Genomic DNA, 55772 nt, shown 5'->3' on the forward strand with positions numbered 1-55772 from the left:
ACCGACCGCAGTAAATGACCCTCATTTACTGCATCTACGCAGGTGGATGCCCATAGCGCTATGCTTTCGCCGCAATGCTGGCGAGCGGTATTTACTGCGGTAAGGAGGAGCTTATGACGGACCTTCCGGCACCCGTCGAATACGGTGAGGCCGTCGAGCGGTACCTCTCGGAGGCGAGGCTCGGGGAGGGGTCCCGGCGGATCTACCGCGTTGCGCTCCACGGCTGGGCCTGGCCACTCGTCGGCCGCCCCGCCCCCACCGGCACCGCCCGGCGCGGCGCGCGACCGCCCGTCCTGCCCCTCGCCCTGCTCGACGACCCTCGCACCCCCGCACGTCTGAGCGCGGCGCTCGCCACCCGCGCCACGACAGCGGTCCCCCGCACACTCGCCCGCGAACTTGCCTGCCTGCGCGCCGCGACGGCCTGGTGGCGCGCCCGTGCCTGGATCACCGCCGACCCCGCCGCGGGGCTCGCCCCGCCGGACACCCCACCGCCCGAGCCGCGCTCCGGGCCGGCGGCGCCGTCGGCGCCCCCCGACCGGGCCCGCGCCGCCCTCGGGCTGCGCGCGCCGCTGCGCGAGCTGACGCTCTGGAACCTGTTGCACGAATCCGGCGCGCCCGTCGAACGTGTCCTCGCACTCGACACGGATGACCTCGACCTGCCCCGCCGCCGCACCTGCGTCGGCGTCCGTCCGCAGCTCGCGTGGGGACCCGGCGCCGCGCGCCTGCTGCCGCTCCTGCTCGTCGGACGCACCACGGGGCCGCTGTTCCTCACTGCCCGCCGCGCCCCGGAGGGCACGCCCGCCGCCGACCAGTGCCCCGTCACCGGCCGGGGACGTCTGTCGTACCGGCGTTCCGCCGAACTGTTCACCGCCGCCACCTGCCCCCTCGACCCCGCAGGGCGGGGCTGGCCCTTGCTGGCCCTGCGCCGCCCCCGACCAGCCGTCAGCGCATCGGGCGTACGCCTCGTTTCATTTGATCTCGCCCGTGGCCAAAGCCGTGACCGGGGACGATGCAACGACCAGTGAGACGGGCCCTCGGTGGAGTCCCGGCTGATGTCGCGTCTCAGCAGCACTTTCGCGGGGCTGTCCCACTTGATGTCGTCGGTCAGTCAGTCGCCTTCGACGACTGTGCGTCGGCGGAAGGTGGCTTCGACACCACCCCGGGCGGTAGCGGGCGTCATGACATCGGTCGGCCCAGTCCCTTCAGGCGGCCCGAACGATCTGGCCCAAGCTCTCTCGGCCCAAGCCCTCTCCACAAGGGCGATGGCGGCCCAGGAAATCCATCCCAAAGCGCCGCTGCGGGAGGACCTCAGGCGAGACAGCATGATTCGGAGCGACAAGGTCATGTGAGACGGACGCAGAAAGCGACAGCGAAAAGGCGTCAGCGGCGTCGGGCCCAGAACAGAGCGTGCCCGCCCTCACCTTCAGGCACGAAATCCTCCTGCTCGACCGTCAGGCCAGCTTGAGTGATCCAGGCCCGGTTCGTGGCGGCGTCCGCGTGGCTCCACCACATAGCGGTCCCGCCGCCCAGCCAGTCCTCATCGATGCCGGTCCAGGCCCGATGGCCGGTCGTGGCCAGGAACCAACCGTCAGGTCGGAGCCATCCGGCGATCTTCCGCAGCAATGGGAACTGTTCCTCGAGCGGGATGTGGATCAGTGCGTAGAAGGAGACGACCGCGTCGAAGGAGGCCGGCCCGAAGTCCATGGCCGTGGCATCGGCGCGGATGAACCCGGCCTGCGGCACGAGTTCCCGGGCTCTGCGGATCTGTACCTCGCTGATGTCGACGCCTGTGACACGGTGGCCTGCCGTCGCCAGGGCGCGGGCGACGGGAACCCCGCTTCCGCACCCCAGATCCAGCACCGTGCCCCCGGCCGGAATGCGACCGGACAGTTCACTGATCCAGGGCTGGTACTTCGACTCGGCTGCGTACGCCTGGTCATAGCGGAGGGAAAGCGCGTCGTACCCACGCCGGACCAGCTCTTTGGGGTCTTCAATGGCCACGCCGGTTCACGTTAGCCGCCTGTGGTGGGCGGCCGCGAACGGTTTTCCCGGCCGCCCCAACAGGGCGGCAAGGCCGTCCGCCTCGCTCGAAATCTCCTGCCCGGCGCAGATCCCAGAACTTCTCCGGAGACACCGGCAACGTCACGTGAGCCTGTCGTTTACGGCCGCAATCGAACGGGCCACCGCACGTGAACACTCATGCGGGCGCTGCCCGGCCCCGGGTGCGGCCTTCGCGTTGAGGTGGCTACAGGTTGACGCCGCCGGTGACGTCGATCTTGGTGCCGGTGATCCAGCGAGCGTCGTCGGAGGCCAGGAAGGCGACCGTGTCGGCGATGTCCGTGATCTGACCGATCCGGCCGAGGGCGGTCAGGCTGATGTTGCGCTCCAGGTTCGCCTGGTCGGCCAGCACTCCGGCGGTCATGTCGGTGTGAGTGAAGCCGACCGAGACGGAATTGACGGTGATTCCGCGAGGGCCGAGGTGTTTGGCCAGGGTGTGGCTGAACACTTCGAGTGCGCCCTTGGTGAGCGGATAGCCGATGCCGTGGGAGGAGGCGATACGGGTGGAGACGGATGAGATGTTGATGATCCGGCCGCCGTCGCGCAGTCGTGGCAGCAGTCGCTGGGTGAGGAAAAACGGTGCCTTGATGTTGACCGCGACCATCTGGTCGAACTCCTCCGGGGTGAGGACCTCGATCGGCCGCCCCATGAGATTGAGCCCCGCGTTGTGAACCAGGATGTCGATCGCCGGTTCCCCGTGTGCGCGCAGTTCGGCCTCCAGCCCGGCCATGAGCGTGTCCACGTCGTCGGGAACGCCCAGTTCGGCGCCCACGATGAACGCCCGGCCACCGGAATCGATGATGGTCGCGGCGGTCTCCATGGCCGCCGCCTCGTTGCTGCCGTAGTGCACGGCGACCAGAGCGCCGTCCCGGGCCAGGCGTTCGGCGATGCCTCGCCCGATGCCCCGGCTGCTGCCGGTGACCAGTGCGACTTTTCCACTGAGGTCTCCCATGTTCACTCCTTGATCGTGTTCCGCAGAGAGCTCCCCATCCACCAGAATAAGGTTAGGCTCACCTGAGTGTGTCGTTCAGTCGGTCGCCGGGGTTGGGTGCCCTTCTCGGCCACGGACGCACATACCTCTGAGTAGGGCCGGGGACTTGCGCGGTGGCTGATGCTCCGTTTCCAGTCCCCTTCCAGTCCCCGCCGCGTGCACCCCAGTGGGTCACGTACGTGCGCACACTGCTACCCGAGGAACGGAAGTACATGGAACCGGAGTACAGGTGGTCCTGAGCCTGCCGCTCCATCCGGTCGGTCGCGGTTTGGTGCCGGTCTTGGGGTGGGTCGGACGTTGATAGGGCCGGCCGGTGACCAGGACCATGCCTACTTCGTAGCGGGTGGCGGGGTGACGGTTCTTCGAGCCGGGCGGGCGTCCGGGACCGGGTGCGGATGGTTTCGGCACTCCGGTCGGGTTGAGGTCTTCACGCGCCGGTACACAACCACCACGGCCACAGCGGCTTCGGCTCGACGCCGCTGGGCAGGCGGTCGGCCTGGAGGAGGATCACCGTTCCCTTGATGACACCGCTGCTGCGGCACGCTGTGAGCCTGACGCTGCGTTGGTAGTCCGCTGAAAGACGCTCCACTTCCTGCGAGGAAATTCAGGCGCAAGTCCTTATCAGCGCTCACTCACGAAGCCCTCCCCCCAACCGGGGAAGGGCTTCATCACGTTGCTCACCTGCCTCGCGATCGTGAGCGCGACGACAATGTCGTCGCCATGCGCGATGCCGGTGCCGGTGCCGGTGCCGTAGTGCGCGTCGCCGGTGTGTCGGATGGTGTACACGAAGGTGCCTCCGGGCCGCAGGACACGGCGGATCTCGCCGACCAGAGAGTGGATCTCCTTGGTGGACAGGGCCCGCGGAGCAGCACGTGGGCGAAGACCGCGTCGATGGAGGTGTACGGCAGTGGTAGTGGGTCGCGCACGTCGTGCGCCGCGGTGGTGACCCGCTGGTCGATGTCCTGGGCTCGGGCGGGTTCTTGCAGCTACTGGAGTCCGGTGGGGAGAAGTCGGTGGCCCGGCAGTGAACCCTTCGCGGGCGAAGTACAGGGTGCCGTGGCCGTGCCCGGCACCAAGTCCCGGCACCGAGTCCCAGCACGTCCCGCGCTCCGGCCGAATGAACGGCGGAGACGGCGGAGACGGCAGAGACGGCGGGCTGCTCGCCATACACGCCGGAGTGGGCGGTGTGGGTGTTCCGCCAGTACCGCCTCTGCGCGTCCGCCAGGTCGTAGGCGATGTCCGCCGTGGTGCCCGCTTCCCTGCTCACCGGCCGATGCCGGACTTCGTGCCCAGCCTAGAGAGCGCTGATCAGAGCCTCGCGCAGCCGGTCGGCGCCGGGAAGCCCGGTCGGCCTGCCCGCCGTGCGGTACACGCGACAGGTCAGGCCGGCGGGGCGACCGGATTCGAGGAAGGGATCGCGGCCATTGATGAGGATGGTCGGAGAGCCGGTGAAGCCGATCCGTTCGGCCTCGGCCTGATCGGCGATGATCCGGGTGGTGAACATGGTGTCGGTCAGCCCGAGGCCGTCGAGCGCACGGCGCAGCTGCTCGGCGGCGGGCTTCTCGTTCGGACAGTCGGGCACGACCTGGATCTCGATCTCCACGCCTCCAGGTTCGCACGTCGCGCTGCACGGCCCGACGCGCCGGACCTGCCTGCTGCTACGACGGCGCGAAGGATAACAACGGCCGCAAGCTGCACCTGGTCGCGGACACCACAGCCTGCGGCTGGTCGTCATGGTCACCCCGGCCGAATGACCGACCGCGACTCGGCCAAGGAAGTCTCCTTCCGCTTGCGGGCTGATGCGCCCATCGGGTCGACGCGGAAGCTGCGCCGGTCGTCGCGTCCGAGGACGTAGGCGAGGAGGCACCAGCTCCGGTCGGAGGCGACCGGGCGGTAGGGCTCGATCTGTAGCCGTTGGCGTCGCACCTCGTTCCCGGACGAGTGGTCGAGGCCGGCCACCAGGCCGCCAACCGGAAGAGGAAGGGCCGCAAAGGGGGACGCCCCGTCGACCACGACGCCGAGCTCTGCAAGGAGAGGAACACCGTCGAACGCCTGATCAACAAGCTCAAGGCGTGGCGGGGTATCGCGACCCGTTACGACAAGACCCCGGAAGCGACCTCACCGGGCTTCAGCTGCGTGCCTCGGTGATCTGGATCAAGACCTCACCCGAACCAGAGCCGAGAGCCGCACAGGTCATCGAGGGGCGTAGCTTGTCGGGATCGCCAGGTGTGGGCTCTCAGCGGCAGCTGCATTCCCGGATGTCGGGATTCCGGTGGCTGCTGCCGCCTGCGGAGGGGGGATTGTGCGCCACCGGCGCGGTGTCGGCCCGCGGGCTCAGGTGAGGGCGGCGACCAGCAGGGCGAAGGCGGCCATGAGGACAGCGACGCGGACGTAGTGGAGGCGGTCCCAGCGGTTCTTCTGCTCCTTCCAGTCGTCGGGCCGGTTGCCGGGGGTCCAGGTCTTGCCCCGGTTGTTCATCGGGACGAGCAGCAGGATCGACATGATCACGCTGAGGATCAGCAGAGCGCCGGCGGTGACGGCGAGGCCGGTGCCGTGGTGGCGCCATCCGGCGATGGCCCAGACCGCGACCAGGACGAGCGAGCCGATGTACCAAACCGGCATCACGGCGCCGAGCATCCGGGCCCCGTGGGCGCGGCCGAGTATGCCGCTGTCCTCCGGTAGGGCGTTGAGGATCGGGTTGATGACGAAGGCGACGGAGAACTCCACCCCCACCATCAGACCGACGACCACGGTGGTGAAGACCTCGAGTGCGTTGAGCATGATGGCCCTTCCTGGAATCTAGCGTCGCTAGCTGGTGAGGCAACGCTAGTACTACCGTCGCTTGAATGTCTAGCGGTGCTAGGATCACGTCATGTCGGTACAGGAACGCAAGGAGCGCGAACGGGCGGCCCGCGAGCGCCTCATCGTGGCGACGGCCCGCAAACTCGCCGAGCAACAGGGCTGGGACGCGGTCACCACCCGCCGGCTCGCCGAGCGCATCGAGTACAGCCAACCCGTCCTCTACAGCCATTTCCGCGGCAAGCGCGAAATCATCGGCGCCGTCGCCCTCGAGGGTGCCGCCGAGATGGCCGCGGCACTGCGGGCCGCAACCTCCGCCGCCGACGGCCCTCGCGCCCGGGTCACCACCCTCGCCCGCGCCTACCTCGACTTCGCCGAGCGCAACCCGGCGGTCTACGACGCCATGTTCCAGCTCGACGGCGGCCTGGCGTTCGCGCACGAGGACACCCCGGAGCCGCTGAAGAACGCCTTCGCCGTCCTGCTGGAGAACCTCGACGAGGTCGCCGGGGACGGCGTCCACCCGGCGCTGTTCACCGAGGTGTTCTGGGCGGCCCTGCACGGGCTGGCAACCCTGACCCGGGCGGGACGGCTGCCGCCGGAGGAGACCGAGCGGAGGATGGAGCTGCTGGTTGACCGGCTCGCCATGATCTGACGCGCCATCCCGGCGGGCATGCAGCCGGGGTCCTCGAGCCCCCGCTGCCTGCCTGCGTCATCGCCTCCGGTCACTCGCGCCCACACGGCGCAGCCGCAGATCGCCGGGCCCCGCACCCACGACGGGGCACCCGCCCCGGAAGCTGCGGTGCTCATTGATCATGCCCCGATAACGGCGCCTTCACATTCAGCGCGTAGACGGTGTCGATCTCGGTCTCCGCTGCGTCCTCGGTAGGCCCGGACGGGTAGATGCCCGTGTGTTCACCAGAATGCCGACCTGGCCGCCGCCCAGGTCCACGGCCCGCCGCGCCAGCTCCCGCACCGACCGCACGTCGCGCAAATCGGCGGCGACGAAGTCCGCTCTGCCTCCGCGGGCACCAATCTCGGCGACCACGGACTCACCGCGGGAACTGTCCCGGCCCGAGACCAGCACGTGCGCTCACCGCCGGGCCAGCAGCACCGCGGTGGCGGCCCCGATGCCGCTGGTCGCCCCGGTCACCAGGGCCACACGTCCGGCCAGATCGAGCGAACCCATGAGGTTGTCCTCCGTATCGGAATGAACGAAGCCCGGGCGTACGGCAGCGCCGTCTCCGGCGCCCCGCCAACTCGCCCGCGAGCCGACATGCCGGGCAAGCCCCCACCATGGGACTCCGTTCTCGCCATCGGGCGATCACGGAGCCGCCATCGGTCCGGCGGGAGTCCTGAACGGCCGTACCCCTCACGGAAGTCACCGGACCCCCCCATGCCGGTCACGGGCCGGTCGCGGGGCCTGCGCACGGCTCTGAGGGGCACCCATGGCCGTTCCTGGCGATTCCCAGTCGCCGCGGTATGACAACTGGCGCACACCGCACGGTCGTACGAGCCGGGGATGCGGCCCCGTCGGCCTTGATCACACGCAACAGAGCAAGGAGCGAACGAAACAGGCGAGAACCAGGAAAGCATCGCTACGACGTCGTCGTGCTGGGCACCGGACCGGTCGGCCAGAACATCGCCGGCAGCACGCGTGCCGCCGACCTGTCCACGACCCTGGTAGAGCGACATGGCGCAGCCCCAGTCCAGGATCAGCAGGTCCCCGTTGGGCCAGGACCACCACGTGTCCCTCGCCTCGGATGGGATCGCACCGGACGGCTGCGCGCGAGACCTTCGCCGAACCCTTCCTCGGACAGCATGCATTCCGCCTCGCCGGCCTCGCGCCGCGCGGCGAAGGGCCCCCTCGCCGGCCTGCTTCTCCGCTCACGGCGACGCTCGGACGGCGTTCGGAGTTCTCGGCGCACCTCGTCCACCCGCGTGCTTGCGGACAGGCTGCGCTCGGTGCGCGGCCAGAGGCTCACGGGCACCTCGGCCTGCTCGGGCAAGGCCTCGCGACGATCGGCCCGTGCCCCGCTCCGGCCGCAACTGCGCAGGGACCGTCAAGGGTGGTGGGGGCGATCAATCGGGCGTGCCGACGACAACGCTCGGTGTTTCCGGATGGTTCATGGAGCAGCATGTCGTGCGCGGCAGGGCCTCGACGGTGGTTCGCCGCGCTGAGCGGACCGTTCGCCACTCTCGCGGGTACCGGGCGTCCTCCGGCTTCGCCTCGTCTGGACGACGGGTGCGCGTGAGAGGCAATCGGGGAGGGTCACGGGCGGCGTCCCCACGCGGAGATCATTGGGGCGGTGGCAAGGTCGAGGCGTCCGGTGGCGACGTTCGCCAGGTGGCGGTCGATCTCCGCTTCGGTGGCAAGCCCTTCCGCCACCAGACGGTGGCGGATCTGCCGTACGGTCGCGTCCTCGAGAACGGCACAGGCCGGCGAGGTGATCGGAAAGTACGCGTCGGCCTGAACGTCCTCGAGACCGGCCTCACGCAGCAGCCGGGGCAGGGTTCGCCCGTACGCGAGGTCCGCGCCGCGTGCCGCCATCAAGGCGCGGAAGCCGGATCGCAGCCGGTTCGCAAGCCGCTGTTCGGGACCGGACTCGTCCGGACACAACAGCGGCTGCAACCCCGGGTCGGCATCCTCCAGGAGCAGCCGTCCGCCGGGCCGCAACGCCTGGATCATCCTGTGGAGCGCCTCGGCGCGGTCGGTGACATGTACCAGGACCAATCGGGCGTGGACGAGGTCGAAGGCGCCGGGCGGCGGCGGGTCGGCCGCCACGTCGTGCCGCAGCACCTCGATCACGCCGCCGTCGATGTCTCCGGTCCAGGACACGTCGATGTCGGTGGCGATCACCGCTCCCGTCGGGCCGACTCGCTCGGCCAGCCCGAGAGGTACGGACGGGGCGCCGGCACCGACCTCCCAGCACCGCATGCCGGCGGTGATCCCGAGCTGGTCGACATGCCGGAACGTCACCGGATCGAACAACTCGCTGAGGGCGCCGAAGCGGATCCCTGCCTCCGATTGCTGGTTGTCCAGCAGGTAGCCCTGATCCGTGTCGTGTTCAGCCATATGGCGATTCTGGCAGAAGAGGCAGTCGGATCCCATTTGCGGGTACGTCCGATGCCCGCAGACGTATCTGGGTGTCCGAACCGACGAGGGCGGTGCGGAAGCAGTTGGCAGCCGGTGCGGTGGATCCCCGCTTCCAGGCGGCCATGTCCTCCGCGATGTGAACAACGTTGCGACAGGAAGGCGGCGCCAGGCACCGCGGCATGGAAGCCCCCGTCGCCCCCCCCTCCGACCCGCTTCGGGGGGTGGCGGGGTCCGGCACACCGGCTCGTCAACCGGGATGCGGCCGCGCGGAATCGGCCATTGCCGCCACCGTGGCTCCCCGCGGTGCGCGCTGTCGCCGCGCAATGGCCACCCGGGGCGGCCGGGAATTCAGGTTGGCCGGAATCCCCCGGGGATACGGCCGAACGGGTGACCATCCCTCGAACGGGGGCGTTTCAATGGACCCGTCCCACGAACTCTGACATCCGCCATGGAATTCGTACAGATGTTCAGAATTCCCTTCGCCGTCACCCGTTACGGCGAGCCAGAAGCCCCGTTTCTAGAGCATCCGTGCCATTCGACGACCTTCTGGAGGACACGATGAATCCCGTACCCGCCCCCACACATCAGCTCCTCGAATTCGAACGACAGCCACCCGTCCGGGCTCTGCCCACCCCCGGGGTGCAGGCGGGCGCCTTCGCCCGCTGCTCAGCACGACCGAGTACGAGGTGGGGAGCATGACCGCTCGTCACGATGCAGAGGCCCCCGACAGCAGGGGGGTTCCGGCGCCGCGGCCCGCCCCGCTCCCCCTGCCTCCCGCGACGGTCCCCGCCGGCCCGCAGGACGGCGACGTGACCGACGAGATGGAGGAGGCGTACTGGTCCGTCCACGACGGCGCGGCCGCCAATGCCACGGTGCGGCAGGTCCTCGCCCGTCTGCCCAGGATCACGGCCCTGATCGGGCGGCTCGCCTGGCATGCGGACCGCGCCGCCACGGTCACGGTCGTCGTCTGCCAGTTGGCATCGGCTGCCATGAGCGCGTTCGGGCTGATCGCCTCGGTCGCCGTTCTCCAGCACCTGTTCGCCCAGGGCCCCACACCTGATCGCGTACGTGACGCCATTCCCCAGATCCTCCTCGTGGTCGGCTTCCTCGCGACCCGCGCGCTCCTGGAGGCCGCCGTCGCGGCCGCTCAGGCCCGGGTGACGCCCAAGATCCGTACCGCGCTCGAATGCGAATTCTTCCGGCTCACCGCGCACGTACGTCTGGAAGCGGTCGAGGACGCCGAGTGGCACGACGAAGTCCACCGCGCCAACGACAGGGGGTTGTTCTACGCGCGCCAGATCGTCGGGCAGGTCGTCTCCCTCGCCTCCGCCGCTCTTGGGCTCATCGGCACCGCCGGCGTACTGAGCGTCCTGCACCCGATCTTGCTACCGCTGCTTCTGCTGTCCGTCGTCCCGGTGGGCGCAGCCGCGGTCCACAGCGCACGCGCCAGGTTCCATTCCTTCAAACGCTGGAATGCGCTGCAGCGCCGGGTCCGGGTCTTCTCGTGGCTGATGCTGGACGTGGACGCCGCCGCCGAGCTGCGTTCCGACTCTGCCCAGGGTGCGCTCCTGGCCGAGCACCGCCGGCTCACCACCAAGATCGCGGCCGAGGACACACGTCTGGGCATGCACTCCGCCCTGCTGAACCTGGCCGGGCGGGCCGTGGGCGGTCTCGGTACCGGCATTACCTACACGGCGCTGGCCGCCATGCTGATCGCCGGGTGGCTGCCCCTCGCAGCCGGCGCCGGCGCCGTCCTCGCCATCCAGGCCGGCCAGGCCTCGCTGACCCGGCTCGTGGAAGTCGCCCATCTCGTCTACGAGCACGCCCTGTGGGTCACGGACCTCCTCGCCGTGCAGGAGCGTTGCCGCCGACTGCTGCCTCGCGAAGCCGAGTTGAAGGCGCCCGGGCGTGTGAAGACGATCACCTTGCAGGACGTGCACTTCACCTACCCCGGCAAGGACACCCCGGCCCTGGACGGGATCGACATGAGCCTCTGCGCCGGGGAGACGGTGGCGTTCGTCGGTCTCAACGGTTCGGGCAAGAGCACCTGCGCCAAGCTCTTGGCGGGCCTGTACGAGGCGCAGCGGGGCAGCGTGTGCTGGGACGGCGTCGACGTGCGTGAGATGGACGCCCAGTCGGTTCACCGACAGGTCGCCTGCGTGCTGCAGGAACCGGCGCGTTTTCCCTTCAGTGCCCTGTCGAACATCACCATCTCCACCGGCAGTCTGATGGAGGCCGATCCGCAACGGGCGATGGACGCCGCGCGAGCCTCCGGTGCCGCCGGTGTCATCGCCGCTCTGCCCCGGCAGTGGGAGGCACTCCTGTCCAAGCGGTTCAAGGGCGGCCAGGAGCTGTCGGGCGGGCAGTGGGCGAAGATCGCGGTGGGCCGTGGTCTGTACAAGAAGGCGCCACTGCTCCTGCTCGACGAGCCCACGGCCAGTATGGACCCGCCGTCCGAGCACGCTGTCTACGAGGCGGTGCTGCGCGGCCGGCTGCGGAAGGACCAGATCACCGTCCTGATCTCCCACCGGCTGGCCAGCGTCGTCGACTGCCACAAGATCTTCGTGTTCGACAGCGGTCGCATCGTCGAGTCCGGCTCCCACGAGGACCTCATGTCCCTGGGCGGTGCCTACGCCGCCATGTTCACCCTGCAGGCCGGTGGCTACAGGCCCCGCGCCGCAGCAGCCGCCGTCGAGGAGGAGGAGGAGGCGAAGTGATTCCCGCCGCCCCTTCGCACGCCAAGCCTGGCGGCGCCCGACCGCCGATGCCGAGACGTGCTGACGTCCAAGGGCGGGCCGGAGCATCGGCACGACGTCCTCCGCTTCGTCTTCTGCCTGGCCCGCAAAAAAGGGCCGGAATCGCCCTGCAGGACCAGGGCTTCTCGGGAGCGGAATTGCGCCCCTTCGAGCAAGTCGGCTCGCTGGGTTGCACACCAGGCTGCTGGACTCCACGCTCGACGGCACGGGAGCCCGTGTGCTGTGGCCTGGTACATCTACTGGGAAACCCCCTCTGGCGCGTGGGAGGACTACTCCCCGGGGTGTGCCGCCATTGGGTCAAGTCGCCGTACCTGAAGCTCGATTACGATCCGACCGGGCTTCCTGAGCAGCCGACGGAGATCACCGGCGTGACGAAGGCGGTCCTGGTCCCCGTCCAGTTCTGAGGCTCCGCCGAGCGTACCGATGTGCCCCCGGTGCGAAGGCCGGGGGCATTCGCACACCCCGTACGGCGATCGTCAGTCCGAGCGCCGCACACGACCGCCGTTCCCTGGCGTCCTGGGTGGCGGCTGCCAAGTGGGGGGTGCAGTCTCACACCCTGGTGTCCAGCAGGTTCCCGAGCCGGACGCCGGCTGTTGCAACCTGGCCGACGCCAGCCAGGCCGGTTCCCTGTCCTGCCACACTCGACCTGACACACTCGACCTGCCGCACGCGCCTGGTCGGGTGGGTCACGATTCCATGTCCGTCCGCGACGCCTTCAAGGCCCGCAGCGCTGTCAGGTCCGATTGCCGTCCAGAGCTCGCTCCCCGGACGGTCCGCGGCACGGAGGCAGCGTCGGCGCCCTGGAACAGGAGCAACTGCTCGGGCAGCACAGCCCGCTGGTGCGCGGCGACGTCGTACGCCCGGCGTCGCACAGTGGTGCTGCGCAGGAAACGCGTCGCCGGCGGCACCGGCCCGGTGCTCGACCTCCATGGGCACGGAGGTTCCATCGCGGACAACTCCACGATCCGCCTGAGCCGAGAGCACGACCTGCACGACCTGCATGGCCGGCATGGCCTTCTCGCCCTGGACGACCTCAAGAACACACCGCTCGCCGCACGCAGGCACCGCGGAATCCCCAACCTGGACGTCGCCCCGCCTGCTACGAACCAACAGCTCACAGCCGGCCTCGACGCCTCGACGGACAAGCTCAGAAACAGAGCCCTTCGGTGACCGCGCGCCGACGGGTTGCGCCGGGCGGGTCACGACCCGACCGGGTGTCCGGCAGGGTCAGAAGTTGAGATATCGCTCAAGTCTCAAGGGCTCCTGACGGCCTTCCACATGGACGTCTGCCGTCATCGTGAACTCTCCCCATGCCGACATCCTCAACTCGACCCTGTCGCCCGGTCCGTGACGACGCGATCCGGCTCGGGGAAGGTCGGATGAAGGTGGTAAACGACTTTGGTGACGCGATCGAGATCGCCGTCGTCATCCCCTTCAAGGAAGACGCGGATTCGGTGGTACCTGTAGTTTCCTCTGTCCAGCGACCTGTCTCGACGCGCAATGTGGGCCACGTGGATCCGGGGAGCAGCCTTGGCCCTCATGGAACTCGGCGGAGCCATGAGGGTCTGCGGAGTCAGCCTGCTCGCATCCCTCGGTTCGAGGGCCGACCGCAACTGTTGGAGACGGTTGTAGACCTGCCGCGCCGACCGGGGGCGCTGCCCGGGATCGCGTCGCAGAAGCTCGGCGACGAGCGCGGTCACTTCGGGCAGCAGGTCAGGGCGGAGTACGTCCAGGCGTGGGGCTTCTTCTTCATCTTTGCGCCGGATGACCGCGAGCCAGTTGTGACCGGTGAAGGGAGGTCGACCGGCGAGCAAGGCGAACAGCACCCCGCCGAGTGCATACAGGTCGGAGCGCTCGTCCCCGCGCTCGGCGAGGAACTGTTCCGGCGCGCCGTACTCCACGGTGCCGGCAGGTTCCAGCTGCGAGGACCGCGCCACGGAGAACGCGGTCTGGACGAACCCCGCGATCCCGAAGTCGACGACCTTGACCCGCCCGTCCGAGGTGATCATGACGTTGTGGGGCTTGATGTCGTAGTGAATGACCTGAGCCCGGTGCGCGGCGATCAGGGCCGCGCAGATCTCGCTGGTTATCTCCAGGGCGCGGGCCAGGGTCATGGAGCTCTTGGCGTGGAGGTGATCGGCGAGTGTCGCACCCCCGACCTTCTCCATGACCAGGAACAGCATGTCTTCGTGGACGCCCCGGTCGCAGAGGGCAGCCACGTTCGGGTGGTTGATCTGCGCGGCGGCCACCGCCTCGCGCTCGAACCGCTGCGGCAGGTCTGGGTGGACAGACCCGCCCAGGTCGAGCAGCTTGAGCGCGACGTCACGGCGGAGACTGCGGTCCCGTGCAGCCCACACCTCGCCCATCCCGCCCCGCCCGAGCCTCTTGACCAACTCGTACCGACCCGCGATCAGCTCCCCCGGTTTCACTGCCCATCCCTGCTGGTTCTTGGAAATGCCAAGGGTACGGCGGCGGCACCGCCGGCATCGGCCTCGCCGTCGCCCGACGGCTCGCCGCGGAAGGCGCTGCTCTCGTCATCGGCGCCCGCCGCGAGGATGTCGGTGCCGCATACGGCTCGCTTCGGGCAGCGCCGTGCGTCGCGGGGAGCCCTGCCTCCGCTGGTCCTGCGGGCGAGAAGGGCACTCGGGGGGCGTTGGGACGCGGACGTCCCCCGTCGGGAGCGTCATTCCAGGGCCGACCGTCTCCGCACCGCCCGCCGAATGTTGCGTTGACCTTCCCAGCCGAGCCTGAGTACCAGCAGCGGCACGAGGATCACGAGCGCGAGCCCGAGAAAGGCCAGCATGCCGTACCCAATTCTGTTGCCCATCACGGAGTGGGTGCTCGCCGTCTCAGGATGCCCCGGCTCGTAGTGGACGCGGATCGTGTCGCCGACGTCCGCGTCACCGCCTTCCCAGAACTGGTAGGACCTCCCGGCGGACAAGGTGAAACACACTTCGATCCTCTTGGTGCTGCTCCCCTGTGGCCCGCTCACCTTGTCCTTCGCTAGAACGACCCCGTCGACCGACCGTCCCCGCGCGGCGATCGCGGAGGCCTCGCTCAGCCCGTCGAGTCCCATACGGACGAACCCGTACCCCAGAACGACAAGACACACCGCCAAAGCCGTCACGGCCACCCCGCACGCGACCTTGCCAGCAACGCGAGCCCACTTCCCCGACCGGCGCAGCCACCCACGCGTGCTCATCGGCTCTCACCCGCCCCATGAGTCACGCCCCCTCCTACCAGACCTCGCGTCAGACGACCTCTCCACGCGCCTCTGAAGAGTTCTCCCCCTCATACAGACCTCTACCCGCAGAACCTTTTGCTCACCGTGGGACCGGCTGTCTCGCACCCACTGCCCTCGTCTGGGAATCAGAGAACGCCGGACGCCGACCCAGTCAATCGCCAGCTGTCCATCGCACGCAAGACCACCGGCAGCCGGCCGACACAGCGGGGGATCCAGGCCGACCCCACGATCAGGACCGAGCGCCGGGCTGCGTGGCCGGCAAGAGGCAGAGGCCGTTGGAAACGGTCAAATGCGTGACCCTGGGTGCTGTGTGTCCGGCGGATGCAGGGGGACGCGGGCCCATACGGCTTTTCCGGTGTGGCCGGACGGTTTCCATCCCCAGTCCTCGCTCAGGGCTCTGACGATGGGGAGACCGCGGTGGCGTTCGGACAGGGGTGCGGGCAGAGTGAGGTGCGGTCGGCGTGGGCTCGGGTCATAGACGATGCACAGCAGTGTCTGAGGACGTCGGGTGAGTGCGAGCCAGACGGCCGGGGAGCTCCCGTCGGGCAGGGGTGTGCGGCGGCGCCCGTGGCGTACCGCGTTGGCGACGAGCTCGGAAGCGATCTGGACGGTGTCCTCGCGTACGAGGTCCAAGTTCCAGCGATGCAGCACCTCTGCGGTGAACTGCCGGGCTTCCTTCAGGCAGGAGGTGGTGTTCTGGATGCGGTGTGCTGCGAAGGGAGGCGCGCCGAGGCTGAGATGTGGGGCGAGGTCGGCCGGTCCGGGTGGCTGATGGCTGCGCGGAGCCTGCTCGCCGCGGTGCTGGCTGTGCGTTTCAGGCATACCCGTCTCCCGGTCGTGGGCGCGTGCAGTGCGCTCACCGCATTTTGTCCCGCTACCCAGGGCGTTAATGCTCGTTCCTGCAAGTACAGCTGAAATTTCAGCACGCATCCTGTCGTACAGCTGTTCTGCTTTCGCGGTGGCGCGGAGGCGGGGTGCGTGATCGTCAGGAATCGGAGTGGTCGCGATGGTGCAGGTCAATGGTGTCAGTGCCGACAGGATCGAGGGCGTGGTGTGGCGGAAGAGTGCTCGGAGCAATGCGGCGGGGAATTGCGTCGAGGTCGCCCGTCTGGAGGATGGAGGAATGGCGGTGCGAAACTCACGGTTCCCGTCGGGTCCCGCGCTGGTTTACACACCTGCCGAGGCTGAGGCGTTCCTCCTGGGCGTGAAGGAGGGTGATTTCGACTTTGTCCTGTAGACGCACAGTCAGACTCTCCCCATTGGCTGTCCCCGGCTGAATGCGCTGACATACTGTCGCCTCAGACATCGGCCCAGGGGAGGTTTCGGCATGGCTGGCCAGCACACGGGGATTCCGTCCATACGGGGGTTCCAGCCACGTCCGTATCTCGGGGCGGCAGCGCATCGCAGGGCTCTGGGTGAGCACCTGCGGCGCTGCCGCAGCAGCCGCGGCATCACCGGCAAGGCCGCAGCACGGCACATCGGTACGTCGGGGTCGACGGTGAGCCGACTGGAGAGCGGGGATCGGACGGAGAACGCCGGGCATCATGCCGCCGCTCTGCTGCGGGTGTGCGGTGTGGCCGACGAGGGCGAGGTCTCCCACGCGCTGTCGGTCGCGGCCGAGGGTGAGCGCCCGGACGTCTGGGAGGCGTACGGCTCCTGTATCGCGCGGTGGGTGCAGCCGCTGCTCGCGTTGGAGCCGGCGGCTCAGCGGATCATGTCCTACGAGCCGCAGCTGGTCCCGGGCTGGCTGCAGACGGAGGAATACGCCCAGCTTGTGATCCGGGCCGGGTTCCCCGACTCGGATCAGCGTGAGATCGAGGCGAGGGCGCGGGCCCGGGCGAGCCGGCTGTCCATGTTCGAGCGGTCACAGGAACCGCCGGTCCTGGTCGCGGTCATGGACGAGGACGTGCTGCGCCGCCCCGTCGGCAGTCCGGGAGTGATGTACCGGCAGATCGAGCACTTGATCGGCATTCTCCAGGGGGATCTGCGGCACCGGATCAAGTTGCATATCGCGCCGCTGGCCATCGGGACGGTGGGAGCGGTGGGGCATCCGATCGTCCATCTGAGGTTCGCGGACGCGCTCCTTACCGACTTCGTGTACTTGGAGCAGAGTGAGAACGCGCGGTGCGTTGAGGGCGAGGGCGAGGCGGAGCGCTACCGCTCCCGCATCAACGGTCTGTCCGCGATGGCCAATCCTGCTGCGCAGACCCTGACGCTGCTGGAGGACCGGCGAGATGAACTCGCCCGAAACCGCCCTTGACCGACTACCGGTCAGGACACCAGGCCGACTCCACCGAACTCTTCCCACTCGAAGCTGAGCTGCGGCGGGGCGGCCGCGGTCCGGTCGGGCCGCCACTGAGACACTTCGACAAGGCCGGGGTCCAGGACGGTGAGGTCGTTCTTCCCGAAGTAGGACCTGACGTCGGATCGGGTGCGGACCCGGCCCCAGTGCCCGTGGGTCTCCCGGTCCATGAAGTCGGAGACACCGTCGCGAACTTCCGGGCGCTCGCTGACGAGCTGGCAGATGACCATCACGCTGCCGCTGGGAAGCCGGGCTTTGACGTCCCTGATCAGGTCCAGGGGCCGGTCCTCGTCCGGAATGCAGTGCAGCACGGACACGAACAGTGCCGCGACGGGTTCACCGAAGTCGATCAGACGATCCACCTGGGGGCTGTCGAAGATCATGTCCGTGTTCCGCATGTCCGCCTGGAGGACCGCGGTCCGGTCGTTGGTCTCCAGCAGCGCGCCGCCCACGCTTCGCACGGTCGGATCGGTGTCCACGTACACGACGCGGGAACGGTCGTCGACTCGCTGGGCGATCTGATGCACATTGTCCTGAGTGGGCAGCCCGGACCCGTGATCGATGAACTGCCTGATCCCGTAGTCCTTGGCCAGCACACCGACCACTCGCCTGAGAAATGCGCGGTTGTTGAGGGCAAGCGCCTTCATGCTCGGCACCTGCTGTAAGAGGTGGGCGCAGGCGGTGCGGTCCGCTGCGAAGTTGTCCTTGCCGTCCAGCAGATGGTCGTACATCCGCGCGACGCTCGGTGTCCGGACATCCACTCCGTACGGAAGTCCGCTCTCGGCCCGCATGTGTCCCCCGGCAGTCACAGCGCGGCCGCGGTCGGCCCGCTCGGAAGCCGAAAGCCTAGTGGGATTTCAGCGCGGGCACGAGACCACGAACGGCTGAGGGGGAGGCGTGCGGAGCGTTTGCGGGGCTCGGGGAAGTGAAATCGGCGCGCGTCAAGGCGGCTGCCCCGTTTCGCATCGTCCTGGTGTGCGACAGGGGCACCGGCCGAGTCCTGGCTCGTTCGCTCCGCGTAGTGCGGCGAGGAATTCGCTGTGCGAGAGTCCCATGAGTTCTGCCGCCGTTGCGGTATCCATCCGCAACTGGACGCGCAGCATGAGTGCGTCGCTCACGCAGCGGTGGCGGCAACAGCACGGCGGCAGTAGTGGCGTGTCCTTTCCCGCGTGGTCCACGTGTTCGCAGAGCAGCTGCCAGGCCACGGCAGCCGGATGCGAGCAGCCCAGCGCGCTGGACCAGTTGACCGCGAGCGCGGTCAGGGTGTCCTCGACTGCCTCTTCGGCCGACTGACGGGATCCCAGACGGGCCGTCGCGTAGGCGAGATAGCTCTCCTTGTAGAGGGCGCGGAACGCGTGAAACGCCATCACCGCAGCCCGGCCACCGACGGCCCGGCGAGCAGGGCGCGGGTAGTTGTCGGCCTGGGAACGTATGGAGCGGTGTGTCGTCGTCATCTCGTTGGTCCCACCATCAGTTTGCTGCCGGGTCGGCGGCGAGATCGGTGACGGATGGGTCGTCCGTCATCAGGAAGCTGTAGTGGACGGCTTCCCACAAGGGTTTCAGGTCGGCGGCCTGGCCGCCCAGCGCGATGACGAGGGCTCCCAGCGTCTCCCATTCCGGGACCAGTTCTCCTCGAAGTACCTGGGTGACGACGCGGGCGGGCACTTTGCCGTTGCTGCGTCGCTGGATCTGCTGGGGAGTCGGTCTGGCCGCGGCCAGGTGGAGCCCCCGCAGTGCGGCCTTCAAGGAGGCGATGTGCTCGGTCGCCGTCTGCCGCGGACGTTGCGTGATGCCGTGGGCCACTTCGCACAGCAGGCGCAGGTCCCGCGGTTCCTGCCCCATGACGCTGCACATGTGACATACCAGGTCCCATGAAGGAAGCCGCTCGCCCGACAGGATCCGGGAGATGAAGGAGGGGGAGAGCATGGTGTGGTCCGCCAGTGCGCGGATGCTGATGCCTCTCTCCCGCTGGAGCTGAGAGAGTGCTGCGGCGAGCCGGCGTCCCGCCGTCCCGGGTGTCGCACCGGGCTCGCGCGCCGGCCCGTAGCCCTCCCCCTGAAGGGAAGCAACCACTCGTGGGCCGGGTATCGGCACCGCTCTCTGCGCGGCCGCCCGGTGGTCAAGCAGGCGTCGGACGCGGTCGGAGTTCCACTTGCCGCGTGCTGTCTCGGCCGTCACGTTCATGGCCTTCGCGACGTCCTCCCATTTCGCACCCCGGGCACGGTTCTCCCGAACCACCGCGGCCAGGAAGCACACGATCTCGTTCTCCACCGTGCGGGCGCGCTGGACCAGTTCGGCAAGGTCCTCCCCCGCGTACGCGGCCTCCGTGAGGGAGCCCGCGAGCCGGTGCACCTCGGCCGCGATCTCCTGGCCCAGCGATCGCCGGTCCTCGCCGATGCGCGGCCTCTCTCGCTCCCGGCGTCGCTGCGCCTGCCTTCGGCACCCGTTGTCGCAGTACGAGCGGCGCCGCCCGGGCCCGCTGACCTCAGGCAGTTCCTTCCCGCAGAAACCGCACGTGCGCCTGTCCGGCTGGGCATGCATCCCTTCCCCCTCCACCATCGCTGCCCAGGCTGTCTCCGCGGTGGAGCACCGGGGAGACACCCGTCCGATATCTGGTCTCAATTTCTCCGCTTCCGGCAGGGGCACATTCCGGCGCGCAGCACGGGGCTCGTCGCGACCCACGGCACCTCGTGACGAGAGGACTCCTGAGCCGGAGTCAGTCCGTTCGTGCCCGCGGGCAGGAGAGCCGTGCCCGCAGGCAGGAGAACCGGGTGCCCCGGCACACCCAAGCGGCCACTCCCGAGGCCCCCGGGCCCCACGGTCCCGCCAGGACGCCGTGCCCTGTACTCACGCAGAGGCCGAGCAGCGCGAACACGCCACCGGGTCGAACGTGACAATGCAGGCACGGAGCCGTGCGAAATCCCCACCCCCGTTGTTACCGTCATCGACGCCCCGAGGCGCCACGGCGCTCCGGATCGCATATCGGAAGGCATGTGCTTCCCCTTCGGGATCTCATGTCTGGACGGAATACTGAAGGGGGCTCGGTTCGCAGGGTCCTCGATCCCGGCCCAGGCCTCCTCTCGATCGCGACACTAACGCGACTCTGTGTGCCCTCGCCACGCACTCACACCGTAATCCGATATATATGCCCGGAACCGAGACGCGAAAAGAAAATCACATCGAAAGCATCGACACCCAATCGGCTCTGCGGGTCACATTGCGATGTCAGTTGTTTTATTTTGATCGACTGTTTTTCTTGTTGATCGGCGCGTTCTGACTGTTGCGACAGGTATCGCTGAAACTGTCTCTGGAATTTCGGAGTGCCCTCTACGCGCCCCCCGCGACGGGGATGCCGAGCGCGTGCCGAGGTGCGGCTCTGGCAGCCGGAGGACCGCCGTCGCTTGGTGAGCGCCCGCAGCAGCAGCAGCCGCCGCGACGGGCCCGACACCATCCACCGTCTGCGACAAGGGTGACCGCAGCGGTCCGCTCGCACCCACGATGGAACCAGGCGGGCGCGCGGACCAATGGCGGACCCGGTGGCCGCCGCGCCGGGACCGGTCATGGACCCGCCCGGGATCCTCACATCCGGAGTTCCTGTGCGGCGTAGTAGGCGCGGAGAGCGGCTTCGCTGCCTGAGCCGAGGGCGGTCATGATGCGCTGGTAGCGGGCCGATCGCAGGTCTCCGGCAACCATGACGCGGGGATGCTGATCGGCAGGGGGACAGTACCCGGCTTCGTCGCGGACGAGGTCGCCGGGCGGGGAGACCGGGGCGCTTCCGATGCTGAGGAAGGCAGCATCGGACGTGTGTGTCCGCTGGTTGCCGGACCGGTCCACGATTTCGGCCGTGACCGCGCCCTCCGACGTGCGCAGGCTCAGGTGCCTGGTGGGAAGGAGCATGACGCGGGGGTCGTCGCGGATCTCCTCGACTTTGTAGTCGTCGTACTCCGGGTGGGCGACGAGGAGGCGGGTGTCGGCGGTCGGGTGGGCGCGGAGGAAGGTGCCGATCGGGCGGTCGCCGCCGAGGACAAGCAGGGTGCGGCCTTGGATGTCGTCCGCGTCTGCTTGCCGGAGCGGGGGCAGTGCGCGGTTGGTGAAGTCGGTGATCCAGGGGACGTCCGCAGGCTGGAGGGGTCCGACGCCGGTGGCGACGACGGCGTACGGGGCGGTGAGGCGGGCGCCGGTGTCCAGGGTGACGGCAACGTGGTCGTCATGGGCGCGGAGGCGGGTGACGTGGCGGCCGAGTTCGAGGCGGCACGGTTCGGTGCTTTTCAGCTCGGTGGTAATGGAGTCGGCGAGTTCGGGGCCGCTGGTGTGGCCGCCGAGGACGTTGTTGAGTGCCGGGATGCGGTAGAGGTTGCGGCACAGGATGTCCGGCTCGATCAGGACGGAGCGCATGCCGACGCCGGCGGCCATGCGCGCGGCGGCGCAGCCGGCGGGGCCGCCGCCGACAATGATCAAGTCGGTATCGCTGTCGGGAATGACGGGCGTACCGGGGTGGGACGGTGTATCGGCCATGGGGCTATTCCAGCACTGCGGCTCATTCCTCCGCGTGCGCCCCGCCTCACCCACCAACCGGTCCGCCGGTGTGCACGCACCGGGATGCTCGTCCGCCAACTGCTCGGCCATCCAGCCGAAGAGGCCCTTGCGCGGGTCCGAGGACGCGACTGGGACGAGGAGCGGCACCGGTCCGTCCCCGGAGCGAGCACGGGCGTCGGGAAGTCCGTGCGCGAGGCGCAGCGCCGGAACCGACTTGCCCGCACCGGCGCTCCCCAGGACGACCAGACGCTGCCCGGTCGTTCTCACGAAGTACCGTGAGGGGGAGCCCAGTCGGAGGTCGGGCGGCCGGTCCGGGACAGGCCAGGTGACCGATGGGTTCCGGGTCCCGAATCTGCTTCCAGCGCTCGTCCTGCCCGTACACGAAGGAAAGTTCCTCGGTCAGCTCCTCGGCCGCCTGCCTCAGGGACTGCTCCGACAGCCATGCCGCCCTGCGCCTGTTGAGGATCCGCCGACGCACCGCACCCATGTCTCGAAGGCGGGTGTTGCGGCGATCAGCAGCCAGCCCGCCCGCGCGGCGCCGAGTGTGTGTCCCACCGGCTGCGGCAGCGCGGGACGTGTCACCAGAAGCACCACGACGCAGGCGATGACGGCGTACGGGGCGCTCAGGCGGACCGAGAGCACCACACGCCCGATGTGGCCCGCCATCACGACGTTTCTGTGGGTCCCGCCCGGCAGCCGGTTGGCGACCGGTCCTGTCTTCTGCCGGAGCATCGCGGCCCTCAGTCCGGGTCGGTGGTGCCACGGAGATTCTGCCTGCTGGTGCCGGTGCTGTCCTGCGTACTGTGCCCCGCGTCGGCAACCCGGTCGCGCACCTCACCGGTTCCCGGCGTCCGCCCGGCCGGGATCACGTCGTCGGCGCGTGCCGGGCCCTGCCGGGCTCGCCGCGGAGCCGCAGCGAGCGCCCCACGTCGCACGGCCGTCGGCTGAAGCGGCGTCCCCGTCCGTTCCTCGGCAACGGCGGTCGGCGACTGCGGTGTGATCGGCCGCACGGGCGAGTCTCTCCCCGAACAAGAGCATGACCGTGCCGCATCCGGAGAGGCAAGGAGGCCGGACGGCACACAGTGCCCATCCGCCGGTTCGCATCGACTCCCCCTCGTCACGTTCGCCCCCCTCGTGACGTCCCCGTCGAGGCGGATCCCGGCAGCCCGGCCGGACCCCGGAGTGCCGGAATCCGGCACTCGGGCCCGCCTCGTCACCCGGGCCGTCCCTCCTCCGCGTCGGAACCGCCCGCTGCGGCCTCGCGCGCTCCCGGCGCCCCCACCCGCAGCCCGTCCATCACCAGGTCCAGCAGGCGCTTCGCCCGGGGCCGCCAGTCGCCGTGCGGGTCGATCTGCCAGAGCCCGGCGATGGCAAGCACGAAGTCGTCGGGGGTCAGGCCCGGACGGATGGTGCCGGCTTCCTCGTTCGCGTTCAGCAGCAGCGTGACCGCCCCGGTCACCGGACCGTGCCCCAACTGGGCGAGGCCGCCGTACCTGCTGGTGGTCTTGCGCAGCGCGTCGGCCAGACCGGCCTTGGCCATGGCGTACTGGGCCAGCCGGTCCATCCATTCCCTCAGCGCGTGATCGGGCGCCCGGGTGCGGAGCAGTTCGACCGCGGTATCGGCGACCTGCTGCATCTCGTAGCGGTAGACCTCCAGCACGAGGGCCTCGCGGTGGGGGAAGTTCCGGTAGAAGGTCCCCTGCCCGACCCCGGCCTGCTTCGCGATCGCGCTCAGCGGAACGTCCGCCTTCCGCGTCAGCTCGACGAGCGCGACCTCCAGGATGCGTTCGCGATTCCTCTGCGCGTCCGGACGCAGAGCCGCGCCCTTCTCCTCCCGCACCTGTCCTCCTCCCCCGCGGTCGCGGTCCGGCCCTGCCTTGCTGAGTGAAGGGCCGTCCGCTAGGTTCGACGACTACCGGACAGTTGTCCGTTTGCGTTCACCATAGCGGCCCCTCCGGCCCGTGCGGTCGGCCGACGCCTCTCTCACCAACTTCATCGACCTGCATCACCCTCTCCCTCCCGGACCGTTCCGGAGGGATCGTCTCGTTCGACGCGCATCCGCAAGGCGAAAGAAGGCTGAGCATGGCTCCATCGACGTCCGGCGCCCTCACGACGTCCAGCACCATCACGCTGCACATCAATGGCGAAAAGTACACGCTGCCCGTCGACCACCGCACCACCCTGCTCGATGCCCTGCGCGAGCGTCTCGGTCTGACCGGCGCCAAGAAGGGCTGCGACCAGGGCCAGTGCGGCGCCTGTACGGTGCTGCTCGACGGGCAACGGGTAGTTGCCTGCCTCCAGTTGGCGGTCGCGGCCGAGGGGTGCGAGATCACCACGATCGAAGGTGTGGCCGAGGGTGACCGGCTGCACCCGGTTCAGCAGGCATTTCTCGACCTGGACGGCTATCAGTGCGGCTACTGCACCCCGGGGCAGATCTGTTCGGCGCTCGCGGTGATCGAGGAGCACGCGGCCGGCTGGCCGAGTGCCGTGACCGACGACGTCCGGCCCGAAGCGGGGACACCCGCCCTCACCGCCGAGGAGATCCGCGAGCGGATGAGCGGCAACCTCTGTCGCTGCGGCGCCTACGTGTCGATCGTGCAAGCGGTCGCGCGGGCGGCGCGCGAGACTCGGGCCGAGGCCGTCGAGGAGGCGTCGGCGTGAAGGAGTTCGCCTATGAACGCGCCTCCGACGTGGCAAAAGCGGTTGCCCTGCTCGGTGCTGCGCCCGACGCCCGGCTGCTCGGCGGCGGCACCAACCTCGTCGACCTGATGAAGGCGGGCGTGGAACGCCCGACGCTGCTCATCGACGTACGCCGGCTCCCCCTCGACACCGTCGAGGTGACGGACGACGGCGGGCTCTGTGTCGGAGCGACCGTCACCAACAGCGATCTCGCGGCGCACCCGGAAGTACGGCGCCGCTACCCGGCGTTGGCGCAGGCCGTCCTGGCCGGCGCCTCGGGGCAGTTGCGCAACATGGCGACGGTGGGCGGAAATCTGCTCCAGCGGACCCGTTGCGGATACTTCACCGACGTCAGCATGCCGTGCAACAAGCGTGTTCCCGGCAGCGGTTGCCCCGCCCGCACCGGCGAGCACCACAACCACGCGATTCTCGGCGCCTCCGAGCACTGCGTCGCCTCCCACCCCTCGGACATGGCGGTCGCGCTGGCCGCGTTCGACGCCGTCGTCTCCTACGAAACGGCGGACGGACCGGGCGAGTTGCCGATCGACGGACTCTTCCTTCCGGTGGGCGACACCCCACACGTCGAAACCGCCCTGCCACCGGGAGCGCTGGTCACCGCCATCACGCTGCCACCGGCCCCGCTCGCCGCCCGTTCGCGCTACCGGAAGGTGCGCGAGCGCGCCTCCTACGCCTTCGCGATCGGCTCGGTCGCCGCCGCGCTCGACGTCCGGGACGGGGTCGTACGCGATGCGCGTCTCGCGTTCGGGGCGGTCGCGTCGCGGCCGTGGCGGGCCCGTGCGGCCGAGCGGGCCCTGGTCGGCGGCCCGGCGCGGGCGGAGGCGTTCTCCGCCGCGGCGGACGCCGAACTGGCCGCCGCCCAGCCGCTTCCCGGAAACGCGTACAAGGTGACGTTGATACGCAACCTGGTCGTGGCCGTGCTGTCCGAACTCGCCGAGGAGACCGCCCGATGACCACGACGACCCGGATCCCCGCGTCGACCGGGGGCATCGGCTCCGCGCACACCCGCCTGGAGGGCCGCGACAAGGTCACCGGTGCAGCCCGCTACGCCGGAGAGATCCCTTTCGCCGACCTCGCGCACGGCTGGCTGGTGCTGTCGACGGTGGCCCGCGGCCGGATCCGCTCCGTCGAGGACGCCCCCGTCCTGGCCATGCCGGGTGTACTGACCGTGGTGCACCACGGGAACGCGCCGCGTGTCGACACCGATTACGTGGGCATGCTGGGGCGGCCGAACCCGGTGATCGGCCTCTTCCAGCACGACCGTGTGCCCTTCTCGGGCTGGCCGGTGGCGTTGGTCGTGGCCGAGACGTCCGAGCAGGCGAGGGAGGCCGCCGAGACGCTGCTGGTCCGGTACGACGAGGAGCCGCACGACGTCACGTTCTCCGCCGGACGCACCGATGCGTACACGCCGGAGAGCAATCCGATGGTCGAGGCCGAGACGACCAAGGGCGACGTGGCGGCCCGGCTCGAGGAGTCCGCCGTCGTCGTGGACGAGGAATACACCACTCCGGAGGAGCACCACCATCCGATGGAGCCGCATGCCGCGACGGCTCGCTGGGTCGACGGCCGGCTCGATGTCGTCGACGCCAACCAGGGCAGCACCTGGGTGGCGGGCGAACTCGCGTCGCTCTTCTCCCTCGATCCGGCGTCCGTACGCGTGCGGTCCGAACACGTCGGCGGCGCCTTCGGATCGAAGGGTGTCGGCCCGCACCAGGTGGCCGCCGTGATGGCCACAACCGTGCTGGACCGTCCGGTCCGCGTCGTACTGACCCGCCGTCAGATGTTCTCCCTCGTCGGTTTTCGCAGCCCGACCGCACAGCGGATCAGGCTCGGTGCCGACGCCGACGGCCGACTGCGCGCGTTCGACCACCACGCGCAGAGTCTGACGTCGACGGTGCACGAGTTCATCGAGTCGAGCGCCGTGCTGGGGCGGGTGATGTACGACGCCGACGCGCATCACACCGTTCACCGGCTCGTCCGGCTCGACGTGCCGACCCCGTCCTGGATGCGTGCGCCGGGCGAGGCACCGGGATCGTTCGCGCTCGAATCCGCCCTGGACGAACTGGCCGAGAAGTGCAGCGTGGACCCGATCGCATTGCGCGTACGCAACGAGCCCGACGCGGGTCCGGTGTCCGGCCTGCCGTTCAGCAGTCGCAATCTGCTCGCCTGCTTCGAGGAGGGGGCCCGCAGGTTCGGCTGGGCGGACCGGGACCCGCGTCCCGGAGTGCGCCGCGAGGGGCGCTGGCTGCTCGGGACCGGAACGGCGGCGGCCACCTACCCCTCGGGGGTCGGCCCGTCCACGGCGGCCGTGACCGCGGAGGCGGACGGAACCTTCACGGTGCGGATCAACGCGGCGGACATCGGCACCGGGGCACGGACCGCGATGGCTCTGGTCGCCGCGGACACACTGAAGGTGGCTCCGGACCGCGTCCGTGTCCGCATCGCGGACAGTGACCTCGGGCCGGCGATGATCGCCGGCGGTTCCATGGGGACGCGCTCCTGGGCCTGGGCAGTGACGCTGGCGGCGGACGAACTGGTGAAGCGGCTGGCTCTCGGAGGCGGCATTCCGCCCGAGGGAATCACCACCCGCTCGAACACCGCCGAGGCCGTCGGCGCGCTGGAGAAGAAGGAACGCCATTCCTTCGGGGCGCAGTTCGCCGAGGTCGCGGTGGACGTCACCACCGGTGAGGTGCGGGTGCGGCGGCTGCTCGGCATCTTCGCCGCGGGCACCATCGTCAACCCGCTCACCGCCCGCAGCCAGTTCATCGGCGGCATGACCTGGGGGCTGTCCATGGCCCTCCACGAGGAGGCGATCAGGGACGGGGCCACCGGCGGGCATGTGGGCGCCGACCTCGCCGGCTACCACTTCGCGGCGCACGCCGACGTGCCGCACATCGAGGCGGACTGGGTGGATGATCCCGTCCCGGGCGACCCGGTCGGGATGAAGGGAATCGGTGAGATCGGTGTCGTGGGTGTCGCCGCCGCGATCGCCAACGCGGTGTGGCACGCGACCGGTGAACGCCACCGGGACCTGCCGATCCGTCCGGACCGTGTCCTGGGCGCCGCGGACGCAGCGCGCCGTCGCGCTGAACGGGGTGAGCCGCGTGCTTGACATCGCCGAGGAGTTGAGTCCTTGGGTCGAGGAGGGCCTGGACTTCGCCGTCGCCACCGTCGTGGCCGTCGACGGCAGCGCGCCACGGGGGCCCGGCGCGGCGCTGGCCGTCGATGCCCGCGGAACCGTGATCGGCTCCGTCTCCGGCGGGTGCGTGGAAGGAGCGGTGTACGAGCTGTGTGTCCAGGCGCTCCAGGACGGCCGGACGGTACGCGAACGGTTCGGCTACAGCGACGACGACGCCTTCGCGGTAGGACTCACCTGCGGCGGCGTCATCGACGTCCTCGTCACGCCGGTGCGTGCGCAGGCGCCGGCACTGCGGGTCGGGGTGTCGGCCGCCGCCCGCAAGGAGGCGGTGGCCCTGGCCCGGGTGGCCCGAGGACCGGGCGACCTGCTCGGCAGGGCACTGCTCGTCCGTTCCGACGGATCCTGCGAGGGCGGCCTCGGCGGGCATCCGGACCTGGACCGGACAGCGGCGGCGGAGGCACGTGCGATGCTGGACACGGGCCGCACGGGCACGGTCGAGATCGCGGAGGACGGGTCGCGCTGCCGGGACGGTGTGACGCTGTTCGTGGAGTCGAGGGTGCCACCGCCCCGGATGATCGTCTTCGGTGCCGTGGACTTCGCGACGGCACTCGTACGGGCGGGCAGGTTCCTCGGCTACCACGTGACCGTGTGCGACGCCCGGCCCGTCTTCGCCACTCGCGCCCGCTTCCCCGACGCCGACGAGCTCGTGGTCGACTGGCCGCACCGCTACCTCCTGCGCACCGAAACCGATGAACGGACCGTTCTGTGCGTACTCACCCATGACACCAGGTTCGACGTCCCGGTGCTGACGACGGCCCTGCGGCTGCCGGTCGCGTTCGTCGGTGCGATGGGATCGCGTCGCACTCACGAGGACCGCAGCCGTCGCCTGCGCGAAGCCGGTATCAACGAACGGGAGTTGGCCCGCCTGCGCTCGCCGGTCGGCCTCGATCTCGGTGCCCGCACCCCCGAGGAGACCGCCCTGTCCATCACGGCGGAGATCGTCGCGCTGCGACGGGGCGGGACGGGGTTGCCGCTGACGGACTCCGGGGTGCCCATCCACCATGACGCGGCCGGGGGCGAGGAGGGCAAACCCCACTCCCGGACGGCCGCGTGACCTGCCCGGCCGGGTGACCGCCTCGGCTGTGTCCAGCCGCGCCATGAGGCCGGTTTCACCTCAGGACCGGCTTCGCGGCGCGATCACACGGGTTGTTGTGCGGCGGTTCCGGACGTGCCGTGCGTGCGCACCCGCGCCCGTGCCGGGCGTCCGGGGCTCCGCCGTCCGGTGTGCGGACGGCGGGTTCCCCGGCGTCGCGGCGGCTCCGGACTCAGCAGGCGATCTGCCCCGTCCCGTTGTCGCCACCGGTGAACTGGATGTAGAAGCCGGAGCCGTCGAGGACGTCGGAGGCACTGCCCTTTCTTGGCCAGACGTCGGAGGCGGCGACCGTCCACTGCCCTTTCTTGGCCAACCGGTAGGCGTTGCAGGTGTTCTTGGGCGCGAAGCAGACCCTGACCCTGCGGTCGTAGTCGGTCTTGACGTTGATGTCGGCGCAGTTGACAGTAGTACGGGCGTAGCCGGTGTACGGCCAGTGCACCGTGTCCTGGCCGGGGTAGGCCTTGGCCGTGCAGTTCTGCGCGCTGCCGTAGCAGGACTGGATCGCCGTGGCGGCCTCCGGCTCGGCAGCGGTCGCCGAGAGCGTTGTAGCGGCAGCGGACCGGAGCGGAGTCGCTCCGCGGCAGAGGCCGCGCGCGGCTAAGCCCTGCGCCGGGGGCAACTGTCGTATCCGGTGGGACCGCGGCCCCCGGCGTACGCCCCGACGCCCTGTCCCATGGGCCGGCTAGGACCACTGACGTATGCGCACGGTACTACCGGGAGACGATGACACGGTGTCAGGTGCAGTGAAAGGCTGGCCCCATGGCAAGCACGAACGAGGCAGAGGGCGGCTGAGGACACCCTCCGCATTCCCTGACTTGTCTTCTGCGGCCCCGCCGGTCCGATCCGCCCCACTGGTGGGCCGGGCCCGGCACGCCGGTACCCGGGCGTGCGGCCCAGCCGCCGGATTCTCGGAGCCGTCGGTCCGGTGGGGCCCCGGTCGGGTCGGACCGCCTCGCTCTTCTCGCCACCACCTCATGTACCGCTCCACCTCAGGCACCCACTCAAGGAGACCGTGTGACCCCCATCAGCGCAGCCGTGCGCCGCGCCTCGGCCGTGGGCCTCGCCCTCACCGCCTGCTTCACCGCGCTGCCCGGAGCGACGGCGACAGCCGCGAACCGTGACGGCGGAGCGGTGACGGCCGGGGCGGGCCTCGAACGCTACTACCACCAGCGTCTCGACTGGGGCAGTTGTGTCCTGGGCCCGGACGACGCCACAGGCCATGAGCTGGAGAAGGCCGGCGCACGCTGCGCCGACGTGACCGTCCCGCTCGACTACGCCGACCCCCGGGGACGCACCCTCAAGGTCGCGATATCCCGGCTCACTGCCACCGACACCCGTCACCGGCTCGGCTCGCTGCTGTTCAACCCCGGAGGGCCGGGCGGACCCGGCCTCGGCTACTCCCCGCTCGTTCGCCAGATGATGAAGGAGACCGGTGCACGCTACGACGTCATCGGCTTCGACCCGCGTTTCGTCGGCCGCAGCAACCCGCTCGACTGCGACTGGCCTGTCGGCTCCTCCCTGTTCTCGGCCGGTCGCAGCCGGGCGGGCTTCGAGCGTCAGGTCGCCCTGCAGAAGGGCCTGGCCGACAAGTGCCGGGCCACCAACGCGTCCGTACTGCCGTACGTCACCACGCGCAACACGGCCCGCGACATGGACGTCGTCCGGGGCGCGCTCGGCGAGCGCAAGGTCTCCTACCTGGGCTGGTCCTACGGCACTTACCTGGGCACGGTCTACACCCAGTTGTTCCCCGGCCGCTACGACCGGGTGGTCCTCGACGGGGCACTGGATCCGCGTCGCTACAACCCGCGGCTGATGCGCGGCGTGGAGCGCGAGAACGAGCAGGCCCTCGCCGACTGGGCCACCTGGGCGGCGCGGCGTCACAGCGTCTACGGTCTCGGCCGCACGCGCGGACAGGTGCTCGCCACGATCAACCGGGTCGTCGCGGCCTCCGCGCGCCACCCGCTGACCGTCGGAACCGGCGCCGATGCATTCCGGCTGGACGACACCCAGGTACCCTTCGTGGTCTTCGCCGGTACCGCGGACGACACCGAGGAAGCACGAGCGGCGGCCGGGGAGCAGATGTCCGTACTCGCCAAGGCCGCAACAGGGCAACCTACCCGGCTGTCACCGCAGTTCGCCGCGATGCTGCGGGGCGTGCTTACCAGCGAGGGGTCACGCAACGGCAGTGCGCAGTCCGCGATCCTCTGCGGCGATGTCTCCGTCCCGCGCGACCCCGAGAGCTACTGGCGGGACATCGAACGCAGCCGCGCCGCGCACCCGCTGTTCGGCCCCTTCACCAACAACATAGGGCCGTGCGCCTTCTGGGACCGGCCTCGCGAGAAGCCCACCCAGGTGCGTCACGACGTCCCGGCACTGATCGTGGCAGCCACCGGTGACCCGCGCACCCCGTACACGGGCAGCGTGGCACTGCACAGCCTGCTGCCGAGCTCCAAGCTGCTCACCCTCAAGGGCGCCAACCGGCACGCACTCTACGGCCAGTACGGCAACGCCTGCGTGGACAATGGGGTCAACCGGTACCTGGCCACCGGAAAGCTGCCTGCACACGACCGGACCTGCGTCAAGCAGAGCGGCTGACCGCCCGCTGCCGCTTCGTCCCGGCCCCGCCGTGCGCCGGGGGCCGGGGGCCGGGACGAAGCGGCAGCCCCTCAGGGACGGACCACGACCGGCGCCAAGCAGGTGACACCGAGAATCTCCACGACCTTCCGGGGCGTCCGAAGCGGCACGTGTCGACGAAAGCGCGGTTCGAACGGGAGTCATCGTCCGCTCCGCGCGGGCTGCGAGGGCGGTCAGCGGAGTGTCCAGGACGTTGCCGGCGGTGAACGGACCGTGGTGGGGTGAACGGAACCCGGCGAGTTCCGCGCCGACAGGAAGGTAGTGACCGTCCCAGGGCACCAGGGGCAGGGGCTTGATCGGACGATCGGCACGCTGTGCCGCGGCTCCGGAGAGCTCCTCGCGGATGTAGGTGTAGGTGTGGTCGAGATCCCTGCTACGGATACGCGGGTCGGCCTGCCAGCTGGCTGCCAATTCCTGCCAGAAGGCGACGGACCCGGTCTGTGGCAACTGCCTGCCCGCGTACACGCCCTTCTTCTCGGCCAGGTTCACGGCCGGGTTCACGGACAGGCTTTCGCAGCCCAGTCCGCAGGCGAAACGGTACAGGCGACCAGCTGCTCCTACAGACAGGTCGGACACCACCGCGATGACGTTGAAGCCGGTACCAGCGCGTCGCAGCGCATCGATGCCGCGCATGGCCTGCTCGTGCTCGGGTGTCCCGCCCAGTCCGTCCGTGAGGCGTTCGCCTCACCAGGGCCGTCGATATTCACGGTCACTTGGACGGGGACCTGCGCGAACACCTCGCACCACGCATCGTTGATACGGGTGGCGTTCGTCGTCACCTTATGAGCCGCGGAATGCGTCTCACCCGGCCCGAAAGGTGCCACCAGGGAACGGAAGTGGGCCGGGGCCACCGCCAGCGGTTCCCCGCCGTGCCACGCCACGCTCACCGGATGCCGTCTGGACCACTCCCGGACGCCGGTCGCCACGGCCTCGGCGACCTCCACACTCATATGCCGCGCTACCTTCCGATCGGGCAGGCAGGCAGCAGAGATTGCACGAGGTAGTCGGCTGCATCAACACGGCCGACGCCGACCCGGCCAGCCTCACCCGACCCGCTTGCATGGCCCCCGTGACATCAGGATCCACCTGACGAGCCGCGACATTCGAGAGGGGCATGGCCATGCCTCCACCGTTTCGGAATCGGCCTTGGGGACCATCGGTACAGCCGTTGGCGCTAAGCCCTTGATCATGGTCGCTGGCTGCGGGTCTCCGCGTTCGGGTGGGACTGGGCCTGGAGGCGTTCGCGGAGGTCGATCTCTTCGGGGGTGAGCGGGTCCTCGGGGCGGCGGATGCGTACGGACTTGGGCCTGAGCGGCAGGCCGTCGTCCACCGTGGCGGCCTCGGCTTCGGCCAGGGCCCGGTAAAGGGAGGCGACCGATGGGGACTGCCAAGGGCGATGCTGCTACCTGCTGCTTTACCCGGAGTCCAAGGGGCCTCCGGAGCCGTGTGCGCAGGTTCGAATCCTGCCGGGGGCACTCGCCTAGGACCAGCAGAAATCATGCGCTGACCAGGGCGGATGCCGACATGAGAGAGCGGGAGTCAGTCTCACTGACTCCCGCTCTTTGTCATTGCCTCTCAGTGATCGCGACACACCTCCGACACACCTCTCGGGCCGTGTCGCCCTCCTCCAGCGCCTTTGTGGTCTTCGCGTTGGCCGCTTCCTCGGGGCCGTCGATGCAGCCGTGATACCGGCGGTGGATCACCTCCGGGGAGTTGCCGACCCGACGGGCCACCTCCGCGATCGGTACTCCCGCGTTCAGCCAGCGCGTGATGCAGGCGTGGCGCAGGTCGTACGGGCGCCCAGCCAAGGGTGAGTCGACGCGTTCCGGCGGGAGGGCGTACCCCTAGCCTCCTCCCACACGCGCCAGTAGGTGGATGAACCGACCACTCCCCCGCGCTCGTTACCGAACACGCGCCCCTCCTTAGCCGTCCCGAACTCATCCAGGTGGGCCCGGAGAAGCCCGACCAGGACGGACGGGATAGGTACCGGTCGGTCGCTGGACGCCTCCCGAGCCTTCAACCCCCGGCGGTCATGCCGCTCCCCCGAGTCGGTCCACTGCTTGCCAGAGACAGGGCGAGTCTCCCTCAGCGTCAGCGTGCCCCAGCCCTTCTCAGGTAGATGGCAGTCCGACAGCCGCAGCCCGACCGCTTCGGCCGGCCGCAGCCCCGCGTAGTACAGAACGGCGTAGAAGGCCACCAGACGACGTCCCCGGCAGCGGTCCCACGACCCGACGTAGGAAACCGCCGTGAGCAACTGCCGTCCCTGGACGGCGTTCACGAGGACGCGCCGGTCCACCACGTCATGGGAGCCGACGTGCTTCCGGCGGGCCCGCTGGAGCGGACTCTCCGGAAGCTCCCCCGCGGCCACGGCGTGTTCGAGGGCGGTGTTCAGGGCGCGGCGGCGCCGCTTGTAGGTGTCGCCGACCGCCGGGGTGCCGTCCAGCCGGTAGCTGAGGCGGTACAGCACGTCCTCGAACACCCCCGCGTTGACCAGGTCGACGACCGGCCGGTCCGCGGTCGTGAGCCAGTCGTACGCGACCTTCGGAGCGCCAGCCGAAGAGACTGGTCGTCAGGCGCGCCGTCCCCGCGCCGCACCATGGCGAGCGCCACGGCCGCGAGTCCGTCCGCCATGCCCTCGCGGGACTTGGCCGCGCTCGTGCGCCATCGGCCGGCCACATACCTCCGGCAGAACTCGAACCACCGCAACGGCGCTTTGGCCTCAGCCTCTTCGGCTGCTTCGGCCGCCGCGCGCACCTCGGACTCCGGCAGGCCGGATTCGATCTCGAATGCCTCGCCGCGCCGGTTCATGGCCTGCCACAGCTCCGACCGTCGGCTCTCCGCAAGCGCGGAAGCCGTCTCGGGCCTCTCTCGGTCTAATTGCTCGTCCAGAGGGCGGCTGCGATCGAGTCCGCGGGGCCACCGATCCTGGTCCAGGAGGTCCCCTGGCCGTCCCAGCGGAACACGCCACCTCCGTCCGGGTTCGCACTCAGCCCGAAAATCGTTTCGGAGCTGACGGAGAATCCGACACCGGGACCGCCGACCTGTTCCCAGACGCCAGGGGATATCTCGGGGTTGTCTTCGGGGCTGACGTATTGAAATCCGAACAGGTTGCCGTTGTCCGGATTGGTGGCTGCGAGCCCCCAGTCCCCGCCGTAAAGCTGGCCGGCGGGGCCGCCGATCTTGGTCCAGGAGGTCCCCTGGCCGTCGTAGCGGTACACGCCGTCTGCGCCTATGCCGTAGACCGATTCCCCGGTGACGGCGAAGGAGGCACCGGGACCGCCGATGTGTTCCCAGTCGAGGGGACTGCCGAGGTACCGGAACAGGGCGCCGGTATCCGGATCGGTGGCCACCAGCCCCCAGTCCCCACCGTAGATGTGGCCCGCGGGGAGACCGACCTTGGTCCAGGAGGTCCCCTGGCCGTCGTAGCGGTACACGCCGTCTCCGCCTATGCCGTAAATCGAATCCCCCAACCAGGTGGCGGCGAAGGAGGCGCCGGGACCGCCGATTTGCTGCCAACTGTCGGGGCTGCCGAGGTACCGAAAAATGTTGCCGTTGTCCGGATTGGTGGCTGCGAGCCCCCAGTCCCCGCCGTAGAGCTGGGCCGCCGGACCGCCGACCTGGATCCAGGCCCCGTCGTGGTAGTGCCACACGCCGCTTTTGTCCGGACTCAAGGCGAATACACTATATTCCGTTCGGGTCATGGTGGTGGCCTCCTCGAGCGTTGACCAGCCGCGTACTGGAAGGTCAGACTCCGGTAGTGAGCCGCAAGGTGCGTCGAACTGGCCTGGTATAGCGCATCCCCAAAATTTGCTATCCGGCGCAGGAATGCCAAGAATGCGGGGCGCATCATGTATTCGTCTATCTCTCGCCAGATTCTGACGAGAGCACGGCTTCCCTCATTTGCGTATCGAATACATGTCCAAGGCTATCGCCGCATTCGGGCCGACGCACGCCAGTCGTCACCCCAGGGCCATTGCGTAGTTGCGATCGGTCCGGTTCGCCGGTCTCGCGTGTGGCATGACGTCATGTCCCGGCTTGGGCTGGCCCGGACCCGGGAAACAGAGCAGGCACGGCGCCGGTGATCATGTGGTTGTCGAGACCCATGAGAACCGAGCGAGACCGGGCCTGCCCGTACATCATCGCCCATGTCCACCAGGCTGGAACACCTACCCCTCCAGACTGCCCCGATCACCACAGAGGATGCCGCTGACCTGCGCCGATTCATCGGGCTGGTGCCCGATCCCCGCGGCCTGCGGGGGCGGCGGTATCCCGCCCTGGCGCTGCTGTGCGCGGCCGCTGCCGCGGTGCTCACCGGGGCCCGCTCTCTCATCGCGATCGGTGAATGGATCGCCGATGCCCCGCAGCCCGTCCTGGGTGTCCTCGGCTTCCCGGCCGACCCGCTCACCGGCATCCGGCCGGCGCCGCACGCCGCCACCGTTCGCCGCCTGCTCCAGCGTCTCGACGGCGATGCGCTGGACGCGGCCATCGGCGCATATCTCCAGGCAAGAACGCCACCGCCACAACGGTCCGAGCCGCCACCGAAGCCTGCGTTGCGCGCCGTCGCGGTTGACGGCAAGACGGTGCGCGGCTCCCGAACCGCCACCACCACAGCGATCCAGCTGCTGGCCGCGATGGACCACCACGGCGTGGTCCTGGCCCAGCGGCAGATCGCCTCCAAGAGCAACGAGATCCCTTCCTTCCAACCGCTGCTGGACAGCATCGACCTCAAGGACACCGTGTTGACCGGCGATGCCTTGCACACCCAGCACGGCCACGGCGCCTACCTCCGCAAGCACGGTGCCCACTACCTGGCCATCGTCAAGAAGAACCATCCCGGTCTGTATGCGCAGGTCAGAAAGCTTCCCTGGGCCGACATCCCGCTGGACCACCACACCCGCGACCGGGCCCACCACCGCGACAAGATCCGCCGGCTCAAGGTCGCCGCCTTCCTCCACCTCGACTATCCCGGCGCCCGCCAGGCCATTCAGGTCGTCCGCCGGCGCCGCGAGTTGAGCACCAGGAAACTGACCATCGAGCGGGTCTACCTGATCACCAGCCTGGGCTTCTTCGACGCCACACCGGCCCAACTCGCCGCCTGGATCAGGGGCCACTGGGGTATCGAAAACCTCCTGCACCACGTCCGCGACCGCACCTTCCGGGAGGACGACTCCAAGGTCCGCACCGGCACCCTGCCCCGCACCATGGCCAGTCTGCGCAACCTCGCCATCAGCGTCTTCCGCCAGAACGACGAGACCAACATCGCCGCCGCTCTCCGCCGCACCAGCCGTGACTACCGCCGACCGCTGTCGGACCTCGGTCTCACGTGATCAACCCGGACAGATCCCGAACATGCAATGACCCTGGCGCGCACCCCCGGACGAGACGTATGCGAGGGAACGGCACCCCCCGACGGGAGAAAAGTTAACCAAATACTTGACTATTCGCTGCCGGCATCGAATAGTTAGGTGCATGCTTAACCAAGCTGGTTCGTTGGACCGGGTTTTCCAAGCGCTGGCGGACGCGACTCGCCGGGACATCGTTGAGCGGTTGATCCGCGGGCCTGCCTCGGTCAGTGAGCTGGCCCGGCCGCTGGCCATGTCGCTGCCAGCGGTGATGCAGCACCTACAGGTACTGGAGGCGTGCGGACTGGTCCGGTCTGAGAAAGCCGGAAGAGTACGCACCTGCTACATCGAGCCGGGTGTGCTGCGAATGGCCGAGGACTGGATCGCTGCGCAGCGCACTGCCTGGGAACACCGCCTCGATCGCCTCGGCGACTACCTGACCGAACACTGCGACAGCCCAGATCAAGGGAGCACACAATGACCGATCGCGTGGTCACGCATGCCACGTTCACCCTCGAACGCCTCTACGCGGCCTCACCGGCCACAGTGTTCGCCGCGTGGGCCGTCCCCGAAGCAAAGGCCCGCTGGTTCGCCGGCCTCGACGCCGAGCACGAGCTTGATTTCCGCGTCGGTGGGCGGGAGGTCAACCGCGGCCGCTCAGGCGGTGGGCCGGTGCTGACTTTCGAGTCCTGGTACCGCGACATCGTCCAGGACGAGCGGATCGTCTACACCTCCACTCTGTCCGAGGGGCAAGACCTTGCGACAGTGTCGCTGACGACGGTGGAGATCCTCCCTGAGGGTGGTGGCACCCGGCTGCTACTCACCGAGCAGAGCACCTTCCTCGACGGCCGCGAAGAACCAAGCTGGCGGGAGCAGGGCACCGGCAAGTGGCTTGACGCGCTCGCCGCCGAACTGCTGCGAAGCATCGAGCAACAGTGATGACCACGAGCAACCTTTCGCAGACTCGCCGTTGGCAGGTGCTGGCGCTGCTGGGCACGGCGTTCTTCATGACGATTCTGGACGGCACCAGCCTGCTCGCCGCTCTGCCCGCGATCGAAGGCCACCTTCGCCTGCACGGTCCTGCCATCCAATGGACCGTGACGGCCTACGCGCTGGCCTTCAGCGGGCTGCTGTTGTTATGCGGCCGCGCTGCGGATCTGCTGGGCCGTCGGCGAGTGTTCATCGCCGGGATGGTGCTGCGGGTCGTGGCCTCGCTGGCGTGCGGGCTCGCTCCATCCATCCAGGCCCTGGTGGCCGCCCGGGCGGTGCAGGGCGTCTCGGCCGCGATCATCGCTCCGGCCGCGTTGTCGATGGTCATGAACACTTTCCCCGAAGGGATCGAGCGGAACAAGGCGCTCGGTATCTGGGGCGGTCTCGGCGGGTTCGGCGCCACCGCCGGTCTACTACTGGGCGGCATCATCACCGATACCTTCGGCTGGCAGTGGGTGTTCTGGGTCAACGTCCCGGTCGGGACCCTCGTGCTGGTGCTCGCCCCCGCCATGCTGCGCGAAAGCCGGGACCGAGCACGCTCCCGTTCCTTCGATATCCCTGGTGCGCTGACCATCGCCCCAGCACTCGTTCTGCTCGTATACGTGATCACCCGGGTGCCGACATCCGGGTGGGCGAATGGACAGAGCATCGGGCTACTGGCCGCCGTGGCCGTGCTGGTCTGCATGTTCGTCCTGATAGAGAAGCGATCGGTGGCCCCGCTCGTTTCCTTTCAGTCGCTGCGCTCGCGCATGCTGATCGGCGGCAACCTTCTCCTGCTCATCGCCGGCATGACCGTCGACGGCATGCTCGTCACCCTCACCTCTTTCGTGCAGCAGGTGCTCGGCTGGCCGGCGGCGCAGTTCGGGCTGGCGGCCGCGGTGATGACCGTCACCGCGGCCGCAGGCGCACTGCTGAGCCAACGGATCGTGCCCAGGCTCAGCCTGGGGCGGGTAGCTGCCGCCGGGACCGTCCTGCTCGGTTGTGGCTGCCTGCTGCTCACCCGCATACCGGCCGGTGGCCCGATGAGTCTTCTGCCGGCGGCCCTGTTCTTGTTCGGGGCGGGAATGGGCGCCGTTACGGTATGCGCACAGATCGCCGCGCTGACCGGCGTCACCGAAAAGGACTCAGGCCTGGCCGCCGGCCTCGCCGACACCTCCTTCGCCGTCGGCACCGCCGTCGGCACTGCCATCTGCACCAGCGTCGCCGCCGCCCGCACGTCCGCGATCGGTGGCCCGACAACGCTCGCACTCACCACCGGGCAGCATGCCGCGTTTGGGGCAGCTGGCGTCTTCGCCGTTCTCGCCTTGATCACCGCGTTGACGCTCCTCAGCAAGCGATCCGGCCTATCCCGCAGTGTGTCGGCAGACGCAAGCGAGAACGTATCTACCAGGGCACCGTCAACCTCACCTTGATCTACGGGACACACCCTGGCTCCCTCCTGGCGTGCTTCCTGTTCCGCATTCCATGGAGGGCCGGACCCGAATCCGGCGACAAGGCCCCAGCCTCACCAGCGAACCCCTGCGCCGAGGTCCTCGGTGTCGCTGCGGGTGCGGACGGCACCGGGCTGCACCTCGACGCTGATCTTCGCGTCGGCGCCGGCCTCCTCCAGCCGCTCGGCCATCTGCTTCCACGCTGCGTCCAACACCTCGACCAAGTCCTTGAGATGCTGCTCGGCGTCCTCATCCAGGCTCAGGCCCGCCAGGACATCCTCACGCACCGCCTCCCACTCCTTGCCCTGAAGCAGGCGGGCACGCGGGTGGGACCAGCGGTGCGAGGGGGAGGCGCAGATGTCGCGGCGCTTGAGCGCCCGGAAGAGCTGCTCCAGCACGCACACCACGTACGCGTCCCGGTCCACTGCTCCCTCTGAGGGTATCGCCGCGGCGAACAATCTCGCTGCGGGGCAGAAGTCCGAGCAGAAGGCGCAGGGGATCGGGGAGGCGCCGGACGACACGAAGTGCAAGGTGTCGAAGGTGACTCGGTTCCCGTCCGGCGGGTGACGGCGCCTTCCGTCTGAGCGCGTCGGCGCCCCGTCATCCGGTGTGGTGGCGGGGCGTTGCCGGTGTTCGACGCCACACGAACCGGTCCGGACGGTCTCTACGGCGAATCAAGGAGCACTTCGAGCAGTCGATCGAGCGTGAGGAGACGATCTCCGTGCGCCTGGCAAACGACGTGGGGCAAGGGCGGCATATCGGGGTCGGCCGCCCGGTCCTGGTCGTCACGCAGACATCCCAACTCGTCGGGCCGGTGGTTGAGGTGGATCAGACCTGATTGCCGGCCGACCTGTTCGCCCTGTCGCACTGGGTGACGCACGACAAGTCCACTACCTCGCCACGTCCGGCTCGCCCACCCGCCGGCCACCACCTTACGGCGGCCCTGGGAGAAGCCGGCCGAGCCGAACAGACTGGCACCCGCCCGCGTTCGCAGAGACCTTGGAAACCTGCACGCGAAGACCGGCTCCCCGGCTGGTGTACCGAAACCGGGCCGGCCCGGACCAGGCCGGCCCCCGGGTTCGAAGAACCAGTCCCAAGCCACCGGCATGACGTGGGCAGAATCCGCGCCACCGGCGAGGCATACAGTCGACCCGCCCACCACAAGGTCGGCACCAATCCCCGCAGTTCGGGCTGACAAGCGACATCGAGGATCAGCACACTGAGCACATGCGATACGCGGAGAAAGCGAAGCTCACCTTCGCGAGAGCCTTGGCCCCGGTGGCCATCCTTGTCACCTCACCCATACTGCTGATAGCCGGAGCGACAGTCCGCCGCCGATACCTCCGCTACGTCTACCGGGACGAGGCCCGACACATCCTGGACAAGGAGCGGGGCCGGATCAGCGTCCACTGGTTCGTGGTCACCAACCCCGCTCTCGATTGGCTCTGCTGGCCCACAGAGGCACTCGTCCGACTCGTCTCGCGCCGAGGTTGAACGACAAGACGAGGCGTATTGACCCACAGCGTTGTTCACACGGCTGATCGGAGGCTGGCCTCCGAGTGCGGTGTGGCAGCGGTGGTGGCTGTAGATGTGCAGGAGCCTGCCAGGCCCGCAGGCGTGGGCGCTTCGGTTCCGGATCATCCTGGCTTGCGCTGAGGGCGCCTCGAACAAAGACGTTGCTGCTCAACTCGCCCCCCGGTTTCACCTGCACTTCACCCCGACCGGCCCGTCCTGGCTGAACCACGTTCAGCAATGGTTCGCCGAGCTGACCAACCAGCAGATATGGCGAGGCGTCCACAGATCCGTCCAGGCCCTGGAAAAAGACATCCGCAACTGGATCGCCGCCTGGAACACCGCCCCGAAGCCTTACGTCTGGACGAAGACCGTCGGTGAAATCCTCGAACGCCTCGCCAGCTATCCGAACAGAATTCCCGACTCCGAACATGGGGGCGTGTATCGAAAGCGGATCATTAACGTTGGGTGATCGTGGTTCATGGCACAGGGAGATCTCACAGACAAGCAGTGGGCGGTGCCGGAGCCGTTGTTGCCGACGGGCCGCAAACCCGACGGACCGCGGGTGTGGTCGCGGCGGCAGTCGACCGACGGCATTCGATTCCGGATCCGTACCGCATCCCATGGTGGGCGTGCCCTGGGGTCGGATCTACGGCCTGTTCCGCCGTGGCAACGGGACGGCTCCTGGCACCGGATCCTCTCCCTGCTCCAGTCCCGGGCCGACACGGAAGGCGCCCTCGCCCTGGTTCAGGCCGGCCCCGGACCCAGCACCAGCGGGTACGCGCGGACGGACGAGGCGTATGCGTCCCGTAGCAACCGCATCCACCTGCGTAGGCGCGGCATCCGCTGCACCATCCCGTACAAGGCCGACCGGTCCGGCAACCGCAAAAAGCCCGGATCCCGAGGCGATCGCCCTCCAGCATTCGACCGGGTCGACCACCTCAAGCGCTCACGCGGGTCGAGTGCGGCATCAACCGCCCGAAGAGGTACCGGGGCGTGGCCACCCGGTACGAGAACTTGGCAGTCCGCCACGAAGTACTGTCCTCGTCGCCGCCATCAACGAGTGGCTGTGGCGTACCTGTCCGACGTCAGCTCGAAGATGCGTACTCGTCGGCTACAGCTGGGATCGACGGTCTCATGGAACGGATGCATCCCGAGTTTGGCCATGACCCGTTCAGAAGCATCGTGGCCCACCTGAGCAATGCTGATGATTCGCTCCAGCTCCCGGTCCTCGAACCCGAACCGAACCGTTGCAGCAGCGGCCTCGGTGGCCAGGCCCTGTCCCCAGTGGGCACGTCCCAACCGCCAGCCGATCTCGACCGCCGGCAGTACTTCCGGGAGGAAGTCGGGAATTGAAAGGCCGGTGAACCCGGCCAGCTCGCGGGTGGAGCGGATCTCTACGGCGAACAGGCCGAAGCCCTGTACCTCCCACCCGCGCTCCATCGCCTCGATTCCACTGCGGGTCTGCTGTTCGTCACGAACGCTGCCATCACCGATCCAGCGCATGACTTCTGGGTCGGCATTGACGGCGGCCAGGGGAGCAACATCCTCCTCTCGCCAGCGACGAAGATGCAGACGGGGAGTCTCAAGCATGACCATCCGAGCATTATGGACCAGCCTTGAGCGTTCCTTGTGCTGGGTCCGCAACTGGGCTTCGATCTCAGAGGCTTGGCCATCACGCCTTTCTCCGACAGCAACACCGGCTTCCTGTTTCATTCCCCTACTCAACTTCCTTCTTCCGCAGGCCCCTTGCAGCCGGTCGGCGCAGGGGTTGACACTCGTGCGAAGATCGCGCCGTGAATGCTCTACGCTTCCGTCTCGCTCACGACACGGATCTTGCCGCCGTCGTGCGTCTGCGCGACGACGCTGCCCGCTGGATGCTTGCCAAGGGCGTCACCGGTCAGTGGCGGCCCGGTGAACTGGGCGTGGATCACTTCCGCCGGATCATGGAGAACGGGGAGGTATGGCTCGCGGAGGCTGCCGATCGTGTGGTCGGGGCCTGGGAGCTGTGGTGGGAGGACGAGGAGGCGTGGGGGCCACAGCTGCCGACGGCCGGCTATGTGCACCGGCTGATGGTGGATCACAGCAGTGTGCCGCCCGGGACGGGACGGCAGCTCCTGCGGGTCGCGGAGCACCGCGTGGCCGAGGCGGGCCGACCGTTGGTACGTCTGGACTGCCTGGCCGACAACGTCCCCCTGACTGCGTACTACCTCAACGCCGGCTATCAGGTTGTCAGGCATAAGGAGGGCAAGCCGCAGCCGGGCGGTACGCCCAAGTCCTTCACGCTCCTCGAAAAGTCCCTACGGGACGGAGAAGAATAGGAGTCTTGCGCGCTCGTCGTGGTCGAAGGAGAGTGACGGAATGCCCTGGATTGCATCGGTGCCTGGTCAGCACCGTCCGGCAGGTGGTGCAGGTGCCGTCACGTGACCGGGCCCGCAGCCCAGATCGGCGACGGCCGGGCGTCGACGATCTCGCTGAGGTCAGGGGACGGCCGGCAGTTGAAGGCCCCGGTCCTGGTCGCGGACACAGGTTATGGCGTCAGCACCCGTTCCGGCTTGCGCTCAAGGGACGGCATCGGCCTGCTCGTGTGAGTGCTCCACCGAGTACGGACTTCTGCACACCGGATTTCGCCACCTCCTCCAGCCCAAAACCTCTCCACCGACCTCCTAAGCCCCGCGGAGTACGCTCGCTCCGAGAGGGGGCACATGGAATCAACCGGGACCCTGTTCATGGCCGCAGCCTGGGGAGTTCCACTCGTCAGCCTGCTGGGCGGCGTGATTGCCGTTGCAGCTTGCACACGTTGGCGCCGCCGGGCAATCAGCGCTCTGGAGAGGGCCGAGGAAAGGCAAGACGGACCTATCCTCCACGTACCCGATCGGTAGGAAGGTTGCAGGGAACCTGGGAGAACGACATCGAGGGCTCCAACGAAACCCAGATCGGCAACTTGGCAGGTCGAGACCGATCCAGTGACGCGATCTTCGGGCTGCGTCGATGCGGACTCGTCCAGGGGCAGCAAGCCGGCTCTTGAGGCGGCAGCGGGGACCGTTGATGGAGACGACTCCGCAGTGGTGGAGGAGACGGTCGAGGATGGTGGTGGCAAGGACCTCGTGGACAAGACCAGGTCGGTGAAGTCGCCCAGGCCCTTCGATTGGATCACCGGACTCCGTCCGTGTGTTGTGAACCTCCAACGGTGCTGGGGAGAGGGTCGATGAGAGGTGAGGGGGACAGGACGTGGCTGCTCGGGTTGGACATGCCGCTGGGGTGCTCGTGATGGCGGTGACGCTGCCGCTGGCCGGTTGCGACGGTAACGACGGCACCGGCGGCGATGGGAGTAAAGAGCGCGCGGCGGCTGCGATCGAGGCCGCTCGGGCCTATCAACAGGCCTCGGTGGATCAGGACTGGGAGGCCGCCTGCGAAGCCCGGACCGAACGCCTGCGGCAGAGTTTGGGGGCGGACACCATCGCCGAGTGCGTCGAGATCACGAGTGCGCCCCGGCTCGGCGACTACCCGGACGTGCGGGTGAGCACCGGTGAGGCGATCGAGGTCTTGGCTTTCGGTCCGCACCCGGCGGGAATCGGACTGCGGGTGACCTTGGAGTCCGGTGTGGCGGCACTCGGCATGACCATTCACACCGCGCTGCGGCTCGTTCCCGGCGAACGGGGTACGTGGCTCGTCGATCAGGCAGTCAACCTCTCCGAGACCGAGAGCACCGGCTCCAAGACCGTGCGCGCCGCGTTGGGCCGCGAGTGAGCCAGGGTCTGGCCTCGTCGGCCGGCTGCGCATACTGGGTCGGGCCTCGGCCAGGTGGGGCAGGCCAGCTTGGCTGCCGTGTTGCGGCTGCGGGTGGAGACCAGCTCGCTCAAGACCACTCCTTCATGCTCGGGTGAGTAGTGATGCGGCGGGCGCCGGTCAGCTCGTCATGGATACAACAGCCGTCGGCCGACCTCGACCTGAGCGGCCGCGGCCCGGTTCAGCAAGGCCAACAGCCATCCCGCTTCCACGCCGCCGTCCCGCAGACGGGGTGCGGGCACGTATCCGCCCGCCGTGACGCGACGGCTGGATCCGGTGGGCAGACCTTCCGAGTGCCGCTCGTCCACGCCCCGGGCGCCCCGGTCAACTGCCCGCAGGCGGATGGCCGGCAGTTTCTGTCCCTGGCCATCGGATGTAATGGCATGCAGGGGACCTGGGACTTCGTGGCCCTGATCTCGACCAGCTGTCACGGGCGGATCCGAAGCGCCGGCACCGAATAGAGGTTCGCTTCGACGGCGACGAGGCAGTCCTTTTCGACATGGTGGGGGTGCTGCTGGGCGACCATGTATGGAGTGGCCAGCAGGGGGCGAGGACCATGTGGTCGCGAACTGCTCGCAGACCGATGGCCTCGCCGTAGGTGCTACGGACCTTGGCCGGCTACAGCGGAACCCAGGCGATGAAGGCGGCGGTCAGCCCCTCGACGGAGGAGAAGGCGCCGCCGAGGCGGACTCCCCATACCGGGGCCCTTGCGGGATCGCACACGAGGTGTACGACGCCGCACACGGCCGGACACGAGATCCCCGGCAACAGGCCAGGAGCTGGGGAGTGAGCGCGCTGCGGATCCGCTGGGAGCTCGTCCCGGCCCGCCGCGAGGGCGGGACCCCGACGCAACTCCTCAAGCTGAACCAGTATTGCCGGGAGCGTGTTGGTCCGTTCGGATCGATGCAGATCACGGGGCACACGCTGGAACAGAACCGTCGCCGCAGTGACGCCCTGACCCCACGCCGCGACAGCCTCTCGCTCAGTCGCGATCACCGATCGTTGCGGGACTCCAGGCTGTCCACCAGAATGCAAGCATGACGGGTGAACTCCAGCCAGCTGACGACTCTTCCGGGCACGGCCCGACGCCCGAGCTGCGGGCATCCGACCGGGAGCGAGACCATGTCGTGGAGATCCTGCAGGTTGCGGCGGGCGATGGTCGGCTCACTGTGGCTGAGCTGGACGAGCGCTTGGACGCCGCGCTGTCCGCCCGTACCACCGGCGACCTGGCTCGGCTGACCGCCGACCTGCCCTCAGAGGGTTTGCCCCCACAAGCCAGGGATCTGGTCCAGATCGACCAGCGTTTCGGCGACGTCACACGCGCCGGCCGCTGGCTGGTTCCGCGTCGCATGGAGATCCGGCTGATGTTCGGCGAAGCGAAGCTCGACTTCACCCACGCCGTGATCACCCACCACACCCTGCACATCGATGTCGACCTGCGCATCGGAGGCAACCTGACCCTGGTGACCAGGCCCGGGATCGTCGTCGACACAGACGACCTGGTGCGCGGCAGCGGCGACATCAAGATCCGGCCTGCATCCGGCCCGGACACGCCCACTACCCTGCATGTGCAACTGACCGGACGGTCCCGCGGAGGCGACATCATCGCTCGACCCCCGCGACAGAAATTCTCGGCCTGGGTGCGCCGTACGCCGAGGAGCAACGGCCGCTGAAGACGGGTGCTCAGACATACGCTCATCCCTCGGCGGCGGGCCTCCGCCAATTCCGGAAACTGGCTGAACAGTGGGCAACCTGCCCATCTGGCATGCCTGGTCGACGGCGACGCCGTCGGCCTCGTCGGACAGCCCGCAATTGACGGTTGACGGTCACGTCGTTGACGAACGGCCGCTTGCGTGGATCACGCACGCTCGTCGGCATGCCCTGGGACTGGGAACGGCTCGTCCAGCACTCCCAGACACTGATCACCTGGGCTGCGGTCGCTCTCCTGACGCTCCGCATCATCTGCGGCACCGGGAGGATGAAGCCCCCTCCCCCGCATCCCGTCACGGATCCGTCCGGCGGCCGGTTCTCTTCACTCCCTGCCTCGACTTGAGATCAACGCCGTTCGAGCTCAGAAGCCGCTTCCGGGGGGATCGCCGAGGTAAGCCCAGAAGGGGCCACGGGATGATGCCGAAGTCTGAAGTGGGTCACCGTACGGTCTGCTGCTGGGCCCGGGGGCCGGGGAGTTCGCCGGCCCGGAGGGCGGCGAAGTCGGCGTGGGCCTGTTCGACGGCTTCGGGGTACGCCTCGCGCTGGGCATGCTCGACAAGCGTGCTGCTTGATGTCGTCCGCGTCCGACCGGTCGGTTGGGGAGGGCTGTTGAGGGGCCGTCCTGGGCCCGGTTTTCCGCACAGTGCAACCTTCTCGGAAGGGGGTGCGTCCCGTTTTTGAGTGAGAACGGTTCTATGCAAACCCGAACCGGTCTTGTCGATCTCCGGCGGACCGTTCTCGATCTTGCTCGGGCAAAGGACGGCGAGCTCAAGCGGTCAGCGCATCACCGCTGTTCAGAAGGTCAGCGTAGACCTCTGCCGGAGTGCGGTAGCCGTGGGTCCTGCGCGGACGGTGCTTGAGCTGCGGTCTGTGCGCCAAGCCGGTGAACGAGTCCTCTCTGGACTGGGGTGTCTGACACCCTCCCCTGGTCAAAATGCGTTGGCGAGGGATTCACCCGGTGGCAGGATGGCTCGGTGAACATGGCACAGAACCAGAAAGCCCCTGTCGTGCGCCCCATCACCGACGCCGACATTCCCACCGCGGTCGATACCCTCACCCGCGCCTTCGCCGACTACCCCTACACGCGGCATGTGATCGCAGCGGACGATCACGAGGAGCGGATCCGGCGGTTCCAGGAGTTGTGCCTGACCCGCATCGGCATGGTGTACGGCCGAGTCTGGGTCGCCGACGAAGGCCGCGCCGTGGCGGTCTGGGCCATTCCCGGCCAGGATCCCTCGCCCGCCTTCGCCGAACTCGGGCCGATCCTCGGCGAACTCAGCGGCGACCGGGCCGCCGCGTCCGCGGCCTTGGACGCGGCGGTTGCCCCGTACCGGCCACAGGAGCCGGGATGGTTCCTGGAAACCGTGGGAACTGCCCCCGAGGCCCAGGGGCAGGGCCTCGGCAGTGCGGTGCTGATTCCTGGCATCCAGGAGGCCGAGCGCGCTGGGTATCCAGCGTTCCTGGAGACCTCCAGCGAGGCGAACGTGCAATTCTACGAGCGCCTCGGCTTCAAGGTCACAGCCGATGTCCTGCTCCCCGACAACGGCCCCCGCACATGGTGCATGCGCAGGGACCCGCGCTGAGAACCTGAATTCCCACCTTCTACGGGGCCGTGCTCGGAGCACCTCGTCGTCCTCGTCCAACCCCCCGCGCATCCGGATCGCGCAGCGGGCACAGGAGGCCGGCTGCCGGGGCGGAGGCGGTGAAACCGTAGCGGCCGAGCACGTTGCCACCGTGCACAAGCCCGTCCGCCACGCCTGGGACACCGGCCGGAACGTCGACGCCGACCACATCCGTGGGCGACTGGAGCGGGCCCTGCTGCTCCTGGAGGTCGACGGCATGCTGTACGTGCGCAGCGGCAAGGCCCGGGACAACGGATGGCTGGCCGAGAACGTCGGCGAGGACCTGGCGGCGCCGTTCAGCCTGTGCCTGAAACACAGCATCCGGATCACCCTGCTCCCGGCCCGGCCGTAGCCCGCAACCAGGCTGGCCGCAGGCAATCACGCGCGGTGCGGTCAGACCCGGAGCCATGGGTGGTTCGGGCGAGGAGGCCCCAGCAGCAGCCCCGCCCGCTCCACCGCGCTCATCCCGTCGTGGATGCCCGCGCAGATCGACGCGTTGACCTCCTTGTGGATCACCGAGGCCATCGCGTCCAGGGTGGAGAACGCCGACAGCTCCAGTCCGGCCCTCACAGCCATCGCCAGTGGCTCAGACGCGGTGAATCAGCCGCTCGAACCGCGGGGCGGCGGGCCGCTCGATCGAGGTCGCAGTCCCGCCCCGGCCCCAGACGGCAGCCCGACATCACACCAACGAGGCCGAGCCGAACGGATGAGGGTTGCGGCCCCAAGGCACCAAGATCACCCCCTGGCCCCTCCTGGGCTTACCTCGGCAATCCCTCCTTCCGGCTTGCGGGCCATGAAGGTGGCGATCGTTCTCGTTGCTCCTTTGACAGGTTCCTCCACCACTTGCGCGCTGACGGCGAGTCCAGTCCGGCCCAGCAGTTCGGCGATCTGGGCCGGTGGCAGCAGATGGGACTCGTAGGTCACTGGATGGCCGCCGTAGGCATGCGCTGGACGCCGACACTCGCCGTTTCCCACATGGCCGACCATCATCAGATGGCCACCGGGCGCCAAAGTGCGATGGAACTCGGCGAACACGACCGGAAGCAATTCGGGCGGCGTGTGGTGAGTGGAGTAGTAGGCCAGGATGCCGCCGAGTTCGCCGTCGTCGAGCTCCAGCTCGGTCATTGAGCCCACGGTGAACCGCAGGTCCGGATAAGCCTCTCGGGCCAGGTCGATCATTTTCGACGACACGTCAACACCGAAGACCGGCACTCCCAGCTGGGCCAAGTGTGCCGTCACCTTGCCGGGGCCGCAGCCCAGATCCGCGACTGGTCCTCGATCGGAGGTCTCCACGATTTCGGCGAACGCGGCCAGCATCGCGCGTGACAACGGGTCGAGCTCGGCGGGGGTCGGCACGCGGGCGGCATAGTCGGCGGCGACGGTGTCGTACGACTCCCGGACCGCGGCGAGGTAGGCGGGTTCAGTCACGCCGCAAATCTAGACGAGAGGACTGACAGAGCCCGAGGGGCCAGCTGAAGCCGGCCCCACCCATGGAGAATTGCAAACAGGCGACCGCATACGGGAGTTGTCGTCACATGTCACGCCCGCATCAGCAGAGTCGAGAGTGTGATGGCTGCCTTGTAGGTTTCAGTGGTCTTGTCGTAGCCGGTCGCGATACCGCGCCCTGGCTTCAAGCCTCCTGGCGCGATCCGGTCCTGCTCGTGGTGCCTGGGCCCGGTTGCGGATGTCCCCCGGGGGTCTGGGCATGTGGCATCGCTGAGCGACGCCGGGAACGCGGTCCCGGCGATCTTCTCAGGCATCCCCCGCGACCCGGCAAGCCCCTCCGCGGACGGTTCCACCCTTCCGCGAGGTACGCGACCAGGTCGAGGCGGTGCAGCGTCCGCTCCAGGACGTACGCGGAGAGGTAGTCGCCCACGGTGAGGACCTCGTCGCGGGTACCGACCCGGAGGCCCCGGCCGGCGGGTTCGGCGGCGCGGTCGGCGGCGGAGCCGACGGTCCTCGACGTGGGACTTGAGGTGCCGAGGCTCCTCGTCCGCGGCGGACAGACGGACGATCAGCGCGTCGAGCGGGTCGTCCACCGGTCGGCGGCGTTTCGGCAACGTCCCAGTATGTCACCGCGTCGCGCGCACAGTCCCTCGCCGGCACCCCGTCACGGACCTCGGGCGCGTAGTCCCCCCGTAGCAGCAGTCCGATCGCCCGGTCCCGCTCCCGGACCGCGCCGCTGACCCAGGCAGAGCGCGAAGGCGTCGAGCCAGGTCCTCGTGGTGGGCACCTGATCCACCGCGTCTGCGAAACCGACGTCCTCGCTCGTCCTCCCTTCATCCTTACAGCTCGCGGTGGCACGCTGCCAACGCCTTCGTCAGCCGAGGGCCGACTGGGGTCGGAGCGGGCTGCCAGCGGGTTTCGGCAGCCCAACGTTCGGCGGCCGCCATCAGAACGTCCGTGGCGGGAGCTTTGATCTGCCCGTAGTCCAGCAGATCAGGCACGCTCAGGGCCAGGCGCTTCTTGAACGCCCCCCCACGCCTGGCGGGCGGCTTCTTCGGCGCGCAGGTAGTCACGGAACAGGAGGGCGAAGCGGGCGTTGGGCCCGTTCGCCTGCCGCAGGTGGACGTTGCACCGTCGCGCGCCGACCGGCGGTGCGAACACCAGCTTCCGGCATTCCTGCCCGCCCGCGATCTCCACACGGTTCCAGGGCTCCGGGCGGCAGCGGAAGCCCTTCGCGGCCAGGAGTCCGATGTGCCGTTCCTCGTCGATGGCGTCGACGAGAATCTGGATGTCCACGCAGTCCTTCGCAGCCAGGCCCGGCACTGCGGTGGACCCGACGTGGTCGATTGCACGGGCTTGGTCTCCGAGGGCACCGCGCAGCGTCCTGGCCAGCTCTTCGAAGTCCACCGCCCAACTCGGTCGGTGGTCCAGCACAGCCACGGGGGCAGACTCATCGGGAAAGGGCATGCACACCAGCATGGTGCGACCGCCGGGAATCCGGCTGCACGAGGGCCGGACTCCGCCGTTACGGAACAGGAGCGGCGTGACCCGCGACGCGATGGCCGAGCACACGCCGTCCACCTCTGAGCAGCCGCAGTCGGGTCCGGAACGGTCGGTGCCCGGAGGTGTGAACGCATGCTCGGCCCGACCGGCCATCGGCGCCCCATGCGGCGACCGGTGGGCGCTGTGGCAGCCACGGCTGCCCCGTCTTCAGTGGTGACCGCCGGACAGCCGTGGCGTGCGGCCGTTGTCAGGTGCTCGCGTGCTGGTCCGAGTACATCTGCTGCCGGGTGGTGAGTGCCTGTTCGTCGAGTAGTTCCTGCGTGTGCTGGCCGAGGGACGGGGCAGGGCTGCGGAAGGTGTCGAGGCCGGCCCCGAAGGTGACGGGGAATCGAGCCTGTGGGCAGACCGCGGAGCCGGAAGGTGCGGTGAACAGCTGCCGGGCAGCGGTGTGGGGGTCGGCCAGAAGCTCACCGGGGCTGGTGAGGACAGGGGCCCAGGGTGCGTTGAGCTCGGCCAGCCGCTTCTCCCACCAGGCGAAGTCGCGGGCCTGGAACACACCGCGCAGCAGGTCTCCCACTGCCTGCCTGGCTGCCGTGCGGGCAGCGCGCCGGTCGTAGGCGGACGTGTTCAACGCCTCGAATTCGTCGGCGAGTTCGGTGCGGAAGCGGTGCCAGAACTTGTCCTCGTACGTGGCGAGGGAAAGACAGCGTCCGTCGGCGGTGGTGAAGACGTCGTTGTCGCCCTGGACCAGACCTGCGTCGAGGGGGTCGGGGATGTTGCGCAACGGCAGCGCGAACAGGGAGCACCACGCCGTGATGGACTCGCTGAGGGACACGTCGACGTGCTGGCCTTCACCGTCGGCGCCGAGGGCGGCGGTCAGGGCGAGGGCCGCGTGCATGGCACCTGCCATGTCACCGATCCGTACGCCGGGACGTGTGATGTGGCCATCGAGGCGTCCAGGGACGGTGAAGAAGCCCGACAGGCCGAGGAAGTTGAGCTCGTGGCCGGGCTTTTGGGCGTAGGGGCCGGTCTGCCCGTAGCCGCTGAGCGAACACAGCACCAGGCGCGGGTTGGCCTCGTGAAGGGTGGCGTAACCCAGGCCCATGCCGTCGAGGACACCGGGGCGGAAACTCTCCACGACGGCATCGGCCGTGCGCACCAGGTCCAGGAAGGCGTCACGCCCGTCTTCGTCCCGCAGGTCCAGGGTCACGGAGCGCTTGTTGCGGTTGAGCGCGTCGAAGAGGTCCGGGGCGACCCGCAGGGGGTCGCCGGTGCGGGGACCTTCGATCTTGATGACGTCGGCGCCGAGGTCGGCGAGCAGAGACGTGGCGTAGGGTCCGGGCAGGAGGCGGGAGAGGTCGAGGATGCGCTTGCCCGTCAGCGCCGACCATGTGGGGGGAGCCGCGGGTCGAGCGGAGTTCGTCATCGGATGCACCTGTCTTGCGGTGGAGGGGCGGTGAGACGGGTCAGGCCATGAAGGCGAGGCCGTGGGCGATGCCGTTGCGCTGGATCTCGGAAGTGCCGGTCAGGATGCGGAACATGCGGATCTTGCGGAACAGGAACTCGATCTCGTTGCCCTGCGTGAGGCCTTCCTTGCCGTGGATCTGGACAGCCTGGTCGAGGATCCTGAAGGCGGACTCGGCGACGAACAGCTTGCACATGAACGCCTCGGTGCGCACCTCGTTGCCCTGGTCGAGGGCGGCGAGCGCGGCGTAGGTCATGGACCGGGCCGCGTAGAGGTCGGTGGCCATGTCGGCGACCTTGTGCTGGATGGACTGCAGGGCCAGCAACGGCTGTCCGCCGGCGACCTTGCGGTGGCGGGTTCGTTCAAGGGTGAGATCGAGGGCGCGGCGGGTGGCGCCGATGACGCTGGGGCAGTGCAGAAGCCGGTTGGTGGTGACGCGGCCGAGGGCGATCCGCATGCCTTTGCCCTCCTCGCCGAGCAGGTTCTCGGCGGGGACGTGGCAGTCGTCCAGAATGATGTCGCTCTCGATGTGCTCCCCGGACATGGGGGTCGCGCCGTCGTCGACCCGGCAACCCGGGCTGTCCAGGTCGACGAGGAAGGCGGAGAAGGACGGCTTGTCACCCTCCTGTTCGCCGGTTCCGGCCATCCGGGCGACGACGATGGCGAAGTCCGCGAAGGGGCCCGCTGAGCTGAACACCTTGTGGCCGCTCAAGCGGTAGCCGTCGCCGTCGCGGACGGCGGTGGTACGCATCGAGCGGACGTCGGAACCGGCATCGGTCTCGGTCAGCGAGAAGCAGCAGGCGCGTTCGCCGCGCACCAAGGGCACCAGATATTTGTCCAGTTGGTACTCAGTGGCGTGCCGCAGGATGTCGCCCGCGCGCAGCGGACCGCCCATGTCACCCAGCACGCTGTGCCCCAGCACGCGCCCGCTGGCCCCGACCTCCTCCTTGAGTGCGGCCAGTGCGGTGTAGGAGAGGTTCTGGCCGCCGTACTCCCCCGGCAGGTGGATGCCGTAGAAGCCCAGTTCGCGGCTGCGGTGCCAGACGGGTTCGAGGTCGGCGCGGGTGAGCCGGGTGTCGTGGGTGATGCCGCGCTCGCGCTCGTAGTCGGCGAGTTCGCCGTCGAGGTAGGTGCGGAGCCGGTCGACGAGGCCGGAGACCTGCGGGTCGTCGTGGACGGGGCGGAGAGAGAAGGTCATTTCGTGGTGGTCCTTGCCGGTCGGAGGGCGGGGGTCAGTTCACACGGCGGTCGGCGCCTGCCCAGAACGGTTCGCGGACGGCCTTGCGGTCGAGCTTGCCGTTGCGGTTGTGGGGCAGTTCGCCGACGAAGTCCACGGTCTTCGGCTTCTTGAAGCGGTCGAGGCGCTCGGCGCAGAACGCCGCGATCCCGTCGGCGGTGAGAGCGTGGCCGGGGCGGGGCACGATGACGGCCTTGACCGCTTCGCCCCACTTCTCGTCGGGGACACCGATGACGCAGACTTCCTGGACGCCGGGGTGCTCGTAGAGGGCGGCCTCCACCTCGGTGCAGTAGATGTTGAACCCGCCGGAGATGATCATGTCTTTCTTGCGGTCGACCAGGAACAGGTAGCCGTCCTCGCGCATCCAGGCGAGATCGCCGGTGTGGACCCACCCGTCGCGGAAGGTCTGAGCCGACAGTTCGGGCTCCTGCCAGTACTCGCGCACGCAGTCGGGGCCGCGGACGATGACCTCGCCGACCTCGCGGGGCGGCAGCGGCCGGCCGGCGTCGTCGACGACGCGGATCTCGGTGTCGTACATCGCGCGCCCGCAGGACTGCAGCAGTTCGGGATCGTCCGCGACGGCGTGGGCGATCTCCTGGCTGCTCAACCCGGCGACCACACTGGTGGTCTCGCCGAGCCCGTAACCCTGTGCCACGACCGGGCCGAAGAACCGTACGGCGTCGCGCAGGCGCTGGGGGGAGATCGGGGCTCCTCCCACGCGCACGCTGGTGAGGCTGGACAGGTCCCGGCCCGCCGCGTCCGGATGGGCGAGCACCATGTTGATCATGGCCGGAACGAGAAAGGTGGCGGTGATGCGCTCCTTCTCCACCGTGTCCACGAAGGCCTCCGCGCTCCACGACGGCAGCACGTGCGTGGTCGATCCGCCGAACACGCCGGCCAGCAGGGTCATCCCGGTGGCGTGCGTGATCGGGCCGCAGGCCAGGTAGCGCGTGCCGGGTCCCGGGCGCGACTCGTCGCTCATGAGCTGCTTGCGCATGTTCGCCACCCGGTTGCCGAAGGTCTGCACCGCGGCCTTGAGCGCGCCGGTGGAGCCGGAGGTGAAGTTCAGGACACACGGCGCGTCCTCGTCGACCTCGACAGCCACCGGGGCGTCGGCCGCCTCGCCGAGCAGGGCCCGGTAGCCGAGGACCGCGGTGGCATCCGGTGCCGCGTCCGTGGTGGTGTCCGGCTCTTCGCCCTCGTCGAGCAGGACCGGGACACAACCGGTGCCCGCTGCCGCGATGGCGGCGAGCGCGTCCTCTCGGTGCTCCGCGTCGAAGACGAGGACCCGCACGGGCGCGTACCGCAAGATGTGCTCGATCTCGCCCCGGCCGAGGCGGGCGTTGATCGGGGCACGTGTCAGCCCGGCCTTGTACAGGGCGAATTCGACCTCGACGAGTTCCCCGCGGTTCCAGGCCAGAGAGGCGACCGCGTCGCCGGGGCGCAGCCCGCGGGCGACGAGGGCGGAGGCGAGCCGGTTGGTCGCGCCGTCCAGCTCCCCGTAGCTCCAGGAACGCTCGCCGCAGACCAGGGCGGTGGCATCGGGCCAGTAGCGGGCGCTGCGGGTGAGGTAGGTACCGAGGTTCATCAACGATCTCCAGCCTTGCAGTTCAACCAATTACAAACACGCAGACTCTTTCCAGACAGATTGTTTTGTAACTGCCGCTCTGTCAAGAGCCATCTAGACTGTGCGCGGATCACGACCGCGGCGAAGGGGGCCTCATGGCCGGGGACAGGCGGACCAGACGGACCCGCAAGGCACTGGCGGCCGCGCTGGTGGAGCTGGTACTGGAACGCGGTTTCGGCGCGCTCACCGTCGAAGACATCACCGAGCGGGCCGATGTCGCGCGCGCCACCTTCTACGCGCACTTCAAGGGCAAGGACGACCTGTTCACGTGCGTGACCGCCGACCTGCTGGAGCGACTGGCGCAGCGTCTGGAACCGGTGGTCGCCGACAGCGCCGTCGGATTCACCGGCAAGCCGCTGCTGGAGATGCTGCGGCATGTGGCCGACGAAAGGGACCTGTACCGCGTCGTCCTGCGCGGCGAGGGCGACGGCAGGCCCCTGCAGATGTTCGTGGACACCTGCGCCGCCGCGACGGCGCAGGAGTTCAAGGCCCGCGCCGATCGCAACGGCGTCGAGTCCCGCATCGACGCCGACCTCCTGGCCCGGGTCTGGGTCGGCGAACAGATCGCCGTATTGCGCTGGTGGGCCGAGGACACCTCTCCGTTGCCCGCCGAAGAGGTCGTGCGCATGCTCCTGGACCTGGCCCTGCACGGCCGGTACTGGGCCAGCGGATACGCCGCACCGAGCCAGGACTGAA

At 68.9% G+C, this 55772-nt stretch carries 51 protein-coding genes and 10 pseudogenes; 29 read left to right on the forward strand and 32 right to left on the reverse strand.

Translation table 11 applies throughout. The annotated features are described in order from the left end of the window. The first annotated feature begins 113 nt into the window (after positions 1 to 113). Positions 114 to 1025, forward strand: a complete 912-nt coding sequence (locus ACFVT1_RS13315) for a hypothetical protein (protein ID WP_389794720.1) — start codon at positions 114 to 116, stop codon at positions 1023 to 1025. A gap of 355 nt (positions 1026 to 1380) precedes the next feature. Here the strand turns inward: ACFVT1_RS13315 and ACFVT1_RS13320 are convergent, their stop codons facing one another. The 5 genes and pseudogenes from ACFVT1_RS13320 to ACFVT1_RS13340 form a co-directional block, all read right to left on the reverse strand. Beyond that, positions 1381 to 2001 (reverse strand): class I SAM-dependent methyltransferase, encoded by a 621-nt coding sequence (locus tag ACFVT1_RS13320; protein WP_389794722.1) that lies wholly within the window; start codon positions 1999 to 2001, stop codon positions 1381 to 1383. A gap of 244 nt (positions 2002 to 2245) precedes the next feature. Beyond that, positions 2246 to 3010 (reverse strand): SDR family NAD(P)-dependent oxidoreductase, encoded by a 765-nt coding sequence (locus tag ACFVT1_RS13325; protein ID WP_389794724.1) that lies wholly within the window; start codon positions 3008 to 3010, stop codon positions 2246 to 2248. 660 nt (positions 3011 to 3670) lie between these two features. Further along, on the reverse strand, positions 3671 to 3835 hold the full coding sequence (locus ACFVT1_RS13330; protein WP_389794726.1) for a hypothetical protein: 165 nt from the start codon (positions 3833 to 3835) through the stop codon (positions 3671 to 3673). Between the two features lie 508 nt (positions 3836 to 4343). Next, positions 4344 to 4652 (reverse strand): DsbA family protein, encoded by a 309-nt coding sequence (locus ACFVT1_RS13335; RefSeq protein WP_389794728.1) that lies wholly within the window; start codon positions 4650 to 4652, stop codon positions 4344 to 4346. Positions 4653 to 4855: 203 nt separating this feature from the next. Continuing rightward, a pseudogene (locus ACFVT1_RS13340) lies at positions 4856 to 4987 on the reverse strand (WYL domain-containing protein); the annotation flags it as partial. Positions 4988 to 5002: 15 nt separating this feature from the next. Here ACFVT1_RS13340 and ACFVT1_RS13345 point away from each other — a divergent pair. Beyond that, positions 5003 to 5205, forward strand: a pseudogene (locus tag ACFVT1_RS13345) (IS5/IS1182 family transposase); the annotation flags it as partial. Positions 5206 to 5383: 178 nt separating this feature from the next. On the opposite strand, the gene ACFVT1_RS13350 reads toward ACFVT1_RS13345, so the two are convergent. Continuing rightward, the gene (locus tag ACFVT1_RS13350; protein ID WP_389794730.1) at positions 5384 to 5830 is read right to left on the reverse strand and encodes an anthrone oxygenase family protein; all 447 of its coding nucleotides are present in this window, start codon (positions 5828 to 5830) and stop codon (positions 5384 to 5386) included. Between the two features lie 91 nt (positions 5831 to 5921). On the opposite strand from ACFVT1_RS13350, the gene ACFVT1_RS13355 reads away from it, so the two are divergent. Beyond that, the gene (locus ACFVT1_RS13355; RefSeq protein ID WP_389794732.1) at positions 5922 to 6500 is read left to right on the forward strand and encodes a TetR/AcrR family transcriptional regulator; all 579 of its coding nucleotides are present in this window, start codon (positions 5922 to 5924) and stop codon (positions 6498 to 6500) included. A gap of 1617 nt (positions 6501 to 8117) precedes the next feature. Here the strand turns inward: ACFVT1_RS13355 and ACFVT1_RS13360 are convergent. Further along, entirely contained in the window at positions 8118 to 8921 is an 804-nt protein-coding gene (locus ACFVT1_RS13360; RefSeq protein WP_389794734.1) for a methyltransferase domain-containing protein, read from the reverse strand. A gap of 716 nt (positions 8922 to 9637) precedes the next feature. On the opposite strand from ACFVT1_RS13360, the gene ACFVT1_RS13365 reads away from it, so the two are divergent. The 3 genes from ACFVT1_RS13365 (at position 9638) to ACFVT1_RS13375 (ending at position 12868) form a co-directional block, all read left to right on the forward strand. After that, positions 9638 to 11659 (forward strand): ATP-binding cassette domain-containing protein, encoded by a 2022-nt coding sequence (locus tag ACFVT1_RS13365; protein ID WP_389794736.1) that lies wholly within the window; start codon positions 9638 to 9640, stop codon positions 11657 to 11659. Positions 11660 to 11958: 299 nt separating this feature from the next. After that, complete coding sequence (locus ACFVT1_RS13370) at positions 11959 to 12102, forward strand: hypothetical protein (protein ID WP_389794737.1); 144 nt, start codon at positions 11959 to 11961, stop codon at positions 12100 to 12102. 292 nt (positions 12103 to 12394) lie between these two features. After that, a complete protein-coding gene (locus ACFVT1_RS13375; RefSeq protein WP_389794738.1) occupies positions 12395 to 12868 on the forward strand; it encodes a hypothetical protein in 474 nt (157 codons plus the stop codon). Positions 12869 to 12925: 57 nt separating this feature from the next. On the opposite strand, the pseudogene ACFVT1_RS13380 reads toward ACFVT1_RS13375, so the two are convergent. The 3 genes and pseudogenes from ACFVT1_RS13380 to ACFVT1_RS13390 all read right to left on the reverse strand — a co-directional run bounded on the left by ACFVT1_RS13380 (position 12926) and on the right by ACFVT1_RS13390 (position 15764). Beyond that, positions 12926 to 14127: pseudogene (locus tag ACFVT1_RS13380) on the reverse strand (protein kinase). 254 nt (positions 14128 to 14381) lie between these two features. Next, entirely contained in the window at positions 14382 to 14831 is a 450-nt protein-coding gene (locus tag ACFVT1_RS13385; protein WP_389794740.1) for a DUF3592 domain-containing protein, read from the reverse strand. A gap of 396 nt (positions 14832 to 15227) precedes the next feature. After that, positions 15228 to 15764: an ATP-binding protein gene (locus tag ACFVT1_RS13390; protein ID WP_389794742.1), complete on the reverse strand. Its 537-nt coding sequence runs from the start codon at positions 15762 to 15764 to the stop codon at positions 15228 to 15230. A gap of 184 nt (positions 15765 to 15948) precedes the next feature. Between ACFVT1_RS13390 and ACFVT1_RS13395 the strand changes: the two genes are divergently transcribed. Continuing rightward, entirely contained in the window at positions 15949 to 16179 is a 231-nt protein-coding gene (locus tag ACFVT1_RS13395; RefSeq protein WP_389795456.1) for a DUF397 domain-containing protein, read from the forward strand. A 90-nt stretch (positions 16180 to 16269) separates the two neighbouring features. Then, on the forward strand, positions 16270 to 17202 hold the full coding sequence (locus ACFVT1_RS13400; protein WP_389794744.1) for a helix-turn-helix domain-containing protein: 933 nt from the start codon (positions 16270 to 16272) through the stop codon (positions 17200 to 17202). A gap of 11 nt (positions 17203 to 17213) precedes the next feature. Here the strand turns inward: ACFVT1_RS13400 and ACFVT1_RS13405 are convergent, their stop codons facing one another. From ACFVT1_RS13405 to ACFVT1_RS13435, 7 genes are all read right to left on the reverse strand, one after another. Beyond that, positions 17214 to 18035 carry an SAM-dependent methyltransferase gene (locus tag ACFVT1_RS13405; protein WP_389794746.1) on the reverse strand — a complete coding sequence of 274 codons (822 nt, stop codon included), beginning with the start codon at positions 18033 to 18035 and terminating at the stop codon, positions 17214 to 17216. A gap of 150 nt (positions 18036 to 18185) precedes the next feature. Then, on the reverse strand, positions 18186 to 18698 hold the full coding sequence (locus ACFVT1_RS13410) for a hypothetical protein (protein WP_389794748.1): 513 nt from the start codon (positions 18696 to 18698) through the stop codon (positions 18186 to 18188). 16 nt (positions 18699 to 18714) lie between these two features. Continuing rightward, the gene (locus ACFVT1_RS13415; protein WP_389794750.1) at positions 18715 to 19785 is read right to left on the reverse strand and encodes a helix-turn-helix domain-containing protein; all 1071 of its coding nucleotides are present in this window, start codon (positions 19783 to 19785) and stop codon (positions 18715 to 18717) included. Positions 19786 to 20823: 1038 nt separating this feature from the next. Then, positions 20824 to 21759: an FAD-dependent oxidoreductase gene (locus ACFVT1_RS13420; protein WP_389795458.1), complete on the reverse strand. Its 936-nt coding sequence runs from the start codon at positions 21757 to 21759 to the stop codon at positions 20824 to 20826. 441 nt (positions 21760 to 22200) lie between these two features. Further along, positions 22201 to 22512: a hypothetical protein gene (locus ACFVT1_RS13425; RefSeq protein WP_389794752.1), complete on the reverse strand. Its 312-nt coding sequence runs from the start codon at positions 22510 to 22512 to the stop codon at positions 22201 to 22203. An 8-nt stretch (positions 22513 to 22520) separates the two neighbouring features. Continuing rightward, complete coding sequence (locus ACFVT1_RS13430; protein ID WP_389794753.1) at positions 22521 to 22790, reverse strand: hypothetical protein; 270 nt, start codon at positions 22788 to 22790, stop codon at positions 22521 to 22523. A 203-nt stretch (positions 22791 to 22993) separates the two neighbouring features. Next, positions 22994 to 23620 (reverse strand): TetR/AcrR family transcriptional regulator, encoded by a 627-nt coding sequence (locus ACFVT1_RS13435; RefSeq protein ID WP_389794755.1) that lies wholly within the window; start codon positions 23618 to 23620, stop codon positions 22994 to 22996. A 242-nt stretch (positions 23621 to 23862) separates the two neighbouring features. Here ACFVT1_RS13435 and ACFVT1_RS13440 point away from each other — a divergent pair, with 242 nt between their 5' ends. The 4 genes from ACFVT1_RS13440 to ACFVT1_RS13455 are packed head-to-tail and all read left to right on the forward strand — an operon-like array spanning position 23863 to position 28730. Then, positions 23863 to 24441 carry a (2Fe-2S)-binding protein gene (locus tag ACFVT1_RS13440; protein ID WP_389794757.1) on the forward strand — a complete coding sequence of 193 codons (579 nt, stop codon included), beginning with the start codon at positions 23863 to 23865 and terminating at the stop codon, positions 24439 to 24441. Next, entirely contained in the window at positions 24438 to 25430 is a 993-nt protein-coding gene (locus ACFVT1_RS13445; protein WP_389794759.1) for an FAD binding domain-containing protein, read from the forward strand. Before ACFVT1_RS13440 ends, ACFVT1_RS13445 begins: the two co-directional genes overlap by 4 nt. Beyond that, the gene (locus ACFVT1_RS13450; protein WP_389794761.1) at positions 25427 to 27589 is read left to right on the forward strand and encodes a xanthine dehydrogenase family protein molybdopterin-binding subunit; all 2163 of its coding nucleotides are present in this window, start codon (positions 25427 to 25429) and stop codon (positions 27587 to 27589) included. Before ACFVT1_RS13445 ends, ACFVT1_RS13450 begins: the two co-directional genes overlap by 4 nt. Further along, positions 27582 to 28730 (forward strand): XdhC family protein, encoded by a 1149-nt coding sequence (locus tag ACFVT1_RS13455; RefSeq protein ID WP_389794763.1) that lies wholly within the window; start codon positions 27582 to 27584, stop codon positions 28728 to 28730. The genes ACFVT1_RS13450 and ACFVT1_RS13455 overlap by 8 nt, the downstream gene beginning before the upstream one ends. A gap of 211 nt (positions 28731 to 28941) precedes the next feature. Here ACFVT1_RS13455 and ACFVT1_RS13460 read toward each other — a convergent pair whose 3' ends face one another. Further along, on the reverse strand, positions 28942 to 29388 hold the full coding sequence (locus ACFVT1_RS13460) for a hypothetical protein (protein ID WP_389794765.1): 447 nt from the start codon (positions 29386 to 29388) through the stop codon (positions 28942 to 28944). 395 nt (positions 29389 to 29783) lie between these two features. Here ACFVT1_RS13460 and ACFVT1_RS13465 point away from each other — a divergent pair, with 395 nt between their 5' ends. Then, complete coding sequence (locus ACFVT1_RS13465) at positions 29784 to 31364, forward strand: alpha/beta hydrolase (RefSeq protein WP_389794767.1); 1581 nt, start codon at positions 29784 to 29786, stop codon at positions 31362 to 31364. A 1225-nt stretch (positions 31365 to 32589) separates the two neighbouring features. Here ACFVT1_RS13465 and ACFVT1_RS13470 read toward each other — a convergent pair. The 3 genes and pseudogenes from ACFVT1_RS13470 to ACFVT1_RS13480 form a co-directional block, all read right to left on the reverse strand. Then, on the reverse strand, positions 32590 to 32733 hold the full coding sequence (locus ACFVT1_RS13470) for a hypothetical protein (RefSeq protein WP_389794769.1): 144 nt from the start codon (positions 32731 to 32733) through the stop codon (positions 32590 to 32592). A gap of 235 nt (positions 32734 to 32968) precedes the next feature. Beyond that, positions 32969 to 34250: pseudogene (locus ACFVT1_RS13475) on the reverse strand (tyrosine-type recombinase/integrase); the annotation flags it as partial. 26 nt (positions 34251 to 34276) lie between these two features. Beyond that, positions 34277 to 35074 carry a hypothetical protein gene (locus ACFVT1_RS13480; protein WP_389795505.1) on the reverse strand — a complete coding sequence of 266 codons (798 nt, stop codon included), beginning with the start codon at positions 35072 to 35074 and terminating at the stop codon, positions 34277 to 34279. Positions 35075 to 35548: 474 nt separating this feature from the next. Between ACFVT1_RS13480 and ACFVT1_RS13485 the strand changes: the two genes are divergently transcribed. The 4 genes from ACFVT1_RS13485 (at position 35549) to ACFVT1_RS13500 (ending at position 39147) form a co-directional block, all read left to right on the forward strand. Next, positions 35549 to 36730: an ISAs1 family transposase gene (locus ACFVT1_RS13485; RefSeq protein WP_389794771.1), complete on the forward strand. Its 1182-nt coding sequence runs from the start codon at positions 35549 to 35551 to the stop codon at positions 36728 to 36730. A 142-nt stretch (positions 36731 to 36872) separates the two neighbouring features. Continuing rightward, positions 36873 to 37226, forward strand: coding sequence for an ArsR/SmtB family transcription factor (locus tag ACFVT1_RS13490; RefSeq protein WP_389794772.1), 354 nt, complete (start codon positions 36873 to 36875; stop codon positions 37224 to 37226). Beyond that, positions 37223 to 37684 (forward strand): SRPBCC family protein, encoded by a 462-nt coding sequence (locus ACFVT1_RS13495; protein ID WP_389794774.1) that lies wholly within the window; start codon positions 37223 to 37225, stop codon positions 37682 to 37684. Before ACFVT1_RS13490 ends, ACFVT1_RS13495 begins: the two co-directional genes overlap by 4 nt. Next, on the forward strand, positions 37684 to 39147 hold the full coding sequence (locus tag ACFVT1_RS13500; RefSeq protein WP_389794775.1) for an MFS transporter: 1464 nt from the start codon (positions 37684 to 37686) through the stop codon (positions 39145 to 39147). The genes ACFVT1_RS13495 and ACFVT1_RS13500 overlap by 1 nt, the downstream gene beginning before the upstream one ends. A gap of 107 nt (positions 39148 to 39254) precedes the next feature. On the opposite strand, the pseudogene ACFVT1_RS13505 reads toward ACFVT1_RS13500, so the two are convergent. Further along, positions 39255 to 39635 (reverse strand): annotated as a pseudogene (locus tag ACFVT1_RS13505) (Tn3 family transposase); the annotation flags it as partial. Between the two features lie 432 nt (positions 39636 to 40067). Here ACFVT1_RS13505 and ACFVT1_RS13510 point away from each other — a divergent pair. From ACFVT1_RS13510 to ACFVT1_RS13520, 3 genes and pseudogenes are all read left to right on the forward strand, one after another. Beyond that, positions 40068 to 40360: pseudogene (locus ACFVT1_RS13510) on the forward strand (transposase); the annotation flags it as partial. A gap of 32 nt (positions 40361 to 40392) precedes the next feature. Next, a complete protein-coding gene (locus tag ACFVT1_RS13515; RefSeq protein WP_389794776.1) occupies positions 40393 to 40659 on the forward strand; it encodes a hypothetical protein in 267 nt (88 codons plus the stop codon). A gap of 199 nt (positions 40660 to 40858) precedes the next feature. Continuing rightward, positions 40859 to 41149 (forward strand): annotated as a pseudogene (locus ACFVT1_RS13520) (hypothetical protein); the annotation flags it as partial. Between the two features lie 584 nt (positions 41150 to 41733). Here the strand turns inward: ACFVT1_RS13520 and ACFVT1_RS13525 are convergent. Then, a complete protein-coding gene (locus tag ACFVT1_RS13525) occupies positions 41734 to 42276 on the reverse strand; it encodes a GNAT family N-acetyltransferase (RefSeq protein ID WP_389795460.1) in 543 nt (180 codons plus the stop codon). A 197-nt stretch (positions 42277 to 42473) separates the two neighbouring features. Here ACFVT1_RS13525 and ACFVT1_RS13530 point away from each other — a divergent pair, with 197 nt between their 5' ends. Together ACFVT1_RS13530 and ACFVT1_RS13535 are read left to right on the forward strand one after the other, a co-directional pair. After that, positions 42474 to 42998, forward strand: coding sequence for a GNAT family N-acetyltransferase (locus ACFVT1_RS13530; RefSeq protein ID WP_389794777.1), 525 nt, complete (start codon positions 42474 to 42476; stop codon positions 42996 to 42998). Positions 42999 to 43100: 102 nt separating this feature from the next. Beyond that, entirely contained in the window at positions 43101 to 43268 is a 168-nt protein-coding gene (locus ACFVT1_RS13535) for a hypothetical protein (protein WP_389794779.1), read from the forward strand. Positions 43269 to 43685: 417 nt separating this feature from the next. Here the strand turns inward: ACFVT1_RS13535 and ACFVT1_RS13540 are convergent. After that, positions 43686 to 43784, reverse strand: a pseudogene (locus tag ACFVT1_RS13540) (ATP-binding protein); the annotation flags it as partial. A gap of 163 nt (positions 43785 to 43947) precedes the next feature. Between ACFVT1_RS13540 and ACFVT1_RS13545 the strand changes: the two are divergent. Beyond that, a complete protein-coding gene (locus ACFVT1_RS13545) occupies positions 43948 to 44427 on the forward strand; it encodes a hypothetical protein (protein ID WP_389794780.1) in 480 nt (159 codons plus the stop codon). A gap of 466 nt (positions 44428 to 44893) precedes the next feature. Here ACFVT1_RS13545 and ACFVT1_RS13550 read toward each other — a convergent pair whose 3' ends face one another. Continuing rightward, positions 44894 to 44992 (reverse strand): hypothetical protein, encoded by a 99-nt coding sequence (locus ACFVT1_RS13550; protein ID WP_389794782.1) that lies wholly within the window; start codon positions 44990 to 44992, stop codon positions 44894 to 44896. 260 nt (positions 44993 to 45252) lie between these two features. Between ACFVT1_RS13550 and ACFVT1_RS13555 the strand changes: the two genes are divergently transcribed. From ACFVT1_RS13555 to ACFVT1_RS13575, 5 genes and pseudogenes are all read left to right on the forward strand, one after another. Continuing rightward, positions 45253 to 45507, forward strand: a complete 255-nt coding sequence (locus ACFVT1_RS13555; protein WP_389794783.1) for a hypothetical protein — start codon at positions 45253 to 45255, stop codon at positions 45505 to 45507. Continuing rightward, a complete protein-coding gene (locus ACFVT1_RS13560) occupies positions 45504 to 46139 on the forward strand; it encodes a DUF1707 domain-containing protein (protein ID WP_389794785.1) in 636 nt (211 codons plus the stop codon). Before ACFVT1_RS13555 ends, ACFVT1_RS13560 begins: the two co-directional genes overlap by 4 nt. A gap of 160 nt (positions 46140 to 46299) precedes the next feature. Beyond that, a pseudogene (locus ACFVT1_RS13565) lies at positions 46300 to 46426 on the forward strand (IS5/IS1182 family transposase); the annotation flags it as partial. Between the two features lie 730 nt (positions 46427 to 47156). After that, a complete protein-coding gene (locus tag ACFVT1_RS13570) occupies positions 47157 to 47759 on the forward strand; it encodes a GNAT family N-acetyltransferase (RefSeq protein ID WP_389795462.1) in 603 nt (200 codons plus the stop codon). Positions 47760 to 47910: 151 nt separating this feature from the next. Continuing rightward, entirely contained in the window at positions 47911 to 48150 is a 240-nt protein-coding gene (locus tag ACFVT1_RS13575) for a hypothetical protein (protein ID WP_389794787.1), read from the forward strand. 41 nt (positions 48151 to 48191) lie between these two features. On the opposite strand, the gene ACFVT1_RS13580 is transcribed toward ACFVT1_RS13575, so the two are convergent. The 7 genes and pseudogenes from ACFVT1_RS13580 to ACFVT1_RS13610 all read right to left on the reverse strand — a co-directional run bounded on the left by ACFVT1_RS13580 (position 48192) and on the right by ACFVT1_RS13610 (position 55037). Continuing rightward, the gene (locus ACFVT1_RS13580) at positions 48192 to 48374 is read right to left on the reverse strand and encodes a hypothetical protein (RefSeq protein WP_389794788.1); all 183 of its coding nucleotides are present in this window, start codon (positions 48372 to 48374) and stop codon (positions 48192 to 48194) included. Positions 48375 to 48533: 159 nt separating this feature from the next. Further along, positions 48534 to 49226, reverse strand: a complete 693-nt coding sequence (locus ACFVT1_RS13585; RefSeq protein WP_389794790.1) for a class I SAM-dependent methyltransferase — start codon at positions 49224 to 49226, stop codon at positions 48534 to 48536. A gap of 284 nt (positions 49227 to 49510) precedes the next feature. Continuing rightward, a pseudogene (locus tag ACFVT1_RS13590) lies at positions 49511 to 49883 on the reverse strand (maleylpyruvate isomerase); the annotation flags it as partial. A 354-nt stretch (positions 49884 to 50237) separates the two neighbouring features. Further along, complete coding sequence (locus ACFVT1_RS13595) at positions 50238 to 50684, reverse strand: GrpB family protein (protein WP_389794792.1); 447 nt, start codon at positions 50682 to 50684, stop codon at positions 50238 to 50240. A 310-nt stretch (positions 50685 to 50994) separates the two neighbouring features. After that, positions 50995 to 52173, reverse strand: a complete 1179-nt coding sequence (locus tag ACFVT1_RS13600) for a CaiB/BaiF CoA transferase family protein (protein WP_389794794.1) — start codon at positions 52171 to 52173, stop codon at positions 50995 to 50997. Positions 52174 to 52213: 40 nt separating this feature from the next. Beyond that, positions 52214 to 53410 carry an acyl-CoA dehydrogenase family protein gene (locus ACFVT1_RS13605; protein WP_389794795.1) on the reverse strand — a complete coding sequence of 399 codons (1197 nt, stop codon included), beginning with the start codon at positions 53408 to 53410 and terminating at the stop codon, positions 52214 to 52216. 34 nt (positions 53411 to 53444) lie between these two features. Continuing rightward, entirely contained in the window at positions 53445 to 55037 is a 1593-nt protein-coding gene (locus ACFVT1_RS13610; RefSeq protein WP_389794797.1) for a class I adenylate-forming enzyme family protein, read from the reverse strand. 134 nt (positions 55038 to 55171) lie between these two features. Between ACFVT1_RS13610 and ACFVT1_RS13615 the strand changes: the two genes are divergently transcribed. Further along, on the forward strand, positions 55172 to 55771 hold the full coding sequence (locus ACFVT1_RS13615) for a TetR/AcrR family transcriptional regulator (RefSeq protein ID WP_389794799.1): 600 nt from the start codon (positions 55172 to 55174) through the stop codon (positions 55769 to 55771). Position 55772: the final 1 nt, after the last annotated feature.

Source organism: Streptomyces sp. NPDC057963, from assembly GCF_042887155.1.
Classification (GTDB): Bacteria; Actinomycetota; Actinomycetes; order Streptomycetales; family Streptomycetaceae; genus Streptomyces.

What these genes read in the sequence shown, in the direction of transcription:
- ACFVT1_RS13360 (WP_389794734.1), bottom strand. Translation starts at nt 8,921, where the DNA reads ATGGCTGAACACGACACGGATCAGGGCTACCTGCTGGACAACCAGCAA.
- ACFVT1_RS13415 (WP_389794750.1), bottom strand. Translation starts at nt 19,785, where the DNA reads ATGCATGCCCAGCCGGACAGGCGCACGTGCGGTTTCTGCGGGAAGGAA.
- ACFVT1_RS13405 (WP_389794746.1), bottom strand. Translation starts at nt 18,035, where the DNA reads ATGCGGGCCGAGAGCGGACTTCCGTACGGAGTGGATGTCCGGACACCG.
- ACFVT1_RS13560 (WP_389794785.1), top strand. Translation starts at nt 45,504, where the DNA reads ATGACGGGTGAACTCCAGCCAGCTGACGACTCTTCCGGGCACGGCCCG.
- ACFVT1_RS13490 (WP_389794772.1), top strand. Translation starts at nt 36,873, where the DNA reads ATGCTTAACCAAGCTGGTTCGTTGGACCGGGTTTTCCAAGCGCTGGCG.
- ACFVT1_RS13570 (WP_389795462.1), top strand. Translation starts at nt 47,157, where the DNA reads ATGGCACAGAACCAGAAAGCCCCTGTCGTGCGCCCCATCACCGACGCC.
- ACFVT1_RS13515 (WP_389794776.1), top strand. Translation starts at nt 40,393, where the DNA reads ATGCGATACGCGGAGAAAGCGAAGCTCACCTTCGCGAGAGCCTTGGCC.
- ACFVT1_RS13400 (WP_389794744.1), top strand. Translation starts at nt 16,270, where the DNA reads ATGGCTGGCCAGCACACGGGGATTCCGTCCATACGGGGGTTCCAGCCA.
- ACFVT1_RS13500 (WP_389794775.1), top strand. Translation starts at nt 37,684, where the DNA reads ATGACCACGAGCAACCTTTCGCAGACTCGCCGTTGGCAGGTGCTGGCG.
- ACFVT1_RS13410 (WP_389794748.1), bottom strand. Translation starts at nt 18,698, where the DNA reads ATGACGACGACACACCGCTCCATACGTTCCCAGGCCGACAACTACCCG.
- ACFVT1_RS13350 (WP_389794730.1), bottom strand. Translation starts at nt 5,830, where the DNA reads ATGCTCAACGCACTCGAGGTCTTCACCACCGTGGTCGTCGGTCTGATG.
- ACFVT1_RS13355 (WP_389794732.1), top strand. Translation starts at nt 5,922, where the DNA reads ATGTCGGTACAGGAACGCAAGGAGCGCGAACGGGCGGCCCGCGAGCGC.
- ACFVT1_RS13550 (WP_389794782.1), bottom strand. Translation starts at nt 44,992, where the DNA reads ATGGTCGCCCAGCAGCACCCCCACCATGTCGAAAAGGACTGCCTCGTC.
- ACFVT1_RS13325 (WP_389794724.1), bottom strand. Translation starts at nt 3,010, where the DNA reads ATGGGAGACCTCAGTGGAAAAGTCGCACTGGTCACCGGCAGCAGCCGG.
- ACFVT1_RS13580 (WP_389794788.1), bottom strand. Translation starts at nt 48,374, where the DNA reads ATGGCTGTGAGGGCCGGACTGGAGCTGTCGGCGTTCTCCACCCTGGAC.
- ACFVT1_RS13315 (WP_389794720.1), top strand. Translation starts at nt 114, where the DNA reads ATGACGGACCTTCCGGCACCCGTCGAATACGGTGAGGCCGTCGAGCGG.
- ACFVT1_RS13395 (WP_389795456.1), top strand. Translation starts at nt 15,949, where the DNA reads ATGGTGCAGGTCAATGGTGTCAGTGCCGACAGGATCGAGGGCGTGGTG.
- ACFVT1_RS13485 (WP_389794771.1), top strand. Translation starts at nt 35,549, where the DNA reads ATGTCCACCAGGCTGGAACACCTACCCCTCCAGACTGCCCCGATCACC.
- ACFVT1_RS13440 (WP_389794757.1), top strand. Translation starts at nt 23,863, where the DNA reads ATGGCTCCATCGACGTCCGGCGCCCTCACGACGTCCAGCACCATCACG.
- ACFVT1_RS13600 (WP_389794794.1), bottom strand. Translation starts at nt 52,173, where the DNA reads ATGACGAACTCCGCTCGACCCGCGGCTCCCCCCACATGGTCGGCGCTG.
- ACFVT1_RS13375 (WP_389794738.1), top strand. Translation starts at nt 12,395, where the DNA reads ATGTCCGTCCGCGACGCCTTCAAGGCCCGCAGCGCTGTCAGGTCCGAT.
- ACFVT1_RS13525 (WP_389795460.1), bottom strand. Translation starts at nt 42,276, where the DNA reads ATGGTCATGCTTGAGACTCCCCGTCTGCATCTTCGTCGCTGGCGAGAG.
- ACFVT1_RS13450 (WP_389794761.1), top strand. Translation starts at nt 25,427, where the DNA reads ATGACCACGACGACCCGGATCCCCGCGTCGACCGGGGGCATCGGCTCC.
- ACFVT1_RS13425 (WP_389794752.1), bottom strand. Translation starts at nt 22,512, where the DNA reads ATGCTCCGGCAGAAGACAGGACCGGTCGCCAACCGGCTGCCGGGCGGG.
- ACFVT1_RS13605 (WP_389794795.1), bottom strand. Translation starts at nt 53,410, where the DNA reads ATGACCTTCTCTCTCCGCCCCGTCCACGACGACCCGCAGGTCTCCGGC.
- ACFVT1_RS13390 (WP_389794742.1), bottom strand. Translation starts at nt 15,764, where the DNA reads ATGCCTGAAACGCACAGCCAGCACCGCGGCGAGCAGGCTCCGCGCAGC.
- ACFVT1_RS13495 (WP_389794774.1), top strand. Translation starts at nt 37,223, where the DNA reads ATGACCGATCGCGTGGTCACGCATGCCACGTTCACCCTCGAACGCCTC.
- ACFVT1_RS13615 (WP_389794799.1), top strand. Translation starts at nt 55,172, where the DNA reads ATGGCCGGGGACAGGCGGACCAGACGGACCCGCAAGGCACTGGCGGCC.
- ACFVT1_RS13365 (WP_389794736.1), top strand. Translation starts at nt 9,638, where the DNA reads ATGACCGCTCGTCACGATGCAGAGGCCCCCGACAGCAGGGGGGTTCCG.
- ACFVT1_RS13420 (WP_389795458.1), bottom strand. Translation starts at nt 21,759, where the DNA reads ATGGCCGATACACCGTCCCACCCCGGTACGCCCGTCATTCCCGACAGC.
- ACFVT1_RS13545 (WP_389794780.1), top strand. Translation starts at nt 43,948, where the DNA reads ATGGCGGTGACGCTGCCGCTGGCCGGTTGCGACGGTAACGACGGCACC.
- ACFVT1_RS13610 (WP_389794797.1), bottom strand. Translation starts at nt 55,037, where the DNA reads ATGAACCTCGGTACCTACCTCACCCGCAGCGCCCGCTACTGGCCCGAT.